47 protein-coding genes (2 of these 47 running past the window's edge) are annotated in these 57671 nt (G+C 65.6%); 23 read left to right on the plus strand and 24 right to left on the minus strand.

All coding sequences use genetic code 11. The features are described from left to right. Window positions 1-666: the start of a transglycosylase domain-containing protein gene (locus K410_RS0113770; protein WP_028135417.1), read on the minus strand. Its footprint begins 1614 nt before the window's first position; 666 of the gene's 2280 nt are visible here — the first part of the coding sequence; the start codon lies at window positions 664-666; its stop codon lies beyond the left edge, outside the window. Between the two features lie 291 nt (window positions 667-957). On the opposite strand from K410_RS0113770, the gene K410_RS0113775 reads away from it, so the two are divergent. Both K410_RS0113775 and K410_RS0113780 read left to right on the plus strand, forming a co-directional pair. After that, window positions 958-1473, plus strand: a complete 516-nt coding sequence (locus K410_RS0113775; RefSeq protein ID WP_028135418.1) for a YcgN family cysteine cluster protein — start codon at window positions 958-960, stop codon at window positions 1471-1473. Between the two features lie 156 nt (window positions 1474-1629). After that, window positions 1630-3213, plus strand: coding sequence for an MDR family MFS transporter (locus tag K410_RS0113780; RefSeq protein ID WP_028135419.1), 1584 nt, complete (start codon window positions 1630-1632; stop codon window positions 3211-3213). A gap of 3 nt (window positions 3214-3216) precedes the next feature. Here the strand turns inward: K410_RS0113780 and K410_RS0113785 are convergent, their stop codons facing one another. From K410_RS0113785 to ku, 8 genes are all read right to left on the minus strand, one after another. Further along, entirely contained in the window at window positions 3217-5175 is a 1959-nt protein-coding gene (locus K410_RS0113785) for a GAF domain-containing sensor histidine kinase (RefSeq protein WP_049820036.1), read from the minus strand. A 151-nt stretch (window positions 5176-5326) separates the two neighbouring features. Beyond that, the gene (locus tag K410_RS0113790) at window positions 5327-6961 is read right to left on the minus strand and encodes a thiamine pyrophosphate-requiring protein (protein ID WP_028135421.1); all 1635 of its coding nucleotides are present in this window, start codon (window positions 6959-6961) and stop codon (window positions 5327-5329) included. 1062 nt (window positions 6962-8023) lie between these two features. Next, window positions 8024-9619, minus strand: a complete 1596-nt coding sequence (locus K410_RS0113805) for an MBL fold metallo-hydrolase (RefSeq protein WP_028135422.1) — start codon at window positions 9617-9619, stop codon at window positions 8024-8026. Beyond that, the gene (locus K410_RS0113810) at window positions 9616-10536 is read right to left on the minus strand and encodes a ribose-phosphate diphosphokinase (RefSeq protein ID WP_028135423.1); all 921 of its coding nucleotides are present in this window, start codon (window positions 10534-10536) and stop codon (window positions 9616-9618) included. The genes K410_RS0113805 and K410_RS0113810 overlap by 4 nt, the downstream gene beginning before the upstream one ends. Beyond that, the gene (locus tag K410_RS0113815; RefSeq protein ID WP_028135424.1) at window positions 10533-12074 is read right to left on the minus strand and encodes a thymidine phosphorylase family protein; all 1542 of its coding nucleotides are present in this window, start codon (window positions 12072-12074) and stop codon (window positions 10533-10535) included. The genes K410_RS0113810 and K410_RS0113815 overlap by 4 nt, the downstream gene beginning before the upstream one ends. A gap of 97 nt (window positions 12075-12171) precedes the next feature. Next, complete coding sequence (locus K410_RS0113820; RefSeq protein WP_028135425.1) at window positions 12172-12336, minus strand: Flp family type IVb pilin; 165 nt, start codon at window positions 12334-12336, stop codon at window positions 12172-12174. A gap of 249 nt (window positions 12337-12585) precedes the next feature. After that, window positions 12586-12822, minus strand: a complete 237-nt coding sequence (locus K410_RS0113825; RefSeq protein ID WP_028135426.1) for a hypothetical protein — start codon at window positions 12820-12822, stop codon at window positions 12586-12588. A 59-nt stretch (window positions 12823-12881) separates the two neighbouring features. Then, entirely contained in the window at window positions 12882-13859 is a 978-nt protein-coding gene (gene ku, locus K410_RS0113830; RefSeq protein ID WP_028135427.1) for a non-homologous end joining protein Ku, read from the minus strand. 233 nt (window positions 13860-14092) lie between these two features. Here ku and K410_RS40365 point away from each other — a divergent pair, with 233 nt between their 5' ends. From K410_RS40365 to K410_RS0113935, 21 genes are all read left to right on the plus strand, one after another. Next, window positions 14093-14248: a hypothetical protein gene (locus K410_RS40365; RefSeq protein WP_187435894.1), complete on the plus strand. Its 156-nt coding sequence runs from the start codon at window positions 14093-14095 to the stop codon at window positions 14246-14248. 225 nt (window positions 14249-14473) lie between these two features. Continuing rightward, window positions 14474-15139 carry a response regulator transcription factor gene (locus K410_RS0113840; protein ID WP_018315821.1) on the plus strand — a complete coding sequence of 222 codons (666 nt, stop codon included), beginning with the start codon at window positions 14474-14476 and terminating at the stop codon, window positions 15137-15139. A gap of 94 nt (window positions 15140-15233) precedes the next feature. Continuing rightward, complete coding sequence (locus K410_RS0113845) at window positions 15234-16610, plus strand: sensor histidine kinase (protein WP_028135428.1); 1377 nt, start codon at window positions 15234-15236, stop codon at window positions 16608-16610. Between the two features lie 159 nt (window positions 16611-16769). Next, window positions 16770-18170 (plus strand): hypothetical protein, encoded by a 1401-nt coding sequence (locus tag K410_RS0113850; RefSeq protein ID WP_028135429.1) that lies wholly within the window; start codon window positions 16770-16772, stop codon window positions 18168-18170. A gap of 98 nt (window positions 18171-18268) precedes the next feature. After that, the gene (locus K410_RS0113855; RefSeq protein WP_028135430.1) at window positions 18269-18538 is read left to right on the plus strand and encodes a hypothetical protein; all 270 of its coding nucleotides are present in this window, start codon (window positions 18269-18271) and stop codon (window positions 18536-18538) included. A gap of 131 nt (window positions 18539-18669) precedes the next feature. Then, window positions 18670-19776 (plus strand): c-type cytochrome biogenesis protein CcmI, encoded by a 1107-nt coding sequence (ccmI, locus tag K410_RS0113860; protein WP_028135431.1) that lies wholly within the window; start codon window positions 18670-18672, stop codon window positions 19774-19776. Window positions 19777-19813: 37 nt separating this feature from the next. Beyond that, window positions 19814-20338: a cytochrome c maturation protein CcmE gene (gene ccmE, locus K410_RS0113865; RefSeq protein WP_028135432.1), complete on the plus strand. Its 525-nt coding sequence runs from the start codon at window positions 19814-19816 to the stop codon at window positions 20336-20338. Then, complete coding sequence (locus tag K410_RS0113870; RefSeq protein ID WP_028135433.1) at window positions 20335-22317, plus strand: heme lyase CcmF/NrfE family subunit; 1983 nt, start codon at window positions 20335-20337, stop codon at window positions 22315-22317. Before ccmE ends, K410_RS0113870 begins: the two co-directional genes overlap by 4 nt. Window positions 22318-22321: 4 nt before the next feature. Further along, a complete protein-coding gene (locus K410_RS0113875) occupies window positions 22322-22804 on the plus strand; it encodes a cytochrome c-type biogenesis protein (RefSeq protein WP_028135434.1) in 483 nt (160 codons plus the stop codon). Between the two features lie 127 nt (window positions 22805-22931). Further along, window positions 22932-24275, plus strand: coding sequence for a methyl-accepting chemotaxis protein (locus K410_RS0113880; protein ID WP_028135435.1), 1344 nt, complete (start codon window positions 22932-22934; stop codon window positions 24273-24275). Window positions 24276-24497: 222 nt separating this feature from the next. Continuing rightward, window positions 24498-26078 (plus strand): Do family serine endopeptidase, encoded by a 1581-nt coding sequence (locus K410_RS0113885; RefSeq protein WP_028135436.1) that lies wholly within the window; start codon window positions 24498-24500, stop codon window positions 26076-26078. Window positions 26079-26352: 274 nt separating this feature from the next. After that, window positions 26353-27033, plus strand: coding sequence for a response regulator transcription factor (locus tag K410_RS0113890; RefSeq protein ID WP_049820256.1), 681 nt, complete (start codon window positions 26353-26355; stop codon window positions 27031-27033). A gap of 201 nt (window positions 27034-27234) precedes the next feature. Next, on the plus strand, window positions 27235-28461 hold the full coding sequence (locus K410_RS0113895; protein ID WP_155253387.1) for a TetR/AcrR family transcriptional regulator: 1227 nt from the start codon (window positions 27235-27237) through the stop codon (window positions 28459-28461). 228 nt (window positions 28462-28689) lie between these two features. Next, window positions 28690-29922 carry a branched-chain amino acid ABC transporter substrate-binding protein gene (locus tag K410_RS0113900; protein ID WP_028135439.1) on the plus strand — a complete coding sequence of 411 codons (1233 nt, stop codon included), beginning with the start codon at window positions 28690-28692 and terminating at the stop codon, window positions 29920-29922. Between the two features lie 114 nt (window positions 29923-30036). Then, a complete protein-coding gene (locus K410_RS0113905) occupies window positions 30037-30984 on the plus strand; it encodes a branched-chain amino acid ABC transporter permease (protein WP_028135440.1) in 948 nt (315 codons plus the stop codon). Beyond that, window positions 30981-32279, plus strand: coding sequence for a branched-chain amino acid ABC transporter permease (locus K410_RS0113910; RefSeq protein ID WP_028135441.1), 1299 nt, complete (start codon window positions 30981-30983; stop codon window positions 32277-32279). Before K410_RS0113905 ends, K410_RS0113910 begins: the two co-directional genes overlap by 4 nt. Beyond that, window positions 32276-33025 carry an ABC transporter ATP-binding protein gene (locus K410_RS0113915; protein ID WP_028135442.1) on the plus strand — a complete coding sequence of 250 codons (750 nt, stop codon included), beginning with the start codon at window positions 32276-32278 and terminating at the stop codon, window positions 33023-33025. Before K410_RS0113910 ends, K410_RS0113915 begins: the two co-directional genes overlap by 4 nt. Next, a complete protein-coding gene (locus tag K410_RS0113920; protein WP_028135443.1) occupies window positions 33025-33720 on the plus strand; it encodes an ABC transporter ATP-binding protein in 696 nt (231 codons plus the stop codon). The genes K410_RS0113915 and K410_RS0113920 overlap by 1 nt, the downstream gene beginning before the upstream one ends. A 407-nt stretch (window positions 33721-34127) precedes the next feature. Then, window positions 34128-35588, plus strand: a complete 1461-nt coding sequence (locus K410_RS0113925; RefSeq protein WP_028135444.1) for a sensor histidine kinase — start codon at window positions 34128-34130, stop codon at window positions 35586-35588. Continuing rightward, window positions 35585-38554, plus strand: coding sequence for a bifunctional [glutamine synthetase] adenylyltransferase/[glutamine synthetase]-adenylyl-L-tyrosine phosphorylase (locus K410_RS0113930; protein ID WP_028135445.1), 2970 nt, complete (start codon window positions 35585-35587; stop codon window positions 38552-38554). Before K410_RS0113925 ends, K410_RS0113930 begins: the two co-directional genes overlap by 4 nt. 149 nt (window positions 38555-38703) lie before the next feature. Continuing rightward, on the plus strand, window positions 38704-39597 hold the full coding sequence (locus K410_RS0113935; protein WP_028135446.1) for a LysR family transcriptional regulator: 894 nt from the start codon (window positions 38704-38706) through the stop codon (window positions 39595-39597). A gap of 172 nt (window positions 39598-39769) precedes the next feature. Here K410_RS0113935 and K410_RS0113940 read toward each other — a convergent pair whose 3' ends face one another. From K410_RS0113940 to K410_RS0114015, 15 genes are all read right to left on the minus strand, one after another. Further along, on the minus strand, window positions 39770-42100 hold the full coding sequence (locus K410_RS0113940; RefSeq protein ID WP_028135447.1) for a PAS domain-containing sensor histidine kinase: 2331 nt from the start codon (window positions 42098-42100) through the stop codon (window positions 39770-39772). Window positions 42101-42340: 240 nt separating this feature from the next. Next, window positions 42341-43714: a cation-efflux pump gene (locus K410_RS0113945; RefSeq protein WP_028135448.1), complete on the minus strand. Its 1374-nt coding sequence runs from the start codon at window positions 43712-43714 to the stop codon at window positions 42341-42343. Between the two features lie 209 nt (window positions 43715-43923). Continuing rightward, complete coding sequence (locus K410_RS0113950; RefSeq protein WP_028135449.1) at window positions 43924-44895, minus strand: zinc-binding dehydrogenase; 972 nt, start codon at window positions 44893-44895, stop codon at window positions 43924-43926. Between the two features lie 25 nt (window positions 44896-44920). Next, on the minus strand, window positions 44921-45916 hold the full coding sequence (locus K410_RS0113955) for an NAD(P)H-dependent flavin oxidoreductase (protein WP_028135450.1): 996 nt from the start codon (window positions 45914-45916) through the stop codon (window positions 44921-44923). 322 nt (window positions 45917-46238) lie between these two features. Then, complete coding sequence (locus K410_RS0113960; protein ID WP_028135451.1) at window positions 46239-46889, minus strand: hypothetical protein; 651 nt, start codon at window positions 46887-46889, stop codon at window positions 46239-46241. A gap of 58 nt (window positions 46890-46947) precedes the next feature. Then, the gene (locus K410_RS0113965; RefSeq protein WP_049820038.1) at window positions 46948-47148 is read right to left on the minus strand and encodes a hypothetical protein; all 201 of its coding nucleotides are present in this window, start codon (window positions 47146-47148) and stop codon (window positions 46948-46950) included. Between the two features lie 183 nt (window positions 47149-47331). Beyond that, entirely contained in the window at window positions 47332-48738 is a 1407-nt protein-coding gene (locus tag K410_RS0113970) for a hypothetical protein (RefSeq protein ID WP_028135453.1), read from the minus strand. A gap of 482 nt (window positions 48739-49220) precedes the next feature. Next, window positions 49221-50006: a fumarylacetoacetate hydrolase family protein gene (locus K410_RS0113980; RefSeq protein WP_049820039.1), complete on the minus strand. Its 786-nt coding sequence runs from the start codon at window positions 50004-50006 to the stop codon at window positions 49221-49223. Then, a complete protein-coding gene (locus K410_RS0113985; RefSeq protein ID WP_028135455.1) occupies window positions 50006-51025 on the minus strand; it encodes a 2-dehydropantoate 2-reductase in 1020 nt (339 codons plus the stop codon). Before K410_RS0113985 ends, K410_RS0113980 begins: the two co-directional genes overlap by 1 nt. A gap of 106 nt (window positions 51026-51131) precedes the next feature. Next, window positions 51132-51560: a CBS domain-containing protein gene (locus tag K410_RS0113990; RefSeq protein WP_028135456.1), complete on the minus strand. Its 429-nt coding sequence runs from the start codon at window positions 51558-51560 to the stop codon at window positions 51132-51134. 177 nt (window positions 51561-51737) lie between these two features. Beyond that, entirely contained in the window at window positions 51738-53060 is a 1323-nt protein-coding gene (oxlT, locus tag K410_RS0113995; protein ID WP_028135457.1) for an oxalate/formate MFS antiporter, read from the minus strand. Window positions 53061-53312: 252 nt separating this feature from the next. After that, window positions 53313-54605, minus strand: coding sequence for an oxalate/formate MFS antiporter (gene oxlT / locus K410_RS0114000; RefSeq protein WP_028135458.1), 1293 nt, complete (start codon window positions 54603-54605; stop codon window positions 53313-53315). Between the two features lie 410 nt (window positions 54606-55015). Beyond that, window positions 55016-56515 carry a tripartite tricarboxylate transporter permease gene (locus K410_RS0114005; RefSeq protein WP_028135459.1) on the minus strand — a complete coding sequence of 500 codons (1500 nt, stop codon included), beginning with the start codon at window positions 56513-56515 and terminating at the stop codon, window positions 55016-55018. Window positions 56516-56558: 43 nt separating this feature from the next. After that, window positions 56559-57056 (minus strand): tripartite tricarboxylate transporter TctB family protein, encoded by a 498-nt coding sequence (locus K410_RS0114010; protein ID WP_028135460.1) that lies wholly within the window; start codon window positions 57054-57056, stop codon window positions 56559-56561. A gap of 84 nt (window positions 57057-57140) precedes the next feature. Further along, window positions 57141-57671, minus strand: the 3' portion of a protein-coding gene (locus K410_RS0114015) for a Bug family tripartite tricarboxylate transporter substrate binding protein (RefSeq protein WP_028135461.1). It continues 477 nt past the right edge of the window; 531 of the gene's 1008 nt are visible here — the last part of the coding sequence; the start codon falls outside the window, past its right edge; it ends in the stop codon at window positions 57141-57143.

Consider the following 57671-nt stretch of genomic DNA (forward strand, 5'->3'; position numbering starts at 1 on the left):
CATATAGGCGCGGTCCAGATACAGCTTGAGGATCTCGTTCTTGGTCAGGCGCCATTCCAGCCAGATCGCGAGGAAGGCCTCGTTGACCTTGCGCTCGATGGTGCGCTCGTTGCTCAGGAACAGGTTCTTGGCGAGCTGCTGAGTGATCGAGGAGCCGCCCTGGCGGACGCCGCCGGCCTGCGCGTTGGTGACGAGCGCGCGGGCGGTGCCGGCGATGTCGATGCCGAAATGCTCGTAGAAGCGGCGGTCTTCGGTCGCCAGCGTCGCCTTGATCAGCACGTCCGGAAAATCTTCCAGCGGGATCGAGTCGTTGTGCTTGATGCCGCGGCTGCCGATCGGATTGCCGTAGCGGTCGAGGAAGCTCACCGCGAGATCGGACTTCTTCAGCCAGTCCTCGTCCGCGGTCTCGCGGAAGGCGGGGATGGCGAGGGCGAGCATCACGACCAGGCCGCCGAGGCCCAGCGTCGCCGCCTCCGACAGCGGCTCGATGAACACCCAGCGCTTCCAGCGTCCGACATAGAACCGGTCCATGAAGGTCGAGTAGCGCTCGTAGAGCTCGCGGATGCCCTTGGCCGAGGAGAACAGCGAAGAGTCGATGCGCGCATCGAGATCCAGGAAGAAATTCCGGATCCTCTGCTTCCAATGCGATGGTATGATCTGGCGCACCTGGAACCCTTGAGGCTCGCTTCAAAAGCGTTCAAGCACCCGCCGGGGCGGCGTCGAAACGTCTTGGGGGAATGTTGCGGCAAACCCAAGGCGCCCGGCCAGCATCCGAGGGACTTGCTGTTCCTTCTAGCCGAGCGGGACCCATAAACCAATGGTCACGCTCGCGATTTTGAACAACAGGCCTAATTGACCCCGGTTCATTACGGGCCTCAAAGGCGCCTTGCTTGCACCATCGCGGCCGCACGCCCTAGATGGCGTGGCCGTCACTCTTTCGAACCTTTGTTGAGGCGCATGACCGCAGCTCCCAAACGACCTTCCGGACAGGAAGGATTCTTCTGGAAAACCAAGACGTTGGAAGAGATGTCGGCGGGCGAATGGGAAAGCCTGTGCGATGGGTGCGGCCGCTGCTGCCTGAACAAGCTCGAGGACGAGGATACCGGGCAGATCTACTTCACCCATGTCGGCTGCAAGCTGCTTGATGATGCGAGCTGCGCCTGCAAGGACTATCCGAATCGTTCCGACAAGGTTCCGGATTGCGTCCGCCTGACGCCGGCCAATGTCCGCACCCTGAACTGGCTGCCGCCGAGCTGCGGCTACAAGCTCGTCGCCGAGGGGCGCGACCTCTATTGGTGGCATCCGCTGGTATCAGGCGATCCCAACACCGTGCATGAAGCCGGCGTCTCCGTGCGCGGCCGGGTCGAAGGCAGCGAGGAGGAGATCCCGGACCAGGAGCTCGAGGATCACATCGTGCAATGGCCGGCGCTGCTGCCGAGGCGGGCCCGCCTGAAGCGACGTCCGAAGGACTGAGCCGCCTCGCGCCTCGGATCACCTCTTCGGGATGGCCCGGGGGCGGGATGCACCCATGCGCGGCGGTGCCTGCCCGGGAAGAACTTTGCTGTCTAGATTGGGCTGCATAGAACGAATCCTTCGCGGCGTTGCGCCGCCCCACGACGTCCGAGCGAAATGAACAAGTTCGACCGGCAGGGCAATTCTGCCGACACCCAGACTTTGCCCGACGACATCGCCGAGGAGCTGTCCCGGCTGCCGAGCGAGGTCATCAGCGTCGACGATGCGCCGTCCATCACGCCGCCGGCGCCGCTGTCGCAGGACGAGGTCCGCACCATCGTCATCAGCCTGATGCTGACGATGTTCCTGGCGGCGCTCGATCAGACCATCGTGGCGACCGCGCTGCCGACCATCGGGCGCCAGTTCAACGACGTCTCCAATCTCTCCTGGGTCATCACCGCCTATCTGCTCGCCTCGACCGCGGTCGCGCCGGTGTTCGGCACGCTCAGCGACATCTACGGCCGCCGCGCCATGATCATCATCTCGCTCAGCCTGTTCGTGGCGGGCTCGGTGCTGTGCGCGATCGCGCCGAACATGCCGATGCTGATCCTGGCGCGCGGTCTTCAGGGGCTCGGCGGCGGCGGCATCATGCCCGTCGTGCAGACCGTGATCTCGGACGTCGTGTCCCCGCGCGAGCGCGGCCAGTACCAGGCCTATTTCTCCAGCGTCTGGATGGTCGGCGGCATCTTAGGCCCGGTCATCGGCGGCGTGTTCGCCGAGCACCTGCATTGGTCGATGATCTTCTGGATCAACCTGCCGCTCACGGTTGCGGCGCTCGCGCTGTTGCTGCCGAACATGAAGAAGATCCCGGTGTTCCACCGCAAGCGCAAGGTCGACTGGCTCGGCGGCGTGCTGCTGATGGCCTCGGCCGTCGTCTTCATGCTGGTGCTGACCTGGGGCGGCACGCGCTATGCCTGGCTGTCGCCGACCGTGCTCGCGATGGTGGGTGGCGCGGTCGCGCTCGTCGTCAGCTTCGTCTGGCACGCGCGGCGGGCGGACGAGCCGTTCCTGCCGCTGCCGCTGCTCGGCGGAAGTGTCGTGCCCTTCGGGCTGATGGCGGGCGGCTGTGCGCTCGGCGCGATCACGGGCCTCACGGTCCAGCTGCCGCTCTATTACGAATCCGTCTATCACCTCAGCGCCAGCGAGGCGGGGCTTGCGTTGATTCCGCTGGCGGCCGTCTCGACCCTCGGCGCGGCCATCGCCGGGCGCACGATGGCTCGGGCCAAGCACTACAAGCGCGTCGCCATCATCGGCACATCCTGGGCTGCGCTGTGCGGCCTCGGTCTCACGCTGACGACGCTGCCGCTCTGGGGCCTTTTGACGCTGATGGCCGCGTTTGCGCTCGGCCTCGGCACCACCTTTCCGGTTTGCGTGGTCTCGGTGCAGAATTCGGTCGCCCGGCCGCAGGTCGGCACCATCACCGGCGCATTGAACTTCTTCCGCTCGCTGATGTCCTCGTTCACGGTCGCGGCCTTCGCAGCCATCCTGCTGATCGCGCTCGGCACCGACATCCCGCTCGCCGGCGAGCACCACGCCGCCGGCAGCGTTGCGATTCCCGCCGACGACATGCGCCACGCCTTCCGCTACGTCTTCGGCGCCGCCACCGCGCTGATGACCGTGGCCGCGCTGTGCCTGATCGCGATGGAGGAGCGGCCGCTGGCCGGGCCTTCGGCGAAGCAGCCCGTCGAGATGGCGGAGTAGGGCTCAGCTCGCAGTATCCGGGAAGCTGCTCTTCCGCGGCAGTAGAATCGTGAATTCGGTGAACGCGCCGGGCTTGGTCGCGACCTCGATGGTGCCGCCATGCTGCTTCACCACGATGTCGTGGCTCATCGACAGTCCGAGGCCGGTGCCTTCACCGGCCGGCTTGGTGGTGAAGAACGGGTCGAACATCTTCTCCTTCACCTCGTCCGGGATGCCGGTGCCGTTGTCGCGAATGCGGATCTCGACCTGATCGCCGCGGTCGCGGGTCGCGGCGCTCACGACCGGCTCATAACCGGCCGCCTCGCTCTCCGCCTTGCGTTTGGTGACCGCATGGAATCCGTTTCCGATCAGGTTCAGCAGCACCCGCGTGATCTCCTGCGGGAACAATTCGGCCGAGCCGGCCGCCGGATCGAGGTCGCGTTCGAGCGTCACGTCGAATTGCGGCTGCTCGGCCCGCGCGCCGTGATAGGCGAGGTTGAGGCTTTCCTCGACCACCGCGTTGACGTCGCTCAGGCGCTGCTCGCCGCCGCCCTCGCGCGAATGCAGCAGCATGTTCTTGACGATGGAATCGGCGCGCCGTCCGTGCTGCACGATCCTGCCGAGATTGGCCTTCAGAAGTCCCGTGAGCTCGTCGACATCCGCGCGAACGGCGTCTGCGAGGGCGGCCGGCGCCAGCACCTCGTTCAGCTCGTCGGCCAGTTCGGCGGAGAGCGAGGCAAAATTGTTGACGAAGTTGAGCGGATTCTTGATCTCGTGCGCGATGCCGGCGGTGAGCTGGCCGAGCGATGCCAGCTTCTCGGTTTGCACAAGCCGGTCCTGCGCCGCGCGCAGATCCTCGAGCGACCTTGCGAGCTCTTCGGTGCGGCGCGCGACTTCGTTGAACAGGCTGACATTCTTGATCGCGATCACGGCCTGATCGGCGAAGGTCTGCAACAGGCGGACGTGATGCTCGGCGAAGGCACCGGTCGCGCGGCGCGTCGCGATGATGATGCCGATGGCTTCGCCCTCGCTCATCAAGGGCGCGAACAACATGCTGCGATAGCCGCGGGCACGCGCGATGTCGCGCGCGGCCGGCTCGAGCTCGGTGTCGGGCAGCTGCGCCGCCGTGCCATTGGCGACGAGCCCGTAAGGCGGAAACCGCGCGAACGGCACCGGGAACGAGGCCTGCAGCACGCGATCGCCGGCCGGATCGGTCGGTGTGAACGCCGCAAGGTGCGCGGCGCCGTCGACATAGCGCAGCACCGCCGTCGAGAAGCCGCCGATCAGCCGGTTGGCGTTGGCGGCGATGGCGTCGAACACCGGCTGCACGTCGGACGGCGAGGCGGCCATCACCTTCAGGATGTCGGCCGTCGCGGTCTGGCGCTCCAGCGCCGCTTTCGTCTCGTTGAACAGGCGCGCATTCTCGATCGCGATCACGGCCTGGTCGGCGAAGGTCTGCAGCAGCTGCACGAGGTCGGGCGCGAACGCGCCCGGCTCAGCGCGCGTGACGCTGATCATGCCGACCGGCGTGCCCCGGTTCATCAGCGGCATGAACAGCACGCTGCGGAAGCCGCGCAGCCGCGCCAGCTCGCGGTTCAGTTCCGGAACGTCGTCGGCCTCGCTGTCGGGAAACTGGATCGTTTCGCCGCCGCGCACCAGCGCGAAGGTCGGAAACTCCGTGATCTTGCGCGGGAACGAGGCCTTCAGCCCTTCGTCCGCCTCCGGGCTGGTCGGCGTGTAGGCCACCAGGTGCAACTCGTCGCCGATGAACTGAAGCACGGTGGCGGAAAAGCCGCCCAGCAGGCGCTTGGAGCTCGACGCAATCGCCTCGAAGACCGGACGGGTGTCGGAGGGCGAGGCCGCGATATTGCGCAGGATCTCGGCGCTGGCGCTCTGGCGATCGCGCGCAATCGTCAGCTCGCTGCGCAGCCGCGCGTTCTCGGCTGCGAGCTCAGCGGCGATGTCGTTCGGAGAGTTGGTCATTCCTGATCCGGCTTGATGCCGCGACAGGCGCGGCACGAGGCCGGATTATCACATCTTCCGCGGCGGGAGCCAGCGTCGGGGTTCACCTCTCCCCGCTGGGGAGAGGTGGACGGCTGCGCAAGCAGTTGGACGCCATCGTAGGCGCCCCGGCTCACGTGCCCGGCCGCGACACCTCGGTCTCCTTGGCTGTGATGAACTCCAGCAGCACCGGAACGCCTTCCTGCGTCTTCTGGATGCCGCGCCTGATCGCGGGGACGATATCCTCCGGCCTCGTCACCCGCTCGCCATATCCGCCGAAGGCGCGCGCCATCGCGGCGTAGTCGCCGGAAATGTCGGTCGAGCGATATTTTTCGGTCGAGATCGGCATCACCTTCAGCTCGATCGCCATCGAGAAATTGTTGAGCAGGATCGACATGATCGGGATGCGCTCGCGCACCGCGGTCTCGAAATCCATGCCGGTGAAGCCGATGGCCGCATCGCCCCAGACGTTGATGCAGAGCTTGTCGGGCTTGGCGAGCTTGGCGCCCATCGCCAGCCCCAGGCCGTAGCCGAGCTGTGTCGTCTTGCCCCAGCCGAGATAGGTGAGGGGCTTTGTCGACTTCCAGAACGGCGAGAGCTGGTCGCGCGGGCTGCCGGCATCGTGCGTGATGATGGTGTTGTCGATATCGACCGTGTGCTGCAAGTCCCACAGCACGCGATAGGGGCTGAGCGGGGAGTCGTTGCTGGTGAGCTTCGGCATCCATTTCGCCAGCCACTCCCGGTGCGAGGCCGCGATCTCGGCCGCAACAGTCGAGGCGTCGCGATCCGCGGTGACGGTCCTGCCGATCTCCTCCAGCAGCGCGTCGAGCACCAGGCCGGCATCGCCGACCAGGCCGATCCTGGCCTCCACATCCTTGTTGAGATGGTTGGGATCGAGCGTGGAATGGATGATGGTCTTGCCCTTCGGCATCGCGATGCCGAAATTCGTTTCGGTGAACGAGCAGCCGATGCCGAAGATGACGTCGGCTTCGCCGAGGAATTTCGGCACCGCGCGCGGCACAGCAAGGCCGCCGGAGCCGAGCGAGAGCGGATGCGTTTCCGGGAACGAGGATTTGCCTCCCAAGCTGGTGGTGACGGGGATCGCCAGCCGCTCGGCGAGCCGCTTCAACTGCGGCCAGGCCTGCGCGTAATGCACGCCCTGGCCGGCATAGATCACCGGCCGCTTGGCATTGACGAGCAGGCTGGCGGCTTCCTTGACATGCACGGGATCGGCGCCGTAGCGCGTGCGCAGAACCGGTGTGTAGGCGAGCGGCTCCGGCACCTCCTCGTTCCACATGTCCGCGGGGATCTCGACGATGACGGGCCCGCCGCGGCCATTCTTCAACTTGGTGAAGGCGCGGCGGAAGATGTTGGCGACCTCAGCCGCCAGGATGATCGGCTCGGACGACTTCGCAAACGGCTTCATCGCCTCGCTGGAATTGAAGTTCGGCTCGATATGCGCCAGCCGGCGCTGATAGCCCATAGGCAGCACCAGCACGGGCACGGACTCGCCGAAGCATTGCGCGACGCCGCCCATCGCATTCTCCGCGCCGGGCCCATGCTGCATGCAGAACGCGCCGATCGAGCGCCCCGAGGTCACGCGCGAGATCGCATCCGCCATGTGGATGCCGACGCGCTCCTGCCGCACCATCACGGGGCGGATCTCGGCCTTCGCCGCATGCTCGATCAGATGGTTGACCGGATAGCCGCAGAGGATCTCGATCCCCTCGCGCCGCATGATTTCCGCAATGGCGGTGCCGAGCTTCATGGCGTCTCTCTCCCAGGCAAGGCCGGTTGATCCGGCGATTGGGGAGAGAGGATCAGGAAACGGCGTGATGGACAAGCGCTCCAGGTCGCGGCGATCGGAGGTCAGCCATGCAGGCGCCGATGTGCGGGCGATTGCGTTGGCGCCTCAGCATCTGAGCGCGGACGCCAACGCAAGTCAGTCCTCATCCTGAGGGCCCGCCAAGGGCGGGCGTCTCGAAGGATGGCTGCAGGCGATGGGCGAGCGAAAGCGGGGCCACCATCCGTTGTGGTGCACGACGGGCAAAACACCCCAGCCCTAGGTCGATAGCCGTGCGCTAAAATATTCGTATTTACAGAAATTCGCTTTTGCCGTACAAGCTGGACATCCCGCCCGCCACAAGGGGCGTTTCGCGATCGTCACGAGACGCGGGCCGGGATGCGGTGGCCGCGACGGCGTCGGCGCGCGATGGGGCTTGCAGGGCGGGAAACCGTGAGCAGCGACAGGCGCGGTACGACACGGCGCTGACAGCGTCCTTTGTTCGGTCTCGGCAGCGAGCGCACGCCAGCTGTCGGGAAGGCGGACGGGGATGTGCGCGGACGGAGAAGTCGTGTGGTCCTGACGCCCGGGGTTCTGGCGTCAAGTCTTGCGGTGATGTGGCGGCCGACCGGTGCGCGCATCGATCAGCCGCAAGACGACGGGGGCAATAGTGCAACGCTCCCCGAGGAGAGCACGAAGGACACCGTGAAAACCATCGCGCAGGGAAGGCCGGGCGACCGGCATCACCTGTCGTCCACCCCGTGCGCGTTCTTTTCGCACACGCGGGACTTCGGGTGCCAGCCGGCGCCCGGCCTTCCCTGCGCCCTTGCTTTCAAAAGGGCGGAAGAGGCAGCAAAGCTCGGGCGAAACAAGCCGCGAGGATGAGAAGGTATGTCTATCGCCTGAAATCGGTCTCGTGCCGCTGCAGAGCCGGGCCCATGTCGCAGAGCGCGATCATCGGGAAGATGGGTCCCGGCTCTGCGCCGCAACGTGAAGAACGTTGCAGCGCGTCCGGGACACGAGAGACGCGGTCGCGACCGGCGTCCGCTACGCCTTCTCCTCCAGCGCGCGGCGCAGCCTTCGGATAATGACGCCACGGGCGCGGTCGTCGGCAGCGGCTCCGATCCTGTCGCTGATGTCGAGCACGAGCTCGGACATCTCGTTGTGCCAGTCGAGACGGGTCACGGCCTCCGGCGCGAGCCGCCGGCGGTGATCGACGTCGAGCACGCGCGGCTCCGGCGTGGCGAGCTCGTAGATGTCGTCCAGGATCGGCTGGTAGACCCTGGCCGCCGGAATGATGCGCCCGGCGACGCGCTCGGCGAGTCCCGCGACCGCGCCTTCCTCGCCATGGACCAGGAACAGCCCGCGAGCGATGGGGCGGCGCGCCGCGATCCAGCTGGCCATGCCGGCCCCGTCGGCATGGCCCGAATATTCGTCGATCATGCGGATGCGGGCTGCGACCTTGATCTCCTCGCCCTGGATCCGCACCGCCTTGGCGCCGTTCTGAAGGAAACGGCCGAGCGTGCCGTTGGCCTGGAAGCCGGCGAGCAGCACGGTCGCGCGCTCGTTCCAGAGCCAGCGCTTCAGATGATGGCGGATGCGGCCGGCGTCGCACATGCCGCTCGCGGCGATGATGATGTGGAATCCGGACAGGCGCATGATCGCCTTGCTCTCGTCCGGGGTTTCGGTGAACTTGAGATGCGGAGAGTTGAGCAGGCGGGTGGCGTCGACGGATGGGTCGAGGCTCTCGGAATGCCGGCGGAACACTTCGGTGGCGCGGATCGCGAGCGGAGAATCGAGGAAGATCGGTGCGGTCGGAATCTCGCCGTGCTCCATCAGGTCGACGAGATCGACGATCAGCTCCTGGGTGCGCTCGACCGCGAAGGCGGGGATCAGCAGCGCTCCGCCGGCCGCCGCGGCGTCGCGTACCTCGGCGGCGAGGTGCTTGCGGCGGAGTGCGGGTGTCGTGGCCTCGCGTATCCGGTCGCCATAGGTCGCTTCCGAAATGACGTAGTCGAAATCGGTTGGCGCTTCGGGATCGGGCTGCAGCAGCTTGGCCTCCGGCCCGACGTCGCCGGAGAGCAGCACGCGCAGCGGACGCGGTGCGCCGTGCTCGGCGATCTCCAGCTCGATCGAGGCCGAGCCGAGCAGATGGCCGGCGTTCCAGTAGCGCGCGCGGACGCCCGGGATCACGTCGGTCCAGCGTTCATAGTCGACCGCGCGAAACGATTGCAGCGATGCGATCGCATCGGCCTGCGTGTAGATCGGGTGCACCTCCTTGCGCCCGCGCGAGGCGTTGCGCCGGTTGAGCTGCGTGACTTCCGATTCCTGGATGCTGCCGGCGTCGGGCAGCATGTAGGAGCAGAGGTCGATCGTGCCGCGCGTTGCCAGGATCGGTCCCTCGAACCCTCCTCGCACCAGCTTCGGCAACAGGCCGCTGTGGTCGATATGGGCATGCGTGAGCAGCACGGCATCGATATCGGCGGGACGAAACGGAAAGGCGCCGTAATTGAGCTCCTTCAGCGTCTTCTGGCCCTGGAACAGACCGCAATCGACCAGGAAGCGGCCGCTTGCGGTCTGGAACAGATAGCTCGACCCGGTCACGGTGCGGGCGGCACCGCAGAATCGAACGGTAATGCTCATGGAATTGTCTCCGGAAGCTGTGTCGTCGGTAGTTCGGACCGCAAGGCGGCCGCAAGACTCTCGTCGAGCGCAATCGCATTGGTCGGATGCGGCACGCTGTCGGTCGAGCGGATCGACCGGATGCCGGCTTCAGTGAATGCAGCGATCATCGCCGGCCGAAACAGCGCGTGCGTCACGACCGCATCGACCGCGGTCGCGCCCATCGCCGCCAGCGCCCTGGCCGCGGCGATCAGCGTCGTGCCGGAAGAGACGATGTCGTCCACCAGCAGCGCGGGCCGTCCCGACAGCAGGCCGGGATCGGCAAAGTCGATCGAAACGGATCGATCGCCATGCCGCGTCTTTCGCGCCATTGTGTGCTGCAAGCGCAGCCGGCGCGCGATGTCGCTCACCCAGGGCTCGGACTCCATGTCGGGCCCGATCACGACGGTCGCGGGGTCGATGCCGCCCGTCGCCAGCGCGTTCGCGATCGCTGGCATGGCGGACAGGTTCTCCGCTTCGATACCTGGAAACACCGATCTGATGTCGGGGGTGCGATGCAAATGCGCATCGACGGTGACAATGCGGTCGACGGTCCTTGCGAGCAGACCGCCCACCGCATGCTGGCTGATGGCTTCGCCGGCATGAAAGGCAGCGTCCTGCCGCATGTAGCAGAGATAGGGCGCGACCAGCACCAGCCGCTTCGCGCCATCGCGCCGCAAGGCCTCCGCGGCGAACAGCAGGGCGATCAGCTTGTCATTGGGTTGATCGAGCGGGGCATAGAGCAGAGTGGTGTCGGCGGCGGGCGCGACGGTGACGCGCAGCTCGCCGTCCGGAAAACGATGCACGACGATCTCGGCGCAGGACAGCCCGAGCCGGGCCGCAAGGGGCCTCGCCGCATCGCGGCCGCCGGGCAATGTCTGGAGCGCGATCGTGCTCACGAGGCCGACTTGCGCTGCGGGGCCTCGTGACCGTTGACGACGTAGCCGGTCTCCTCAGTGGCGGCATCGGCAGCCAGATCATGCTCGGGGCGGTCGAACGTGTAGACGCGATAGAGCGGCTCGCCCTGCTCGACGCGATCGCCGATCTTCTTGAACAGGCGGATGCCGGCGCCCTTGTCGAGCGGCGCGCCGGCGGTGCGGGCGAGGCGGTTCAGACGCAGGCAGTCGATCGCGGACACGGTGCCGTCATGGGAAGCCTCGACGTCGAAGCTGAGCGATCCCAGCTCGTTGCTGCAGGTCGACGGACCCTGGGCGTCGATGATCTTCTGCATCTGCTTCAACGCCGCGCCGCTATCGAGCAATTCGCGCGCCCGCGCATAGCCGGCGCCGCCGCGCAGCTTCGGATCGTACTCCAGCAGATGCGCGGCGAGCCGCAGCGACTTCTCGCGCAGGTCGCGCGGCGCATCGGGCTCGTTGCCGAGCACCGCCATGACGTCATTGGCCTCGAGCACGGGCCCGATGCCGTTGCCGATCGGCTGGCTTCCGTCGGTCACGATCACCTCGACGGAGCGGCCGAAGCGGTCGCCGACGAATTCGAACAGCTTGCGCAGTCGCATCGCCTCGACGCCGCTGGTGACCTTCGCGGTCGGGCCGACCGGAATGTCGATCAGCAGATGGGTCGAGCCGGCCGCGATCTTCTTGGAGATGATCGAGGCGACCATCTGCTCGCGGGTATCGAGGCTGAGCGGACGCTCGACCGAGATCAGGACGTCGTCGGCCGGCGACAGGTTCACGTGCCCGCCCCAGATCAGGCAGCCGTTGCAGGCCGAGACGATCGCCTTCATCTCCTCGGCGCCGACATTCACCCGCGCCAGAACCTCCATCGTGTCGGCGGTGCCGGCAGGCGAGGTGATGGCGCGCGAGGAGGTCTTGGGGATCGGCAGGCCGTGCGCGGCGACGATCGGCACCACGACCATCGAGGTGCGGTTGCCGGGGATGCCGCCGATGCAATGCTTGTCGACGACGATCGGGGACGGCCACACCAATTGGGTGCCGGCCTGGGCCATCGCACCGGTGAGGGCGAGCAGCTCGTCGCTGGTGATGAAGCTCGCCGAGCCGATCAGGAAGGCGGCGATCTCCATGTCCGAGTAGCGATAATGGGCGAGGTCGTTGATGATCGCGCCGATCTCGGCCTGGCTCAAGGTTCGGCCGCGGATCTTGGCGCGCACCGCCTCCAGGCTCTCCGGAGGCACGGCGGGCCTGACCGTGACCTGCGTGCCCACGCCTTGCGCGAAGCGCCGGAACGCCGGCTCGGACAGTCCGATCTCGTCCGGTGCCGCCAGCGTATCGTCGTCCGTGATCAGCAGGGTCGCCAGCATGACCTTGTCGCCCTGGCGCAGCTCGACGCGGCTGAAGCCGCGGAAGAGCTCGGCGCGCAGCGCCTTCGACTTTCTGGAGAGGACGACGACGTTCTCGCGGCCGGTGTCGAGCCGGACCCGGCGGATCTTCAATTGGGCGTGCGAAAGCTCTGGATGCATGGACAGGCCGGCAGCGAGGAAACTCGGCCTTCATGCTTAGACGTGGCGGCGCTGATGCTGTTGACGCAGATCATGGCCGGCGCGACCGCGGCCGGCGTTACTTGATCGCCGTGCTGATCGCCTCGAACTTGTTGGCGAGGAGTGCGCTGCCGGTGCCGTTCACGGCGGTCACGATCGCCAGCGCGATCCCCGCGGCGATGAGGCCGTACTCGATGGCGGTCGCACCATTCTCATCGGCAAGGAAAGACCTAAGCAAACGCATTGCCCAACTCCTGTTCATCCGATCCAACGTATGGTCGCGTCGTCATCGAATTCGTCAATAGATCGAATAAGCTTGGTGCGCCAAAAAATTAAGCCCGCGCGATCGCGCCTCCGCTGATACGACGGCAGTCATTAAATTAGGGTTCCGCCGGTGCGTCCAAATGGATTCAAATCGGTAGTCCCTCGCGGTCGCATCAGGAGGAGGGTGCCGCTTAACGGATTGTTGAGGCTGTTTGCCGGGCCAGCGCGTTCATCGGCGCCGTCCGGGCGCGTTCAGGGCCCGCAACATGGCGATACGGGCGAACATCACCCAGCCGCCGCCCGTCTCGGCCGCATTGATCAGGGTTTCGACGGCGGTCTGCCAGTGCACCTCGCGCTGGGCGTCCTCGGGCAGCTGCATGATGTAGTCCGCGGCGTCCTGGAGCGTGATCAGCGTGCGCCTGCTGCTCACGCGCACGGGATCGTCGAACGCCGTCGACCAGGGCATGTCAGGCGGCCCGATCCGCGAGGAGTGACATCACGGCGTGATTGCAGGATGCGGCGCTGTCAGCCCGCCTTCTTCGCCCGCGCCGGCGCGCGGACCGGCTTGTCGGCGGCCTTCTTTGGAGCCTCCTTCGCCTTCGCCGCAGCATCCTTGCCGCCCTTGCCGGATATCGGCAGCAGCATCTCGCGCTGGCCCTCGACGCGCTTCTTCGGCTTCCTGGCCTTGGCCTCCTTGGCGACCTTCGCTGCGGGCGCTGTGTCCTTCTCGTTCGCGATGCTCTTCTTCAGCGCGTCCATCAGGTTGATGACGTTGCCGCCGGTCTTCGGCGCCGCCTTGGCTGCGATCGGCATGCCGCTGCGCTTCTTGTTGATGAGATCGATCAGGGCGGTTTCGTAATGATCCTCGAACAGCTCCGGCTCGAACGCGCCGGACTTCTTCTCGACGATGTGCCGGGCGAGGTCGAGCATGTCCTTGGTGAGCTTCACGTCCTGGATGTCGTCGAAATATTCCGTCTCGCTGCGGACCTCGTAGGGGTAGCGCAGCAGCGTGCCCATCAGCCCGCTCTCGAGCGGCTCGAGCGCGATGATGTGCTCGCGGTTGGTCAGCACCACGCGGCCGATGGCGACCTTGTCCATGCTGCGGATGGTCTCGCGGATCACGGCATAGGCGTCGTGGCCGACCTTGCCGTCCGGCACGAGATAATAGGGACGGATCAGATAGCGGTTGTCGATGTCGGTCTTCGGCACGAACTCGTCGATCTCGATCGTGTGGGTGGAATCGAGCGCGATCTCGTCGAGCTCGTCCTTGGTGACCTCGATGTAAGTATCGGTGTCGACCTTGTAGCCCTTGACGATGTCCTCGGAGGTCACCTCGTCGCCGGTCTCGGCGTCGACCTTGAGGTACTTGATCCGGTGGCCGGTCTTGCGGTTGATCTGGTTGAAGGAGACCTTCTCGGTATCCGAAGTGGCCGGGTAGAGCGCAACCGGGCAGGTCACGAGCGACAGACGCAGAAAACCCTTCCAATTGGCGCGGGGGGCCATGGGCTACTCCAAACGCAACAGAGACAGACTTATAAGGATACCATCGAGGAACAACGAATCAAAGCAAGGTCGGTTGCTGAATCTTCCAACTGCGTTAACCGGCCGCTGCGCCCTGCTGTCGCTGCCCGATCCGGGCGCAAGGGCCGGAACATCATATCCCATCACGCGTTGGCCCTGACATCAGCTGCGAGGAGGTCGCGGCTAATCGAAGCGACATCCAGATTGAGGGCATCATGGCAACCACGCGAGAGCAGCGTCAGATCGTGGAAACTCCGACCGAGGCGCGCCAGGGCGAGCCCGGACCTTCGGTGGCGGCACTGCTCGCCATTTCGACCGGCCTTGCTATCCTGATCCTCGCCGTCGTCTGGTTCGTGTTCTTCCGGACCTGAGGGCCGAGAGGAAGGCGGACTCTTCAGACCTGCCGCGGGTACGCGGCACATTGCGCCCGCCCTGCTGCCGGTTCGGTCCGGCCGCAGGGCGGGCGCAGTCGCGTCGGCTATCGACATCCTATATGACCAAAAAGTAAGGCGGCAGGTTCCCCGCGTTCATATTCAGTTCACGCCGGAATTGCTCATCTGTTGCCGTGTTGTCGCGGTCTATTGCTGGAGAGAAGCGTGCGCCTGCTCGTTGTTGAGGACGACCCTGATCTCAATCGCCAGCTCACCAAGGCGCTGACCGACGCCGGCTATGTCGTCGATCGGGCCTTCGACGGGGAAGAGGGGCACTATCTCGGCGACAACGAGCCGTACGATGCCGTCGTGCTCGACATCGGCCTGCCGAAGAAGGACGGCATCTCGGTGCTGGAGGCCTGGCGCCGCAACGGCCGCACCATGCCGGTCCTGATCCTCACCGCACGCGATCGCTGGAGCGACAAGGTGCAGGGGTTCGACGCCGGGGCCGACGACTACGTCGCCAAACCGTTCCACCTGGAGGAAGTTCTGGCACGCATCCGCGCGCTGCTGCGCCGCTCCACCGGCCATGCCCAGAGCGAGCTCAGCTGCGGTCCCGTCACGCTCGATACCAGGACCGGCCGGGTCAGCGTGTCGGGCAATCCCGTCAAGATGACCTCGCACGAATATCGGCTTCTGGCCTACCTGATGCACCATTCCGGGCGGGTGGTCTCCCGCACCGAGCTGGTTGAGCATCTCTACGACCAGGACTTTGACCGCGACTCCAACACGATCGAGGTCTTCGTCGGCCGCATCCGCAAGAAGCTCGATGTCGACATCATCCAGACCGTCCGCGGCCTCGGCTATCTCCTGACCCCGCCGGCCGCCTGACGCGGTCCGGGGCTTGACGGGCTGCCCGACAGGGGCCTTGGTCCGGTCATGACCGCCGACGCCCCGCCATCCTGCGCCTCCCGGGATATTTCCGATGGCCGCTAGCTCACTTGCCAACCGGCTGTTCCTGTCGGCGACCGCCTGGCTCGTGGTCATCCTGGCCATCACCGGCGTGGTGCTGTCGTCGGTCTACAAGGACGCCACCGAGCGCGCCTTCGACCGCCGGCTCAACCTCTATCTGCGTACCCTGATCGCCGAGGTCGCCACCCCCGACGAACCGCCGGATCGCCAGTTCCAGTCGCTGGGCGAGCCCCTGTTCGAGCTGCCGCTGTCGGGCTGGTACTGGCAGATCACGCGGACCGACACCGAAAAGCCGGAAGTGCGCTCCTCGCGCTCGCTCTGGGACAAGAAGCTGCCGAAGCTGGAGGAGCAGGGCGCCGAGCTCACCGCGGCCGGCATTCGCCTTGCCTATGTCGACGGGCCCGAAGGGCAGAACCTGCGCATGGTCGAGCGTCCCGTCGATCTCGGCGCCGACGGCAAGTTCCTGGTCAGCGTCGCCGGCGACGACACCGAGATTTTCGACGAGACGCGTAGCTTCGATTATTATCTCGGCGGCACCTTCACCGCGCTCGGCATCGTGCTGCTGCTGACGACCGTGTTCCAGGTCCGTTTCGGCCTGGCGCCGCTCAAGCGCATCTCGGAATCGATCGCCGACATCCGCTCCGGGCGGGCGGAGCGGCTCGAGGGCGAATTCCCGGTCGAGATCGCGCCGTTGGCGCGCGAGACCAACGCGCTGATCGACGCCAATCGCGAGATCGTCGAGCGCGCGCGCACCCATGTCGGCAATCTCGCCCACGCGATCAAGACGCCGCTCTCGGTCATCGTCAACGAGGCCGGCGCCCACATTGCCGATCCCTTCGCGGCCAAGGTGATGGAGCAGGCGGACGTGATGCGCGACCAGGTCGCCCATCATCTGGAGCGCGCCCGCATCGCCGCGCGGGTCTCCGTGGTCGCAACCGTGACGGAGGTGGCGCCCGCGATCGAGGCGCTGCGGCGGACCATGGAGAAGATCCATCGCGATCGCGGCATCCTGGTCGAGGCCAAGGCCGATCCGTCGGCGAAATTTCGCGGCGAGCGCCAGGATCTGGAGGAGATGGTCGGCAATCTCGTCGACAATGCCTGCAAATGGGCGGTCTCGCGCGTTTTCATCGAGGTCCTGGTGGATCCGCCGCCCCAGGCGGGGGCGGGCCCGCGGCTGCGGATCGTCGTCGACGACGACGGCCGCGGCCTGTCGGAGGCCGAGCGCGCCCAGGTCTCCCGGCGCGGCCAGCGGCTCGACGAGTCCAAGCCCGGCTCGGGATTGGGGCTGTCGATCGTGACCGACCTCGCCGCGCTCTACGGCGGCAGCCTCTCGCTCGGCGGCGCGCCGACCGGCGGCCTGCGCGCCGAGCTGATCCTTCCGGGAATATAATCCGTTGTTCCGGCGTGGATTTTCGCCTTCGCCAAGGGCCGGCCGACGCCGGCCAAGGGGATTCGGCCCGACTTCCTAAACGGCTTCTTAAGTGGGCCCTCCTATGATCGCGCCCGGACGCATCCATGTCCGCGATTTCACCGTGCATTACCCGGGCGCATGAGCCAGACATCGATCGAGCGGCTGAGGGAATATCTCGCGCAGCTCCCGCCGCAGGCGCAGGCGCTGCTGATGCGGGAGTTCGAGCGTGCGCTCGAGCGCGGCCAGGACACGGCGGTGGCGACCCTCGTGCTCGAGCAGTTGCGCAAGATCGTCCGCAAGACCGAGGCCGACGAAGCCCCGCCGCCGCGCACGGACGATCTGTCGCGGCTGCTGTTCCAGGTGCTGGAACCGTTCCTGGTCGAAGCCGGCGTCCCGATCCGGGTCGGCCAGATTCGCCGCTCCTCGCTCCAGCCGATCTGGCAATGGCTCGGCCGGGACGGCGCGCCGGCCAAGATCAACGAATTCGAGGCCGCGCTGGCCCGCATGCCCGCCGACAGTGCGGGGCAGGTCGAGGCCTTGGCACTGAAGCTCCAGGCCGCGGCTGCGGACGCCATTTTCGCGTTGACGGGTCCCGGTGGCGGCGACAAATCGCGGGCGCTGGCCCGGGTCGGCCCGCCCAACGTGATCGAGGACCTCTACTCGATCGGAGCGGTGCTCCAGGTCCGCGAGGCCATCGCCAGCCTGAACGAGAAGCTGCCGCGGACCTTGCGCGCATTCGGCGATTCCCAGATCGCCTCGGTGACGTCGGCGCTCAACATTCCGGTGCTGCAGACGCCGCAAATGCTGCCCTTCGCGCTGTCGGTCGTGGTGCAGCGGATGACCGCGCCGTGGCAGATCATTCGCCTTGCCATCAAGATCGCCGCCTCCGACGACGAGATCCGCGTCGCGGCGACGCCTTACGGTGCTGCCATCACGATCGCGCTGCACGATCTGTCCTGTGTCGCGGCCACCTTGCGCATGGACATCAAGCGCGGCCATTTCGACAACGTGGCCGGTAATCTCAAAGCGTTGCATGACGGCGTGCGCGGCCTGCGCACCGAGCTCGACCTGCGCAACGATTCCGCCTGGGGCAAGCAGCTGATCTCGATCCGGGCCGACATCTCCAACGCGCTGCAATCCGAGATCGACAGCGTTCCCGGCCGGGTCCGCCGCATCCTGCGCCAGCGGCCCGAGAAGGACATTCCGCCGGGCGCGCGGATCGACGGTACCGAGGTGGAGGAGACCTTGGCGCTGATCGATTTCGTCGCGACCTGCCGCAATTATGCGAGCGAGCTTGCGATCAACGAGGTGACGCTGCGCACCTATTCCGATCTCCAGCAATATGTCGAACGCTCGACCGAGCAGCTGGTGCAGTCGTTGCGCGCCGCCGATCATAAGGTCCGCACCTATCGGCAACAGCAGGTGGACGCCGCGATTCGCTTCTGCCAGGTGCTGTTTGGCGACGATTACGCCTCGCTGATGAGCCGGGCCGCGCAAAACGCCGCTACCGGCGAGCGCAAATCGTCGCGCGCGAGCTGATTAAGCGCATATTTTCGTGATCACAATTTCTGGTTGACGGTGGCGGTAGCGCGCCGTACGGTCCCCGTAGAAATCCGGGGGACATCTATTTGTGGCGCATGAAACCCGTCATCAGCTCGATCGAAATTGAGAACCGTGTCGTCGTTGCCAAGTATCAAAGGCTGATGGTCGGCGCCAAAGTGGTGCTGGTCGAGAAGGCAAGCGGCCGGCAATGGTCCGAGACCATCACGCGGGTTGCGTCGCCGGTTCCCGTTGGCGCGCTGCGCATCAGATTGCCGGAGGCCGTCACGCCGGGAACGTATTTCCTGAAGGCCTTCAACGGCCACGGCGAGCAGGCCGCGCAAAGTGCGGATTTCGAGATCGGCTAAGCCGTTGGATTCGCATCGTTTCGAGACTGCGTGCGGTCGCGCCGAATTGACAATTGTCAATTGCCGCATCGTCCGGCCGTGGTGTAAAGGCACCTATGGGCGCACTTCGTGCGCTGCCGGAAACTTGCCAGATGACGCTATGGTTCGTGTTCGCGCTGATGACGGTCGCGGCGATTTTCGCCGTGCTGTGGCCGCTTGGCCGCAAGGGACGCGCGCAAGATCAAGGTAGCGAGGTCGCGGTCTACAAGGACCAGCTGGCCGAGATCGAGCGTGATCTCGCCGCAGGCTCGATTCCGGCGCCCGACGCCGAGGCCGCGCGCATCGAGATCAGCCGCAGGCTGCTTGCCGCGGCGGCCAGCGAGCCCGCGATGGCAGCGACGTCGAACGTGACATGGCGCCGTGTCGCAGCCGTGCTGGCGCTCGCCGGACTGCCGCTCGTTGCGATCGGCGTCTACATGCCGCTCGGCTCGCCGAAGCTTCAGGACTTTCCGCTGGCGCAACGGGAGCGCGTGCCGGGCAAGGCGCAGTCGCTCGAGAATCTCGTCGCCCAGGTCCAGCAGCATCTGGAGACGAATCCAACCGACGGCCGCGGCTGGAACGTGCTCGCGCCGGTGCTGCAGCGGCTCGGCCGGTTCGACGATGCGGTGCGCGCCTATCGCAACTCGCTCACCTACAATGGCGAAAGCGCGGAGCGCCGGGCCGATCTCGGCGAAGCGATCGCGGCCGCCGCCGGCGGCGTGGTGACCGCCGAGGCCAAGACCGAGTTCGAGCGGGCCCACGCGCTGGACGCGGACGATCCCAAGGCCAATTACTTCCTAGGTCTCGCCGCCGAGCAGGACGGCCGCAAGGACGATGCAGCCAATATCTGGCGCGGGCTGCTTGCGAAAGCGCCCGCCGATGCGCCCTGGCGCGCCCTGGTGCAGACCTCGCTGGCTCGGGTCGGCGGCGGCGGCACGATGCCGGCGCTGTCCGATGAGACGATTGCCGCGTCCAAGGACATGGCCGAAGGCGATCGCAACGCGATGGTGCGGGGCATGGTCGAACGTCTGGCCACCCGCTTGAAGCAGAACGGCGACGACGTCGAGAGCTGGCTGCGCCTGGTGCGCGCCTATCTCGTGATGGGCGAGCGGGACAAGGCGATGGGGGCGTCGGCCGATGCCCGGCAGGCGGTGGCCAGCGATGGCGAGCGGCTTCGCCAGCTCAACGAAGGCCTCAGGACGCTCGGGCTCGGCGGATGACGATGTCGGGACGACAGAAGCGGAGAACGGATACGCCATGACGCGCAAGCAGCGACGTATGACCATCATCGGCGGCTCGCTCGCCGTGCTCGCGCTCGCGGCCGCGCTGGTGCTCAACGCCCTTCGCGACTCCATCGTATTCTTCTCGACGCCGACCATGGTCGCCGAGAAGCACATCGAGCCGGGCAAGCGGTTTCGTCTCGGTGGGCTGGTGCAGCCCGGCTCGCTGCAGCGTGGGGACAATCTCGCGGTGACCTTCGAGGTCGCCGACGGCAATGCCAAGCTGCCGGTAGCTTACAAGGGCATCCTGCCCGACCTGTTCCGCGAGGGGCAGGGCGTCGTCGCTGAAGGTGCGCTCGACGCCAACGGCGTGTTCAAGGCCGATACCGTGCTTGCCAAGCATGACGAGACCTACATGCCCAGGGACGTCGCCGATGCCCTGAAGAAGCAGGGGCACTGGAAGGACGATTACGGCGGCAAGCCCGCTGACGGCGGCAAGACGTCTGATGCGGGCAGGCCGGCGACGACGGCGCAGGGCAATCCGCAAGGAGCGGTGCGGTGATCGCAGAAACCGGACATTACGCCCTGGTGCTGGCGCTTGGGCTCGCACTGATCCAGTCGATCGTGCCCCTGATCGGCGCGCGCCTGCGCGACGCGGCGCTCATGAACGTGGCGCGCTCCGCGGCGCTGGCGCAGCTTCTGTTCGTCGGCGCTTCGTTCACGGCTCTCGTGATGCTGCACGTGAACTCGGATTTCTCGGTCGCCAACGTCTACGAGAATTCCCATTCGATGAAGCCGCTGCTCTACAAGATCACCGGCGTCTGGGGAAACCATGAAGGCTCGATGCTGTTGTGGGTGTCGATCCTCGCGTTGTTCGGCGGGCTGGTCGCCGCCTTCGGCAACAACTTGCCGCTGTCGCTGCGCGCGCATGTGCTCGCAGTCCAGGCCTGGGTCGCCGGCGCCTTCTATCTCTTCATCCTCGTGACGTCGAACCCGTTCCTGCGTATCGCGAGCCCGCCGATCGAGGGACGCGATCTCAATCCGGTGCTTCAGGACATCGGGCTCGCCGTGCATCCGCCGATGCTCTATCTCGGCTATGTCGGTTTCTCGATCTCGTTCTCCTTCGCCATCGCGGCGTTGATGGAGGGACGGATCGACGCGGCCTGGGCGCGCTGGGTGCGGCCGTGGACGCTGGTCGCCTGGATCTTCCTGACGCTCGGCATCGCCATGGGCTCGTACTGGGCCTATTACGAGCTCGGCTGGGGCGGCTGGTGGTTCTGGGATCCGGTCGAGAACGCCTCGCTGATGCCGTGGCTCTCCGGCACCGCGCTGCTCCATTCGGCGCTGGTGATGGAGAAGCGCAACGCGCTGAAGGTCTGGACCATCCTGCTCTCGATCCTGACCTTCTCGCTGTCGCTGCTCGGCACCTTCCTGGTGCGCTCGGGCGTCATCACCTCGGTGCACGCCTTCGCCACCGATCCCACCCGCGGCGTGTTCATCCTGCTGATCCTGTGCCTGTTCATCGGCGGCAGCCTGTCCCTGTTCGCAGGCCGCGCCACTTCGTTGAAGCAGGGCGGCCTGTTCGCGCCGATCTCGCGCGAGGGCGCGCTGGTCCTGAACAATCTGCTGCTCACGGTCGCCTGCGCCGTCGTGCTGTTCGGCACGCTCTATCCGCTGGCGATGGAAATGCTCGCCGACTTCAAGATGTCGGTCGGTGCACCGTTCTACAACCTGACCTTCGCACCGCTGTTTGCCCTGTTGCTGCTGGCCGTGCCGTTCGGGCCGATGCTGGCGTGGAAGCGCGGCGACCTGCTCGGCGTGACGCAGCGCCTGCTCGCTGCGGGCGTCGCCGGCCTTGCCGCCGTCGCCATCGCCTGGGGCTGGGCGACCGGCGGCAGCACGCTGGCGCCGCTCGCGATCGGGCTCGGCGTCTTCGTCATCGCCGGCGCGGTCACCGACATCGTCGAGCGGACCGGTCTCGTGCGGCTGCCGTTCGCAACCGTGCTGCACCGGGCGCGCGGCCTGCCGCGCTCGGCCTGGGGCACCGCGTTTGCGCATGCCGGCCTCGGCGTGGCGCTGATCGGGATCGTCTGCGAGACCACCTGGAACAGCGAATATATCGCGACGATGAAGCAGAACGAGGTCGCCCACATCGCCGGCTTCGACGTGAAGCTCGACGGCGTGCTGCAGCGTCAGGGCCCGAACTATCGCGAGATGATCGCCGAGTTCAACGTCAGCCGCGACGGCGCCCCGCTCAGCGTCATGACGCCGTCCAAGCGCAGCTTCACCACCCGCGGCTCCTCGACCACCGAGGCCGCGCTGCTGACGCGCGGCGCGAGCCAGCTCTATATCTCGCTCGGCGACGCCAACGCCGAGGGCGCCATCGCCGTGCGCATCTATTACAAGCCGATGGTGCTCATGATCTGGTGGGGGCCGGTGCTGATGGCGTTCGGCGGCGTGCTGTCGCTGTCCGACCGGCGGCTGCGGGTCGGCGCGCCGAAGCCGGCGCGGGCCAAGCAGCGCCTCCAGCCGGCGGAGTGATCCAATGCGCCGGATCATGGCCGCGTTCGCCTTGCTGATGCTGCTGGCTTTGCCTGCGGCCCACGCGGTGCAGCCCGACGAGATCATGTCGGATCCCGCCAAGGAAGCCCGTGCGCGCGAGCTGTCGCGCGAGCTGCGCTGCATGGTCTGCCAGAATCAGTCGATCGACGATTCCGATGCGCCCCTGGCGCGCGACCTGCGGCTCCTGGTGCGCGAGCGCATCGGCGCCGGGGACAGCAATTCGCAGGTGCTCGATTTCCTGGTCGCGCGCTACGGCGAGTTCGTGCTGTTGAAGCCGCGCTTCGAGCGTCAAAACGCGCTGCTGTGGCTGCTCGGACCGCTGCTGCTGATCGGGGGCGGCGTGGCGTTGTGGCTGCAAATCCGGCGTCGCGCCCATGGCGGTGCAGACGTACCTGCGCCGCCGCTGACGGCCGACGAAAAAGCGAAGCTCGCGGCCTTGATGTCCGAGGAGACCAAATCTCCGTAGCCACGCGATCATCGTCGTGGCCACGTAGTCCTACGTAGATCGCTGGCTCACCGCCGCGCGGTTCATGGTATTTTGACCTTTGTCTGGAAGCTTGTCGCGAGCTTCTATTCCAGACCCTGAGTCCCCGATGTTCGCGAACAGCAATCTGACGATCCGCTTCCTGGTCGGCGCCGTCGTCGCTGCACTCTTGTTCTTGCTGGGCATCGGCGGCGGCACCGGCTTCGTTGCGGTGCTCTATCTCAACAACGAGATCACCAGCCTGTCCTCGAATTTCGCCGCGCTGAGCGGCCCCGCGCGCGACCAGGCCATGCAGATCTATCAGCAGGCGCAGGCCGCGTTCTCCTACTTTCTGGTCGCCTGCGGCGTGATCGCCGTCGTCGCCTTCGCGATCTGCCTCACGACCTGGTTTGCCGTCCGCAACGGCATTCTCAATCCGCTGGCCGCGATCGTCCATGCGATGCGCGAGGTCGCCGACCAGAAGTTCGGGACGCCGGTTCCGGGGCTCGGTCGCACCAACGAGATCGGCCTGCTCGCCGGTGCGCTGGAGGTGTTCAAGACCAACGGCATCGAGCGGCGCCACCTCACCGAACGGCAGCTGCACGAAGCGCAGCACCAGGCCGAGCGATCGAAATTCCTGGACGACCGGATCAAGCGCTTCAATGATCTCGTCGCCAGCGTCGTCGACAGCGTGGCGTCATCGGCGGTGCACCTGAAGAGCAACGCCGAGACGCTGTCGCGGACGGCCAACGATACCAGCAACAAGGCCAATGCGGTGGCGAGCGCGGCGAGCCTCGCCAGCGCCAGCGTGCAGACGGTGGCAGGTTCTGCCGGCGAGATGACGAATTCGATCGGCACGATCAGCCGCCGCGTCACGGACGCGACTCAGCGCGCCGAAGGCGCGGCGTCCGAGGCGGAGAGGAGCCGCGACACCATCCACACGCTGTCGGATGCTGCCGACAAGATCGGCGAGGTCGTCCAGCTGGTGCAGGCGATCGCATCGCAAACCAACCTCTTGGCGCTGAACGCCACCATCGAGGCGGCACGGGCAGGGGAGGCCGGCAAGGGGTTTGCGGTGGTCGCCTCCGAGGTGAAGAATCTGGCGCATCAGACCAGCAAGGCGACGGAGGAGATCACTTCCCACGTCGCCAGCATTCAGGGCATCACCGCACAGACGCGCGATGCGATCGACGGCATCTCCAAGACGCTGTCGGAGATCTCGTCCATCATGTCCGGCATCGAGGTCGACACCTCCCAGCAGCGCAACGCGACGCAGGAGATCACGCGCAGCGCCCAGGATGCCGCGCGCGGCACCCTCGACGTTTCCAACCATATCGTGCAGATCACCTCGACCTCCGCCGAGACCGGCCGCATGGCCGCCGAGGCGCGGGATTCTGCGGTCGATCTGTCGCAGCAGGCCGAAACCCTGAAGCGCGAAGTCGACGAGTTCATCGTCAGCGTCAGAGCGAGCTGAAGTGCGCAAAAAGCCCGTCCCGCACGGTCTCGGGAACTCGCGTTAAGTTCCTGTGGAATCACAATTTTCGGGCTGCGCTGAACTGCCGCATCCGCGGTGCGGCTTCATTACGAAAGTTTAACCCCGCCGCCAGCGCACGGTAAGGCGGGAGCCCCCATCTTCAGGTCCGCAAGGTGCCGTCCTCAGGCATCACATGGATTTCAAGGCCCTGGAGATCTCTGCATGTCCGACCGTATCGACCTCTCGAACCTTCCGTCCTACCGGCAGCCGCGCCGGTCGGTGTTCTCCGCGCGCAGGCTCGCGCTGATGGCCACGGTCGTCGCCGGCCTTGGCGCCGCCGTCTATGGTGTTGGCACGTCGACCTCGCCGGCCGACCTGTTCTCGAGCCCGGCGCACGCGCAGGTCAACAACGAGGTCCGCAAGGTCGAGCGTCCCATCGGCTTCGCCGACGTTGTCGAGCGCGTGAAGCCGTCGGTGATCTCGGTGAAGGTCAACATGAAGGAAAAGACTGCGAGCAACGATGACGGCGACGATTCCTCTTCGCCGTTCCAGCCGGGCTCGCCGATGGAGCGCTTCTTCCGCCGTTTCGGTGGTCCGGAGGGCTTTCCCCCGGGCATGAAGGGCGGCCGCGGCCGCGTCGTGCAGGGCCAGGGTTCCGGCTTCTTCATCTCGGCTGACGGCTTTGCCGTGACCAACAATCACGTGGTCGACGGCGCCGACAAGGTCGAGGTCACCACCGACGAGGGCAAGACCTACACCGCCAAGGTGATCGGCACCGACCAGCGCACCGACCTCGCCTTGATCAAGGTCGAGGGCAGCTCGAGCTTCCCGTTCGCCAAGCTTGCCGACAGCAAGCCACGCATCGGCGACTGGGTGCTCGCCGTCGGCAATCCCTTCGGTCTCGGCGGCACCGTGACCGCGGGCATCGTTTCGGCGAGCGGCCGCGACATCGGCAACGGTCCCTATGACGATTTCATCCAGATCGACGCGCCCGTGAACAAGGGCAATTCCGGCGGTCCGGCCTTCGACACCAACGGCGAGGTGATGGGCGTCAACACCGCGATCTACTCGCCCTCCGGCGGCAGCGTCGGCATTGCGTTCTCGATCCCGGCGAGCACGGTGAAGAGCGTGGTCGCCCAGCTCAAGGACAAGGGCTCGGTCAGCCGCGGCTGGATCGGCGTGCAGATTCAGCCTGTGACCTCCGACATTGCCGACAGCCTCGGCATGAAGAAGGCCGAAGGCGCGCTGGTGGCGGAGCCGCAGGCTAACGGTCCGGCCGCGAAGGCCGGCATCGAATCCGGCGACGTGATCACCGCGGTCAACGGCGAATCCGTCAAGGACGCGCGCGAGCTGGCCCGCACCATCGGCGGCATGGCGCCCGGCGCGACCGTGAAGCTCAACGTGCTGCACAAGGGCCAGGACAAGGTCGTCAACCTCACCCTCGGCCAGCTGCCGAACACGGTCGAGGCCAAGGCCGACAACGACAATGACAGCGGCAAGGGTGCGAGCAAGGGCACCGATGTCCCCAAGCTCGGCATGACCGTTGCCCCCGCCAATTCGGTGGCCGGCGCCGGCAAGGAAGGCGTCGTCGTCACCCAGGTCGATCCGAAGAGCGCCGCGGCCGAACGCGGCTTCAAGGAAGGCGACGTGATTCTGGAAGTCGGCGGCAAGAGTGTCGCCACCGCCGGCGAAGTCCGCGATGCCATCAACACGGCGCGGACCGACAACAAGAACAGCGTCCTGATGCGCGTGAAGAGCGGCGGCCAGTCGCGCTTCGTCGCGGTGCCTCTCGCCAAGGGGTAAGCCGTCAGGAGGCTCTCGAGATGAAGGGCGTCGCCGGCATCAGTCGCCCCCGCCGCCGGCGCCCTTCGGGGAAGCAGCGTAACGTCAGCTTCCCCCTGCTACCTTCCGGTGGAAAAACGCCCCCCTCCGTCGGAAGGCCTAGGGCGGTGAAGTCCCCCCAGCTTCACCGCCCGCCTTTTTCTCCATGCCAGCGTCTCCCCCTCGGCTTGCATGGGATCGCCGCTCGCGCCATGTTTAGAGAAGGTTGACCTCCTTGACCGCCGCCGAACGCACGATGCGCCTCCTCATCATCGAAGACGACCGCGAATCCGCCGACTACCTCGTGAAGGCGTTTCGCGAGGTCGGACACATTGCCGACCACGCCGCTGACGGCGAGGAGGGCCTCGCCATGGCCGAGAGCGGCGATTACGACGTGCTGGTGGTCGATCGCATGCTGCCCAAGCGCGACGGCCTGTCACTGATCGGCGCGCTGCGCGACAAGGGCAACACCACGCCGGTGCTGATTCTCTCCGCGCTCGGACAGGTCGACGACCGCATCAAGGGCCTGCGCGCCGGCGGCGACGACTATCTGCCGAAGCCCTATTCCTTCGCCGAGCTGCTGGCCCGGGTCGAGGTGCTGTCGCGCCGCCGCGGCGGGCCCGCCGAGGACACGCTCTACCGCGTCGGCGATCTCGAGCTCGACCGGCTCTCGCACCGCGTCGCCCGCGGCAAGGACGAGCTGACGCTGCAGCCGCGCGAATTCCGTCTGCTCGAATATCTCATGAAGCATGCCGGCCAGGTGGTGACGCGCACCATGCTCCTGGAGAACGTCTGGGACTATCATTTCGATCCGCAGACCAACGTGATCGACGTGCACATCTCGCGGCTGCGCTCCAAGATCGACAAGGGTTTCGAGCGGCCGCTGCTGCACACGATCCGCGGCGCCGGATACATGATCCGCGACGGGATGCGATAAGGCGAGCTCGCCCGTTGCGCCGATCGACTTGCGGCGAGCTAGCGCCTGCAATCGTCGGCTGCGTCACCGGCCTGCTGCTCCTGCCCGGACGTTGTCGGACGACATTGGCCGACCTCCTCATCGGATGGCAAGAATACCCGACGTGTGGTAGGGGACATCCACCTGGATGAATCCGTCCCCGATCAGGAAGGATATTCAAGCTTGCAAGTCGCCGCCTTCCCGTCCGACCGAGCTGAAGAGATCCTCGTGTCGGCTTCCAGGCTCTTTGCCCGCCATAGCTATGCGAACGTGACGATGGAGCAGGTCGCAGCCTCGGTGCGATCGGTGCCGGGGGCGCTGTACCACTATTTCCGCGACAAGGAAGACCTGATCTTTCACTGCTACCTGCGCGGCCTTGCGCTCTACAGGCACGAAATCGAGACCGCGGCCGAACCCGGGATCGACGGGCTCGAGGTCGTCAGGCGATTCATACGTGCCCGGCTGCGGCCTGAAGGCCAGCGCATGATCCTGTTCACCGACATCGATGCACTGGCCGCGTCCTACAGCAACGATGTGCATGCCAGGCGTTGGCAGAATGCCGCGCTGCTGGCCGGCATTCTGAAGCGTGGCGTTGCCGACGGCTCGATAGCCTGCGAGGAGCCGCTCCTGACGGCCGTCGCCCTCATCTCCATCCTGGATTGGGTTCCGTTCTGGTTCTCCGAGCGCGACTATTATTCGCGCCAGCAGGCGATTGATGCGATTGATGACATCATCACGCATGGAGTCTATCGGCGCGAGATTGCCTTGCCGGACATGCCTGAAGCGCCGAGCCTGGCACCGTTTCTTCAGTCCCGTTCCAAATTGAACAAGCGCGCCGCGAAGCTGGACAGGATGCTCTCGATTGCCTCTGACAGTTTCAACCGAAGGGGAGCGTCCGGCACATCACTCGAGAGCATCGCGGCGGACGCCGGCATGACCCGTGCCGGCATCTACTATCATTTCAGCGAAAAAGAGCGCCTCTTGCTGGCTTGCTTGCGAAGAGGCCTAGCCGGCGAGATCGGCATTCGAGAGCATTTGCAGGACCTCGGGCTCGGGCCGTTCGATTATGTCGTTCAGAGAGTGCGTCTGTTGTTGATGCTGCACGACACGCCTTGCGGGCCCAAGGCGACCTACCACAACATCAACTATCTCAACGACGTTGACCGGAAGCACTATGTCGGGCAGGTGCTCGCGACGATCGGGCAAGACCAGAGAAATCATCAGCGCTGGATCGATGAAGGATATTTCCGCAGCGTCGACACCCACTTCGCCGAACGCGTTCTGACTGGAATGGGCCACTGGTACCCGATCTGGTTCAGGGGCGAGCGGAGCTGGTCTCCGATGCAGATTGCCGATCATTTTTCGCGGCTGTTTCTCGCGGGACTCAAGCCGCGTCGCGGGGTGGTATAAAGCAACCAATCAGCCGCAGATTGAGCGCAGGATTGAGGTCAAAAACTTGCCTGTGAATTCAATGTTCCGGAAGCGTGCGGTGTCCCTTCATGTTTAAGCCACAATTATTTCTTGCACCAAAACTTTACACAGTATTCAATGTTGGGGTAGCGAAAGCCGGCGCGACGGACGTTGTGAATCAGCTTCGATCGCCAAGGAACAAGAACACGCAAAAGGGAGAAGGCCAGGATGCACAAGCTCGTAATTGCTGCGGCGGCAGCGCTGACGATGCTGGGAGGATCAGCATACGCGCAGGAAACCATCAAGCTCGGCTACATCGATCCGCTGTCCGGCGGCGGCGCCAGCATCGGTGAAGGCGGCTTGAAGACGTTCCAGTATCTGGCCGATGAGATCAACGCGAAGGGCGGCATATTGGGCCGCAAGATCGAGATTCTGCCCCTCGACAACAAGACCAACCCGCAGGAAAGCCTGGTGCAGGCGCAGAAGGCCATCGACGCCGGCGCCCGCTTCATCACGCAAGGCAATGGCTCGTCGGTTGCCGCAGCGCTGTCCGACTTCGTCACCAAGAACAACACGCGCAATCCCGGCAAGGAAGTGCTCTACTTCAACTATGCCGCCGTCGATCCGAGCCTGACCAACGAAAAATGCAGCTACTGGCATTTTCGTTGGGATGCCAGCTCCGACATCAAGATGGAAGCGCTCACCAGCTATATGAAGGATGTCCCCGCGATCAAGAAGGTGTACCTGATCAACCAGGACTACTCCTTCGGCCAGTCGGTGCGCGCTGACGCGCGCAAGATGTTGGGCGCCAAGCGGCCCGATATCCAAATCGTCGGTGACGAATTGCATCCGCTGCTGAAGATCACCGACTTCTCGCCCTATATCGCCAAGATCAAGGCTTCGGGCGCCGATAGCGTCGTGACCGGCAATTGGGGCCAAGACATCGCTCTGCTGCTCAAAGCCGCTGCCGACGCCGGCCTGAAGGTCAATTGGTACACCTACTATGCCGGCGGCGCTGGCGGTCCGACCGCGATCAAGCAGACCGGTCTCGACCATCAGGTGTTCCAGATCACCGAGGGCTTTGCCAATTCCGGCCATCAGCCGGCGATGGATTTCGAAAAGGCTTTCCGCGCCAAGGTCAATATGTCGCTGTGGTATCCGCGTGCGGTCAACGAGATGCGCATGTTCAAGGCCGCGGCCGAGAAGGCCAACTCGCTCGATCCCGTGAAGGTCGCAGCAGCCCTCGAGGACCTCAAGTTTGAGGTGCTGGATGGTGGAGAGGGTGTCATGCGCAAGGACGATCACCAGTTCTTCCAGCCGATCTACATCTCCTCCTTCGGCAAGCTCGCTGCAAACGAGCCGTTCGACGAGGAAGGCACCGGCTGGGGATGGCACCTGGTCTCCAAGATCGACACCTCCAAGACGATGGTTCCCACGACCTGCAAGATGACCCGGCCGTAAGCCGAACCAGCTTCGCCTTCCCGCCAGCCGGCAGCGGCTTGCGGGAAGGCCGCTGTTTGGGTGCGACCGACGAGTTTGCCGAGGCTTTTCCGCCCGGCCAGAGGTACGAATACTGTGCTTGAACTGATCGTTATATCGACGCTGAACGGCCTGCTGTTCGGCATGCTGCTGTTCCTGCTGTCGAGCGGCTTGACCGTCATCTTCAGCATGATGGGGGTGCTCAACTTCGCCCATGCCAGCTTCTACATGCTCGGCGCCTTCTTCGGCTTCCAGCTCACCAAATGGATCGGCTTCTGGCCGGCGCTGTTGCTGGCACCGCTGCTGGTCGGCGCGATCGGCATGGCGGTCGAGCGCTACGGCCTGCGCAATACGCACAAGCACGGCCATGTGGCGGAGTTGCTCCTGACCTTCGGTCTTGCGTTCGCGATCGAAGAAATCGTGGCGATGATGTGGGGCAGAAGCCCCGTCGACTACCGCGTGCCGGCGCTGCTCGACTTTCCGGCCTTCACCATCTTCTCGACCAACTATCCCGCCTACAAGATCTTCATGCTGGCGGTGTCGATCCTGATCTTCATCGTGCTGCTGACGGTGCTCAAGCGCACGCGGGTCGGCCTGATCGTTCAGGCCGCGCTGACGCATCCCCACATGGTGGGGCATCTCGGTCACAATGTCGGACGCATCTTCATGCTGGTGTTCGGCGTCGGCAGCGCGCTGGCGGGAATTGCCGGCGTGATCGCAGGTCCCGCGCTGGTGACGCAGTCCGACATGGCCGCGGCTCTGGGACCGATCCTGTTCGTGGTCATCGTGTTCGGCGGCCTCGGCTCCTTGCCGGGCGCCTTCATCGCCTCGCTCGTGATCGGCCTGATCCAGACCTTTGCGGTGGCGCTGAACGGTTCGCTGGCGAGCGCGTTCGGTCCGCTCGATCCGTCGGCGGGGCCGTCCGTGCTCACCGACATCTGGAACGTCACCATCGCCCAGGTGGCGCCGATCGTGCCCTATTTGCTGCTGGTGATCATTCTGATCGTACGCCCCATGGGCCTGATGGGGACGCGCGAGACATGAACGCCAATATGACATCGACATCGAAGATCGCAGACAAGACAGCCGGCGACGGCCTGCGCTTCTACGGCATATGGCTGGCCGGCATCGCCGCGCTGATCGTGCTGCCGCTGATCTTCTCCTCCGGCGGCTCGCTGACGTCCTTCAGCCTGATCGGCATCGCGATCGTGTTCGCGCTGTCCTACAACATCCTGCTCGGCCAGACCGGCCTCTTGTCGTTCGGCCATGCGGTGCATTATGGCCTCGGCGGCTTCGCTGCGTGCCATATGATGAATGCGGTGGTCTCGCACGGCTGGCCCATCCCGCTGCCGTTCATTCCGCTGTTCGGTGGGCTCGGCGGCCTCGCTTTCGCGATCGTCATCGGCTGGCTGATGACCAAGCGGGCCGGCACCGTGTTCTCGATGATCTCGCTCGGCATTGCCGAACTGGTGGCGTCGTCCTCGTTGATCCTGCGTTCGGTATTCGGCGGCGAGTCCGGGATATCGACCGACCGCACCGCTTTGCCGAAGATCCTCGGCTTGAGTTTCGGCCCGCAGCTTCAGGTCTATTATCTGATCGCGTTCTGGCTGGTCATCTCGGCCATCGCGATGTATGCGCTGACGCGGACCCCGCTGGGGCGGATCAGCAATGCGGTGCGGGACAACCCCGAGCGCGTCCAGTTCATCGGCTATGACCCGCACGTGGTCCGCTACATCGCCTTCTGTTTTGCCGGATTCTTCGCCGGCGTGGCGGGGGGACTGGCTGCGATCAACTTCGAGATCGCCAACGCCGCCTATCTCGGCGCGATCCAATCCGGCCTCGTGTTGTTCTCGACCTTCATTGGCGGCGTCGCTTTCTTCTTCGGGCCCATCCTGGGTGCAATCCTCGTGACTTATCTTCAGCTTGGGCTGACCAGCGTCACTGGCGTCTGGCAGCTCTATTTCGGCATCATCTTCATCGGCATCGTGATGCTGTCCCCCGGCGGCATCGCCGGGCTCATCATGATGCACCGGCCGCTGGTTCGCGCCGGAACTCTGCCGACGGTGATTCCTTCCTATCTGCTCGCGGCGGTGCCGACCCTGGCACTGGCGTGCGGCGTGATCCTGACGATCGAATCGATCGCGCGCACGCATAGCGGTCAGGGCAATCCGATCAACTTGTTCGGCGTGGCCTTCAGCCCGGCGTCGCCGGTGACGTGGGCGAGTGCGGCGGTCCTCGTCGCCGGCGGCTTCTTCGTCGCGCGCCTGAGCTGGCGGCGGGTCGGCGAGGCATGGGACCGCGCGGCGACGGTCGCGCGCGACCGGGGGTATCTGGCATGACGGCAGCGATCGAAGTCCGCGCTGTCGAAAAGCGCTTTGGCAATGTCGGCATCATCCGCGATCTCAATCTCAGCATCGCGCAAGGTGAGCGTCACGCCATCATCGGTCCGAACGGTGCCGGCAAGTCGACGACGTTCAATCTCATCAGCGGCCATATCAAGCCGACCTCGGGCGAGGTGAGGCTGAACGGCGATGTGATCTCCGGCCTCAGGCCGTTCGAAATCAACCGGCGCGGTCTGTCGCGCTCGTTCCAGGTCACCAACGTATTCGCGCGCATGTCGGTGTGGGAGAACGTCCGCTGTGCCGTGCTGTGGGCGACGGGGCACCGTTACGCCTTCTGGAAGAACGTCGACAGCCTGCCGGAGGTGCGCGAGCGCACGGCGCAGATCCTCGATGACATCCATCTGACGCATCGGCGGGATGTTCCGGCCGGCTTGTTGACCTACGCCGAGCAGCGCGAGCTGGAGATCGGGATCACCATCGCCGGCGGCGCAACGGTCGTGATGCTGGACGAACCGACGGCGGGCATGAGCCACGCCGAGACCGAGCGCGCGGTGGCGTTGATCCGGCGCCTGACCGAGGGCAAGACCCTGGTCATCGTCGAGCACGACATGAGCGTCGTGTTCGGCCTGGCCGACCGCATTTCCGTGCTGGTCTACGGCCACATCATCGCTTCCGGCACGCCGGAGGAGATCCGGCGCGACCCGAAAGTCAAGGAAGCCTATCTCGGCGAGGAGGCGCACTGATGCTCGAAGTCAGGGACCTGCACGCCTATTACGGCAAGAGCCACATTCTCCAGGGCGTCGATCTCGACGTTGCCGCGGGCGAGGTCGTTAGCCTGCTCGGCCGCAACGGCGTTGGACGTTCGACCACGGTCAAGGCGATCATGGGCGAGGTTGCTCCGCAAGGCACGATCCGCTTCAAAGGCAAGGACATCGCCGGGCTGCCGAGCTACAGGATCGCGCGCCTCGGTCTCGGCTATGTGCCGGAGCATCGGGACATCTTTCCGGGTCTGACGGTCCGCCAGAATCTGCTCCTCGGCATCAAGGATACGCGACGTCCCGGCAAATGGCAGCTTCAGGACATGCTCGACATGTTTCCGAATCTTGCCGCGCGTGCGGATACGCCTGCAGGGGTGCTGTCAGGCGGCGAGAAGCAGATGCTCACGACTTGCCGGACCCTGATGGGCGACCCGGATCTCATCATGATCGACGAGCCTACCGAAGGTCTCGCCCCGTTGATCGTACAGCAGGTCGGCGATCTCATCGCCCGCATTGCGCAGGCCGGCGTTGCGATTCTGCTCGTCGAGCAAAAGCTGTCGATTGCGATGAAGATCTCCAACCGCGTCTATGTCATGGGGCACGGTCGTGTGGTCTTCGAAGGTACGCCCGAGCAGCTGAGATCAAACAGCGACGTTCGCGCGCAATGGCTGGAAGTGTGAGGGGGCGTCCCCGGTGGCGCCCGTCCCTTTGTTGGCGGATTTGACGGCAGTGCGCTGATGGCGCCAACCGGGGCGTTGGCCCGGAACGACTGATGTACCTCTGCGTGGTCGGGAGGGAAGGCCCACGGCCGATCACTGCCCCGGCGTCCGGCCAGCCAGGCCTTACCCCAGTGTCCCATGGACGCGAGCTTGCCGGGAATTAACTTGGTTCCGATCGAGTGCCCCTTTAACGTTGCCCGTCCGCTCATCACCTGCCGTCACGGATGGCTTTGCGCATCAGTCGTCCCAAGGGACCTGTGGGCAGGGACCACAATGTATGTAGCTATGTTATTGCAAACAAAGCGGAAATACGAGAAGTGACGATGCTCGTGATGGCAGGCGCGGTCTTGAAACTGGACACATGATCCGTGACGGCATTCGGTAAACTCGTCCGCACCACGGCGTTCCGGCTCACGCTGGTCTATCTGCTGCTGTTCGCGATGTTCGCGGCCTCGCTACTGGCCTATTTCGCCTGGAATACGCGGCGGCTGATCACCGAGGAGATCACGCAAACCGTCAATGCCGAGACCTCGGAGGTCAGCGAGATCTACGGCCGCCGCGGCCTGCGCGGCCTCGTGCTCGCGATCGAGTACCGGGCGCTGCGGCCGGGGGCCAACCTCTATCTCGTGACCACGCCGACCGGGCAGGCGATCGCCGGCAATGTCGGCTCGCTGGCGCCCGGCGTGATGGCGACCCGCGGCTGGTCGGAGACCGGCTACCGGCGCCTCGAGGACGCCGACGACCGCGACCATCGCGCGCTGGTGCGCGTCACCGAACTCGAGAACGGCTTTCGCCTCCTGATCGGCCGCGATCTCGCCGAGCGGCGGCGGCTGTTCGGCATCGTCGCCAAGGCCGCGCAATGGTCGATCCTCATCGTCGTCGTGCTTGGCCTCGGCGGCGGCGTCTTCGTCGCGCGCCGGGTGCTCCGGCGCATCGACGCCATGACGGGGACCACGCAGCGGATCATGTCCGGCGATCTCAGCGAGCGCCTGCCGGTCGGGCGCAGCGGCGACGAGCTCGATCGCCTCGCCGAGAACCTCAACGCGATGTTGGAACGGATCGAGGCGCTGATGGCGGGGCTGAAGGAGGTCTCCGACAACATCGCCCATGACCTCAAGACGCCGCTGACGCGCCTGCGCAACCGCGCCGAGGAGGCGCTGGCGCGTTCGGAGGGCGAGGCCGACTACCGGGCGGCGCTGGAGCGCACCATCGAGGAATCCGACGGCCTGATCCGCACCTTCAACGCGCTGCTGATGATCGCGCGCGCCGAGTCCGGGCAGGCGCGCGGCAACATGGATGATTTCGACGCGGCCGACGTTGCCAATGGCATCCACGAGCTCTACGAGCCGCTCGCCGAGGACGACGGCATGACCTTGAAGGTCAAGGCCGAGCCGACGCCTGTTCACGCCAACCGCGAATTGGTCAGCCAGGCGCTCGCCAATCTGGTCGAGAACGCGATCAAATACGGCAAGCCGGTGGCGCAGACCGGCGGTACCGTGGTCAGCATGGACGCCCGGCCGATCCTGATCGAGGCTCGGCGCGAGGGCGACCAGGTGCTGCTCAGCGTCACCGATCGCGGCCCCGGCATTCCCGAGGCCGACCGCAAGCATGCCGTCGAGCGATTCGTGCGGCTGGAAGCGAGCCGCACGCTGCCGGGCTCGGGCCTCGGCCTCAGCCTCGCTTCCGCGGTGGCGACATTGCATGGCGGTGAGTTGAGGCTGGGCGACGCCCAGCCCGGTCTCGTCGCCACGCTGGTGCTGCCCGCGCGGGCCGATGCCGGCGACAGGGTTGCTCCGCCAATGCCGGATGTGCCACAGAAGGTGGCATGAACCACTCCGCGCCGGGAAACGCGGACAAGCATGGCGAGAGGCTGGCCGCGCGCTTCGCGGAAGCTCCCCATATTGCCGCTTCCACAACCGACGAACGACGTCTTGAAAGTTGGCTGGGCGAGCTCGAGCCGGCCCAATCGGCTCGTCTCGAAGCGCTGCTGACGCATCCCTTCGCGAAGGACATCCTGGCCGGGATCGCGGAATTCTCGCCCTATCTGTTCGATCTGGTGCGCGCCGACGCGGTGCGCCTGATCCGGCTGCTCGAATGCGATCCGGATTCGCATCTGGCGGAACTCATCGCGGACGCCAGGGCTGCGGTGCTCGCGGCGGCAGACGAGGCCGAGGTGATGCGGCTGCTTCGCCGCATGAAAGCGGAGACCGCGCTGCTGACCGCCTTGTGCGACATCGGCGGGGTCTGGCCGGTGATGCGGGTGACGGCGGCGCTGACCGATGTCGCGGTGTCCTCGGTGCAGGCGGCGCTGCAATACCTGCTGCGGCAGGAAGCCGCACGTGGCAAGCTCTCGCCGTCCAATCCTGAGGCGCCCGAAGAGGGCTGCGGGCTGATCGTGCTCGCCATGGGCAAGATGGGCGCGGGCGAGCTGAACTATTCCAGCGACATCGATCTCATCGTGTTCTTCGATCCCGATGCGACCACGATCGCGCCCGACATCGAGCCGCAGCCGTTCTTCGTCCGGGTCACGCAGGGGATGGCGCGCATCCTGCAGCAGCGCACCTATGACGGCTACGTCTTCCGCGTCGACCTGCGCCTGCGGCCCGATCCGTCCTCGACCCAGGTGGCGATCTCGCGCGACGCCGCGCTGAACTATTACGAGCGCGAAGGACGCACCTGGGAGCGCGCCGCGATGATCAAGGCGCGCGCCTGCGCCGGCGATGCCCGGGCGGGCGAGGCGCTGCTGGCCGAGATCGCGCCGTTCGTCTGGCGCAAGCATCTCGACTTCGCCGCGCTCGCCGACGTCCACGACATGAAGAGGCAGATGCAGACCTATCGCGGCCAGAGCGAGGTCGCGGTAGAGGGGCACAACGTCAAGGTCGGCCGCGGCGGCATCCGCGAGATCGAGTTTTTTGCCCAGACCCAGCAATTGATCGCCGGCGGCCGCCATCCGGAATTGCGGGTGCGGCCGACGCTGAGGGCGCTCGACATTCTCGCCTCCAGCAACTGGATCACACCAGCTGCGCGCGACGAGCTGACCATCGCCTACGAATTCCTGCGCCGGGTCGAGCATCGCCTCCAGATGATCGCCGACGAGCAGACCCACGCACTGCCCGAAGACAAGGAAGCGGTCGAACGCTTTGCGCGCTTCTTCGGCTATCCGGATCGCGAGGCCTTTGCGGGCGACCTGCTGCGGCAGCTCAAGATCGTGCAGGGGCACTACGAGAAGCTGTTCGAGGGCGACGATCCGACCGGCACGGCCAGTCTGCCGGCGCTCGACTACAGCGCCGGTCCTGACGATCCGCGCCTGCTCCAGCACTTGGCGACGCTCGGCTTCAAGAAGCCTGCCGCATTGGCGCAGACCGTGCGCGACTGGGTCACCGGCGACTATCGCGTGTTCCGCAACGAGGCGACGCGGAATGCCTTCGTCGAATTCGTGCCGGCCCTGATCGACGGACTTGCCCATGCCGAGGAGCCGGACCGCGCCGTCGTCGCCTTCGATCAATTCCTGGGGGCCTTGCAGCGCGGTGGCCGGCTGTTCACGCTGCTCGGCCAGAACCGCGACCTCGTCGCGCTGGTGGCGCTGGTGCTGGGCGCGGCACCGCGGTTAGGCGAGATGCTGGCGCGGCAGCCGCAGCTGATGGACGGCCTGATCGATCCGCGCTTTTTCGGCGCCATGCCGGACCGGCAGGAATTGTCGGGACGGTTGGCCGCGACCGTGCAGGACGCCGGCTCCTACGAGGAGTTTCTCGATCGCCTGCGCCTGTTCGGGCAGGAGAGCCTGTTCCTGATCGGCACGCGAATTCTCTCCGGCACGGTCTCGGCGCAGCAGGCCAGCACCGCCTTTGCCGACGTCGCCGAAGGCATCGTCCACACCGTGCATGGCCTCGTCGCCGACCGCTTCGCCGCCCAGCACGGCCGGATCAAGGGGCAGGAGACCGCGATCATCGCGATGGGACGGCTCGGCAGCCGCGAGATGACGGCCGCGTCCGATCTCGACCTGATCCTGCTCTACGATTTCGACAGCGAGCATCCCGACTCCGATGGGCCGAAATCGCTTCAGGGTGCGCATTATTTTGCGCGGCTGACCCAGCGCCTGATCAGCGCGTTCACGACGCGCACCAATTACGGCGTGCTGTACGAGATCGATATGCGACTGCGTCCATCGGGGCGCGCCGGCCCTGTGGCCTCGAGCCTGGTCTCGTTCGCGGATTACCAGGCCAACGAGGCCTGGACCTGGGAGCACATGGCCCTGACGCGCGCCCGCGTCGTGTCGGCGTCGCCCGAATTCCGCCAGCGGATCGAGCGCGTCATCCGCGACGTCCTGACCCGCCATCGCGATCCCGCCATCACCGCCAACGACGTCGCCGACATGCGGCGCGCCATCGCCCAGGAGAAGGGCGAGGCCGATTGCTGGGATCTCAAGCATGCCGCCGGCGGCATGGTCGACATCGACTTCATCGCGCAATATCTCCAGCTCGTGCATGCGCACGACAAGCCGGAAATCCTGGACGTCAGCACCCTGCAGGTGCTGGAGAACGCATGCAGGCTCGGCATCTTCCCGCAATCGGAGACCGAGATCTTGCGTGCAGCCGCGCGGCTCTACCACGATCTGACTCAGATCCTGCGGCTGTGCGTCAGCGACCGCTTCAAGCCCGAAACCGCCGGCAACGATCTGCAGCGCGTGATGGCGCGCGCCGGCGATGCGCCGGATTTCTCGTCGCTGGAGGCGCGCGTGAAGGAAACTCAGGGCGAGGTGCGGCGCGTGTTCAGGGCGCTGCTGGAAGCGTCTTAGCCGGCTTCAGCAGGGAGCGAGCCTCGCGGACGTCGGGCGCGAGCCCCGCGTAGCGCGCATCGAACGCTCCGTCGGCCGGTTTTTCCCGTGTGAGGCCAGAGCAGGCGTGCTAGCTTGCATGCCACGACTGAATTCCAGGGGATGACCGTTTGATCGACAAGCTTGAACTGTTGCTGGCGCTGGCGAAGGAGCGGCATTTCGGACGCGCGGCGGAGGTCTGCGGCGTCACGCAACCGACGATGTCGACCGGGCTCAAGCAGCTCGAGGAAATCCTCGGCGTGATGCTGGTGCAGCGCGGATCGCGCTTCCAGGGTTTTACGCCCGAAGGTGAGCGCGCACTCGACTGGGCGCGGCGGATCGTGGGCGATGCCCGCGCGATGCGCGACGAGATCAACGGGCTGAAGCACCAGCTCTCCGGCGAGATCCGCATCGCGGCGATCCCGACCGTGCTCGGCATGGTGGCGTCGCTGACGACGCCGTTCCGCGCCCGGCATCCCGAGGTGCGCTTCAGCATCCGCTCGACGACCTCGTCGGAGGTGCTGGGGCTGCTCGAAAATCTCGAGGTCGATGCGGGGCTGACCTATATCGAGAACGAGCCGATCGGCAAGGTGCGGACCATTCCGCTCTACAACGAGAGCTATCGTCTCCTGACCGCGCCGGATGCGATGTTCGGTGACCGCGAGACGGTGACCTGGACCGAGGTCGGGCAGGTGCCGCTCTGCCTGCTGACGCCCGACATGCAGAACCGCCGCATCATCGATCGCGCGCTGCGCTCGGTCGGCGCGGAGGCGACGCCGACACTGACCTCGAACTCGCTGCTGGTGCTGTTCACGCATGTCAAGACGGGACGATGGGCGAGCGTGATGCCGGCCAAGCTTGCCGAGACGCTCGGTCTTTCCGACACCGTGCGCTCGATCCCGATCGTCGAGCCCGACGTCAATTACAGCATCGGCATGGTGATCCCGCAGCGCGACCCGATGACGCCGCTGATCGCGGCGCTGGTCAACGTCGCGCGTGAAGTCGCGCCGACGCTGCAATTGTAGATTCGAGCAAGCGCCTCGTCCTTCGAGACGCCCGCTTCGCGGGCTCCTCAGGATGAGGCTCCCTTGCATCGGTGTTCGCTGAAGCTGCTGCCGCGTACGCAGACCTCATCCTGAGGGCCCGCCGGAGGCGGGCGTCTCGAAGGATGGCCGCAGGCGAGCGTCCCGCCGTGCGTTAAGCCGCGGCCGATATCCCCGACGCCGCCTTGATCGCGTCGCGCGGCAGGGTGACGCGGACGACGGTGCCGACCTCGATCTTGGAGCGCAGCCGCATCGAGCCGCCGTGGAGCTGCGCCAGCGAGCGGGCGATGGCGAGGCCGAGGCCCGAGCCGTGATAGGTCTTGGTGAGCTGGCTCTCCACCTGCTCGAACGGGCGGCCGAGCCGTGCCAGCGAATGCGGTGCGATGCCGATGCCGGTGTCGGCGATCATCAGCACGATCCGGTCCTCGAGCTGCCGGCTGCGCACCACGACGCGCCCGCCGTCGGGCGTGAACTTCACCGCATTGGAGAGCAGGTTGACGATGATCTGCTTGGTGGCGCGGCGGTCGGCGACGACGGAGATGGATTTTTCGATGTCGGCGTCGAGCGTGATGTGCTTGTCCTGGGCCCGGCCGGTGACGACCCGCAGGGATTCCGCCAGGGTTCGCGACAGGTCGAGCTGTTCCAGGTCGAGCTTCATGCGGCCGGCCTCGATCTTGGACATGTCGAGGATGTCGTTGATGACCTCGAGCAGATAATGGCCGCTGGTCAGGATGTCCTGGCAATATTCCTGGTACTTCTCGCTGCCGAGCGCGCCGAACATGCCCGAGCCCATGATCTCGGAGAAGCCGATGATGGCGTTGAGCGGCGTGCGCAGCTCGTGGCTCATATTGGCGAGGAATTTCGACTTGGTCTGGTTGGCTTCCTCGGCGCGGGTCTTCTCGCGCTGGTACTTCTCGGCGAGATCGGCGAGCTCGACGGCCTGGCGCTCCAGCGCCGCCTGCGAACGCTTCAGGTCGATAACGGTGGCGCGCAGACGCAGATCGTTGTCGACCAGCTTCTGCTCGTGCTCCTTGATGCGGGTGATGTCGGTGCCGACCGAGACGTAGCCGCCGTCCTTGGTGCGGCGCTCGCTGATGTGGAGCCAGCTGCCGTCGTCGAGCTGCGCCTCGAAGGTGCGCGCGCCCGGGCCTTGGGCGACGGTCTCGTTGTGGCGGGTCCGCACCTCCGGCATGCGGCCGACCTCGAGCACGGTCTCGTAGGAGGTGCCGGGGATGACGGCGGTCTCGGGCAGCTTGTGCAGGCGCTGGAAGTGCGAGTTGCAGAGCACGAGGCGGTCGCTCGCATCCCACAGCACGAAGGCTTCCGGAATCGTCTCGATGGCGTCGCGCAGGCGAAGGTCGGCTTCCACCGTCCTTTCGGCGAGGCTCTTCTGCTCGGTAATGTCGACGGCGATGCCGATCAGGTGGACGCTGGAATCGGTCGCGCCGCGGGTCTTCTCGCAGCGGACGCGGAGCCAGATCCAGTGGCCGTCGACGTGCTGCATGCGGAAGGTCTGGTCGATGTGGTCGATCTTCTCCGAGATGAGCTGGTCGGCGATCGCGAACAGGTCGATGTCGTCGGACTTCACCAGCGCGTTGACCTCGCCGAAAGTGAGCAGCTCGTGGCGGCCGTCGAGGCCGAGCATCGAGAACATCGATTGCGACCAGAAGATCCGGCCGCGCGACAGGTCCCAGTCCCAGAGGCCGCAGCGGCCGCGGTTGAGCGCGGTGTCGATGCGGCCGCGCACGGCGTCGTTGATGAGGTCGCCCTCGCGGGCGCGGGTGGACTGCCAGTGGAAGGCGAAGCCGAGGATCAGGACGACGAATCCCGTGGTCGCCGACAGCGTCACCGAGAGCGCGGCGTCCGAGCCCCAGATCGGCTCGTTGCGCTCCTGGATCACGGTGACGAAGCCGGGCAGCGACTTGATCTGCCGCGAGGTCGCCATCGCGGCATTGCCGCTCGGCAGCGTCATGTCGGAGATGTTGCCGTCGCGGGTCGGCGCCGCGAGCAATTGTGCCGTCGTGATGGCATCGAGCAGACGGTCGTTGCCGGAAGGATCGCTGTCGACCGGGACGCGGGCGAGGACGCGGCGGTCGATCCCGGCCGAGGTGACGATGACGTGGCGGCCCGAGGCCATGCCCCAGGACGGGATCAGGTCCGGCAGCAGCGTGGGCAGGCCGTCGATGTTCTTGAGACGCTCCTGCCGCACCGAGGTGAGGCGGTCGATGCGGTCGGCCAGCAAATCGGCGAGCGCCGAGATGTCATGGCGGATCACCAGCCGCTTCTGACGAGTCTGGTCGACCACCTGGACGAACGCGCCGAGGCAGATCGTGATCAGGAAGGCGATGATGAGCGTCGGCACGGCGCGACGAAGCGCCGGCTCAGCGATCAAGAGCCGATGGTAGGCAGGTTTCGCGATCGATTGCGCCAATCCCTTGATCGAATCGGATTGGACGCACGCGTTCGCGGCGTCTGCACGCGACATGCCTTCGGCCCCCTGAAAACCAGCTTGCAACTGAAGTCCGGAAGCAGCCCCACATCGCTTCCGAATCACAGCGATTTGAATCCAGTTTTCGCGGGCTGTCGAGAGTCAACGAATCGTTAACGCGAAATTATTCTTATCCAATGCGCAGTTTGTGCGCCGCGCGTCCGCAAAGTCACGGGCGGAAGGAGTCCGAAACGAGAACGTGTGACTCTTCGCGCATTGTTCGTCTCGTTTGCCTCGTCACGCGCGCGGCGGTTCGGCGTGACTGATCACGCGCTTCACGCTCGGGAACGCGCGCCGCAGCGCGCGCTCGATCGCGTCGACATGCTCGTGCACCTTGGTCACGCTCATCGACGGTGTCGCGCGGCAGTGGAAGTTGACGATCTCGCCCGCATCGGTGTTGCGGACCCGGACATTGTGGATGTCGTGGATCTCGCCGCCGCCGGCAAATTCCGCCAGCGCGGCGGCGATCGTCCGCACCCTCTCGGGCGTGGCGTCGACCCCGAACGGAAGTTCCGGTTCCAATGGCTCGATATGGACGTCGACCTCGACGTCCTCGCCGAACTCCTCCTGGATGTTGCGCTCCAGCGTGTTGGCGATCTCGTGGGCGGCCTCCAAGTGCATCCCGCCATCGACCTCGAGGTCGATGCTGACGATCAGCTTGGCGCCGAGATCGTGCACCGTGACATGGTGGACCGCGAGCCCCGAATTGCGCGCGATCACCATGATGCGGTCGCGCACGGTCTCGTTGTCGCGCGCGACAGGGACGGGGGTGAAGGAAAGGTCGGCATCCCCGAACGCCTGGTCGACGGCGGCATGTGCCTTGCGCTTGATCTCCTCGACCCGGTCGATCGGATAGGTTCTCGGCACCTTTGCAATGGTGTCGATGAAGGTGGTCGCCCCGACCATGCGCACGCGCAAGCGCTCGACGTCGATCACTCCCGGCACGCTGCGGATAGCGGCCGTGGCCTTCTCCTGCGCGCCCTCGGGAGCGCGGTCGACCAGCGTCTGCACCGTCGAGCCCGCCATGCGCAGGCCGAGCGCCGCGATCATCACCGCGACCGCAGCGGCCGCCGCGGCGTCGCCCCACCAGAAGCCGAGGCCGGCGAGGATCAGGCCTACGATCACGGCGAACGAGCCCATCACGTCGGAGGCGAAATGCAGTGCGTCGGCGGCCAGCGCCTGGCTCCGCGTCTCGCGCGCGGCGCGGTGCAGGGCGCGGGCGCGCCAGAGATTGACGATGATGTCGATCACCAGCACGACGAAGGGCACGGCCGAAATGGTCGGCGGCGGGGTTCCCTCGCTGAGCCGGCTATAGGCCTCGACCAGGATGCCGCCGGCGAGCACGTAGAGCAGGGCGGTGACACCCAGCGCCGAGATGCTCTCCAGCTTGCCGTGGCCGTAATGGTGCTCCTCGTCCGCGGGCTTGTCGGACACCCGCACCACCGCCCAGGTGATGATGGTCGCGACCAGGTCGATCGAGGAGTGCAGGGCCTCGGAGATCAGCGCGAGCGAGCCGATCGCGATCCCGACCGCGAACTTGGCCACCGCCATGCCGCCGCTGGCGAAGATCGAGATCGCGGCGACCGAGGTCTTGTTGTGCTGGGAGGTCATGGCGGGGATTTAGCAGGGCGGGGGTGAACATCAAGCGGCGATCCACAGAAGTAGTCGCAAGTGAGTTGCAGGAGCGATCTAACTCGTGCACCGCCCTGTAGAGTGGGCAGAGCAAAGCGTGCCCACGTATCCTTCGCGACCGAGAGAGGTGGTGGGCACGGCGCAAATGCGCCTTTGCCCACCTTACGAGACCGACGCTGGATCGACGGCTACGGCACCGCGACCACGATCTTCCCGAGATGCCTGTTCGCCTCCATGTGCTCGAACGCCTGGTCGATGTCGGCGAATGCGAACACCTTGTCGATCGGCAGCTGCAGCTTTCGCGACTCCACCGCGCCCCAGATGTCCTTGCGGACCTCCTCGAAAATCTCGCGGACCTCCTCGATGGTGCGGGTGCGGAAGGTGACGCCGACATAGTCGATCCGGCGCGCCGCATGCAGGTCGAAGTTGAAATCGGCATGGGTGCCGCCGAGCCGGCCGACATTGACGATGCGGCCCTTCACCTTGGTCGCGGCGAGGTTCTGATTGGCGACCTTACCCGAGACCTGGTCGACGATCAGGTCGACGCCTTCGCCGCCCGTCGCCTTCAGGACCTCGTCGACCCATTTGGGATCGGAGCTGTCGACTGCGAGATCGGCGCCGTACTCCTTCAGCCGGCCACGGCGGGTGGCATCGGTGGAGGAGCCGATCACGAGCTTGGCGTCCTTGAGCCTGGCGATCTGCATTGCCATCAGGCCGACGCCGGAGCTCGCACCCTGGATCAGCACGCTCTGGCCCGGCTGCACGCCGCCGACGGTGACGACGGCGTTGTGCATGGTCGCGAGGGCCACCGGAAGCGTGGCAGCCTCCTCGAAATTCATGTTCGAGGGCGCGTGGAACAGCCGGCCGTGATCGGCCAGCGTGTATTCGGCGAAGGCGGCGCTGCCCGAGCCCATGACGCGGTCGCCGATCTTGACGCCCTTCGCATTGGGCCCGAGCTCGGCGACCTCGCCGGCCCATTCCATGCCGAGCACGGTGCCGACACCGCCAGCCGCGCCATGGGCGTGACCCCTGCGCATGCCGGTGTCGGCCCGGTTGAGCCCGCAAGCGCGGACCTTGACGAGCACCTGCGTGCCCTTGGGCTTGGGTTGAGCGACGTCGGAAATCCGAGCGCCGTCAGGGCCGTAGACATAAGCCTTCATGAATTGCTCTTGCCTCTTGCGGTGACTATTCGGCCGCCTCGCGTTGCGGCTCAACGATCATTCCCTCCAGCCGGCCGCGAATGATCGCTTCTGCCTCGCGCACGATGCGGGAGACGAGCTCGGCGCAGCTCGGGATGTCCTGAATCAGGCCCTGGACCTGGCCGGCCGACCAGATGCCTTCGTCGGAATTGCCCGTGGCGTAGACCATCTTGCCGCGGGCGCCCGCGACGAGCTCGCGGATGTCCTCGAACTTGGCGCCTTCCTTCTCCATCGCGACCACCTTGGTCGATATCGCGTTCTTGGCGACGCGCGAGGTGTTGCGCATGGTGCGGAAGATCAGCTCGGTCTCGCGTTCGTCATTGGCGACGATCTTCTCCTTGATGAGCTGGTGGATCGGGCTCTCCTTGGTCGCCATGAAGCGGGTGCCCATGTTGATGCCGTCGGCGCCCAGCGCCAGTGCCGCGACGAGGCCGCGGGCATCGGCAAAGCCGCCCGAGGCGATCATCGGGATCTTGACCTTGTTGGCGGCGGCCGGGATCAGGATCAGGCCGGGCGTGTCGTCCTCGCCGGGATGGCCGGCGCATTCGAAGCCGTCGATCGAGATGGCGTCGACACCCATGCGCTCGGCCGAGAGCGCGTGGCGCACGCTGGTGCATTTGTGCACGACCTTGACGCCATGCTTCCTGAACTCGTCGACATGCTCCTGCGGCTTGTTGCCGGCGGTCTCGACCACCTTGATGCCGGCCTCAATGATGGCGGCGCGGTATTCGGCGTAGGGCGGCGGCTTGATCGCGGGCAGAATGGTGAGGTTGACGCCGAATGGCTTGTCGGTGAGGTCGCGGCAGCGCGCGATCTCCTTGGCGAGATCCTCCGGCGTCGGCTGGGTCAGCGCCGTGATGAAGCCGAGCGCGCCGGCATTGGCGACGGCGGCGACCAGCTCGGCGCGGCCGACCCATTGCATGCCGCCCTGGACGATCGGGTGCTCGACCCCGACGAGTTTGGTGAACCGTGTCTGCAGCATCGTCTGTTTCCCCCTGGGATGGCCCGCAGGCTCTGTTGTCGGTTGATGCTGCAAGGATGCCGCCCGGGGTGGGAAAAGTCTATCAGCGGGGCGTGCAGTTCAGGCGGGGTGTGGCATGCGGGGGATGAGAAGATTCCGCGAGGCGGATAATTTGGGCGCAACGATCGTATGTGACGACGCCACTCGAGCTCGTGTCCCGGACGCGCTGCAACGTTCTTCACGTTGCGGCGCCGAGCCGGGACCTACGCATCCGCCGCGGCACTGCGTCCGGGGCACTGACAAGTAGTCTGTAGCAAGGTAATGGCCCGCTGCCGGACTTCGCCTACTGCGCCGACAGCCGCACCATCTGGCGGCCGCCGTTCATTTCCTTGAGGCGGTTGACGAAGTTTTCCGGGCGTTGCCAGCGGTTGGGGACCTCGAGGCCCATGAACTCGGCGATGTCGCCGATGAAGCCGGTGCAGTTGACGGTCTCGGCGTTCCACACCGGCGAGCTCGCCTGCAGTTTCTTGATATAGGCGAACACGCGCTTGGCGTCGGCCTCGTTCAGATAGACGCGATAGCTTGCGGTCAGATATTCCGGATCGAGATCGCCGTAGCTGGCGCCGGTCTCGGACGGCACGAAGGTGATGTGGCCGAGCACGTAGGCCAGCGTGTCGCCGGCGGGCGTGAGGCCTGCGACCTCGACCGCCTTCTCGCTGGTCTTGCCGTACCAGACGAAGGCATGACCCCAGCTCGCGGCCGTGCGGGCACGGAAGTCGACGTAGTAAGGACCTTTCTCCACGCGCGCGACGGAGCGCCGCGTCGATTGCGGCGCCGGCCGCGACGTGGAGTCGGTCGTGGCAAGCGCATTGGCATCGCCAACGCGCTTGTTCGCTTCGTGCGCCGAAGCCGCGGGCATCAGGCACGCGATCATCGCCGCGAGCGCGAGCCCGGCAAGAATGCAGGATCCCGATCGATCAGGTTTGTTCGTCACGCTGTGCCCCTCGACTGCCGGCCGCTTATGCTGGTCTTGCGCGCATCGCGCCGGCGCGTCAGTAGCGCGCCGCGACCGGGCCGGGTGCCTTGCCGATCGGAGCCTTTCCAACCGGGCTCTTGCCAATCGGCATCTTTCCGATCGGCGCCTGCTCAGAATAGACCGGCACGGGCTGGCGGCGCGGCAGGTCCGCAGCGTTCGCGGCCGTCACCAGAGCAAGCGTGGCACCCAGAGCAATTACAATCTTCTTCACAGTGATACCCCTAGAAGGTTTGGCCCAAACACGGCCATGCCGTGCCCCCAGACACGCCTTACAGAAGGGCGGCCGAATGCGTCCAAGTTGCGGCGCACGCGGGACATGTTGGCGGCTTATGTCTGACGCGCGCAGATGTGATTTGTTCGGATGTTTCGTACGGCGCGGTGCAGGTTTCCAGGCAACGCCTCACCCGATCCGGTTCAGATTATTCCTGATCGTCGCGAAGATGCCGCCGATGTCCTTGCGCAGCGCATCGAGCGCGTTGAAATTGTCGAACACGCGCGCGAGGCGGTCTTCGACCTCGCGCTTGCTCTTGGTGAGCGCGTCGACGCGCGATGCGAGGGTCACTCCGGCGTTCGCCTCGATCTCGCCGACGGTCCTGGCGAGGAGATCGCGGATGGCCCCGACCTCTGCGATCATGGACTCGATGCCGAATACCGGCGCCTTGAGCGGAACGAGGTCGGCTTGCGCCTTCGACAGCTCCGTCTTGAAGGCGTTCAGCGTCGCCAGCGTCTCCTGCAAGGCGCCGAGGCGCTGGCGCGACTGGAGCACGAATTCGTTCAGCGCGTTCTGGCGGTCTGCGAGGGATGTGCCGTCGGCGTCCGTCTCGGCCTCGGCGAGCGCGCGCTCGATCTGGCCCCGGCGTTGGCCGAGCTCCTCGAAGTCGAGCCTAATGTTCTTGAGAATGTTGAAGCTGTCGTCGATGCGGGCGAGGCGCTGCTCGATCTCGATCTTGCCCTTCGATAGTGTCTCGACACGCGCGGCAAGCGGCGTCTCGCCGCTGGTTTCGAGTTCGTCGATGGTCTTGGCGAGACGATCATGGCTGAGACTGAGCTCGCCGATCAGGGCGTTGATGCCGGTGTCCGGGGACCGCAGCGGCGCCAGCTCGGCGTGGGATTTCGCCAGATCCTCCCGGAATTGAGTCAGGGTCGCAAAGGTGTCCTGGACCGCGTTCACCCGCCCCAGCAACGCCGAGACGTCGCGCGCGATGTCCCTCTGCCGGTCGGCGAGGTTGTTCCTGCGGTCGTCGGTTTCGAGGTCGTGCAGCGAGCGTTCGAGCTGGTTCTGGCGGTCGCGGATCTCGGTGAAGACGGGCTCGACCGCACGGCGCTGCTCGGCCACCTTGCCGACCATCTCGCGCAGATGCTGCTGGCGACGGCGGATCTCGGCGAGCTGGTCGTGCATGTCGGCGGACTCGTTGCGGCCCTGCTGCAGCAGCGCGCGCTGCTCGGTCTCGCCGAGCTTGTCGTGGAGCGCGGAGACCGCCTCCCGCGGATCGCTCTCGATCAGGTGCTGGACCGTGGCGTCGAGGTGGCTTTGCAGGGCGTGGGCGACGACGACGTCCTCGCGGGTCTTCTTGAGGCGCTCGCGCAGGGTGTCGAGGCGCCGGTCCTGGCGCGACAGCCGCCAGACGGAAGCGCCGATCAGCGTCAGCGCCAGCGCGGCGATCGCGCCGGCTGCGACGCGCTGCGGCGTGGGCAGGCTGGCGAACCAGGCGGGCAGCTGACTGACGTCGTATCCGAACGCCTGCTGGGCGAAGATCGCGGCGACGGCCAGCAGGCCGAACCAGGCAACCAGGAAAAACAGCCACATCGTGAATTCCTCACGCCGGCACACATTTCCGCCATGATTGCCAACAGCGGAACTGGGCGCAAGGGGCCGGCGGGGCGTCGGCTGCGCGTGGAGGCACAATCCCCAACTGGCCGCATCAAGCCGATGGCCCTGGGACAATGAAAGGCTGTAGGGACTTCCGGAAGTGGGAAATCCCTGGATTGGACCTGGCTGTCGCGGCAGTCGCCGACCCGAATCGGCGCGCCTTATTTCCCTAGGAAGCTCGAGCGTATCTTGTCGGCGAACCAGACGACGAAGATCGCAGCGAACGCGAGGGCAAAGTACAGAGCCGTCCACAGAAGGGCATTACCGGCAGTCGTCATGGCATCCTCCCTTGCATCAGAACTCGGTCTTCTACCGGTAAGGATAGTGGCGGCCGCGACGGTGTGATTTGCGCAGGATCAATTTTGCCGCGCTGCAGCAAGGACAGCGCGTGGTTCGCGAGCGCGCCTGCCAAAGACTGGCTACAGCCGAAACTCGTTGGTGAGCTCGCCGATGCCGTCGATCGCGACGGTCACCGTGTTCAACTGCTCCTTCATCACGCCGACGCCGACCGAGGTGCCGACGGCGATGAGATCGCCGGGAAGCAGGGTCATGTCGTGTGAGATCCTGCTGACCAGCTCCTGCGCCGAGAAGATCATGTCGGAGATCGGGTAATTCTGCCGCTCCGCGCCGTTGAGGATGGTGCGGACCGTGAGCTTGGCCGGATCGAGGCCGGTGGCGATAACGGGACCGAACGGACCGTAATCGTCGATGCCCTTGGCGCGGGCCCATTGCGGGAAGGTGGGATCGCTGGTCAGGATGTCGTTGGCGGTGATGTCGTTGACGCAGGTGTAGCCGAAGACGAAGCTGTCGGCTTCGTCAGGCGAGACGCGGGCGCAGGTCCTGCCGATGACGATGCCGAGCTCGCCCTCATAGGTGGTCTTGCCGTCGTAGTAAGAGGGCCGGCGGATCACGGCGCCCGGCGTCGTGATGCTGGTGGTGGCCTTGAGCAGATAGAGTGGCTCCGGCGGCTCGGGCTGGTTCAGCTTGGCGGCGAGCGCGTGAAAATTATTCCAGAGCGCGACGATCTTGCTGGGGGCGCATGGCGCGAGCAGCTCGACCTCCGACAGCGCCAGCGTCTTAGCCGTGGCGGCGTTGCGGCCGAACATCTCGCCCTCATGCACGCTGATGCCTGACGGGGTCAGCATGCCGAAGCCGGTCGTGCCGGCGTGGCGGAAGCGCAGCCACCTCTTGCTCTCGCCGGCCATCACGCCACCGCCAATGCGCGCGGATCCGCCGGCGCCGAGACGCCGTCATAGAGGCCGGCAATGCGGGCGCGCTGGGTCACCATCGCCAGCACCGAGTCGAGCGCGGGCGTCGGGATGCCGGTGAGGCGACCCATCTCCTGCACGACGGTGACGAGCGGATCGATCTCCATCGGGCGGCCGCGCTCGAGGTCCTGGAGCATCGAGGTCTTGTGCGCACCGACCTTGCGGGCGCCCTCGATGCGGCGCTCGACGTCGACGCGGAATTTGACCCCGAAGGTCTCAGCGATCGCTTGGGTCTCCATCATGATCGCGCGCGACAGCGCACGCGTGGAGGGGTCGGTGCAGATCACGTCGAGCGTCGCGTGCGTGAGCGCGCTGATCGGGTTGAAGCAGACATTGCCCCAGAGCTTCAGCCAGATCTCGTCGCGGATACGGTCGAGCACCGGGGCCTTCAGCCCGGCGGCGACGAACAGATCGGCGAGCCGCTGCACGTCATCGGTGATCTCGCCGGAGGGCTCGCCGAGCGGGAAATTGTTGCCGTAGACGTGGCGGATCACGCCGGGCGCCTCGATCTCGGTGGCGGGATAGACGATGCAGCCGATAGAGCGCTCGGCGCCCAGCTCGCGCCACTGCCGCCCGCCGGGGTCGATGCTCTCCAGCGTCGCGTTCTCGTACTGACCGCCGTGCCTGTAGAAATACCAATAGGGGATGCCGTTGACCGCGGTGACGATGCGGGTGTGGGGGCCGAGCAGCGGCTGCATCGTCTCGATCACGCCGGTGATCGAATGCGCCTTCAGCGTAATGATAATGTAGTCCTGCACGCCGAGCTCGGTCGGATCGTCGGAGCAGCGCGGATGCACGACGTGCTTCTCCTCGCCCGCCAGCAGCGTCAGGCCGCGCTCGCGCATTGCGGCAAGGTGCGCGCCGCGTGCGATGAGGCTGACGTCGGCCCCTGCCCGCGCGAGCTGAACCCCGAGATAGCCGCCGATCGCGCCGGCGCCGTAGATGCAGATCTTCATGAATTCCTCGCGGGGAGAGCAGAAGCCGGAATTTGGGACGAAAGTTCCGGTCCGGCTCGGAAGGATCCGAGCCGGGGCCGGCAGTCGCAGGGGAAATGTGCGTCGTTCAGGCGGCCGCTTGCGGCGTGCCGTTGAGGGCCTCGTCGACGGCGGCGGCGATGTCGCGCATGCTGATGACGGAGACGAGGCTGTAATCGTCGATGACAGGCAAGTGGCGGATGTGGTGCCGGTTCATCCGATGCCGGACGTGCTCGATCGTGTCGCTCGAGCTGCAGGATACCAGCTGCTGTACCGAGACGAGCTGCGAGACCTTGACGTTGACGGCGTTCGCGCCGTGCTCGGCGACGGCGCGCACCACGTCGCGCTCGGTGAACATGCCGACCGCGGTGTTTCCTTCCGAGCGGACCACGTCCTTGACCACCAGCGCGCTGATGTTGTTGGCGCGCATCAGCTTGGCGGCGATACCCACCGTCTCGTTCATTCGCACCGTGACAACGCGCGGCGTCTTCTTGCGCAGAATGTCTCCGACCAGCATTGCAACCTCCCTGGGTGAGTGTTGCGAGAAGTGTGGTATACATAATGCCAATCGTCAAGCGCGGGATTTGGCCGGTCCGAAAAATCTTGCGACAGCGATCCTGACGTTTGTCGCCGCGACAAATAGAAAGGGGCGCCGCACTGCGCCCCTGTCTTGTCGAGCAAACACGTGTGGCGGTTACGCCGTCTCGGTCTTGGCGCTGCCGGTCGCCGCCGGGGTGCTCTCGGCTTCGTTGCCGAGGATGAAGGCGCGGCGCAGCGGCTTGATCACGAATAGCGCCATCAGCGCCGCCGTCGCGTTCAGGGCCACCGCGACCACGAACACGGCCTTCCAGCCATAGGCCGCCGAGATCACGCTGGCGAGCGGGACGAGCAGGGAGGCGGTGCCCTTCGCGGTGTAGAGCATGCCGTTGTTGGTGGTCGCGAATGTCGAGCCGAAGGTGTCGCCGCAAGTCGCGGGGAACAGCGAGTAGATCTCGCCGAACACGCCGAAGTAGATCGCGGTCGCCAGCACGAAGACCGACGGGATCTGGCCGTAGGCCGACAGCGTCAGGAGCATCAACGCGGCGGTGCCGAAAGCGATGAACATGGTGTGCTCGCGGCCGATCGTGTCGGAGACGAAGCCGAAGAACGGGCGGCCGAAACCGTCCAGGATGCGGTCGAGCGAGATCGCGAAGGTCAGGGCCGCCATCTGGAAGCCGGCGAGCGTGACCGGCGTGTCGGCGATCTTGAAGTCGTGCGCGATCGGGGCGATCTGCGCCGCCGTCATCAGGCCGCCCGAGGCGACCATGACGAAGACGAGATACATCACCCAGAAAACAGGGATGCGCAGCACCTGCGGCGGCGTGAAGTCGATCCTGGTCTGCGGCAGATTGAGCTGCTTCTTCTTCGGCGGGATCGACAGCCGCGGCGGCTGGATGAAGAAGGCGAGCACGAACACGATCACGCCCTGGCCGATGCCGAAGGAGAGGAAAGCGTGCTGATAGCCGCTCGATGCGATCATGCTCGCGATCGGCACGATGGTGAGCGCGGCGCCGGCGCCGAAGCCAGCAGCGGTGGCGCCGGCCGCGAGGCCGCGGCGGTCCGGAAACCATTTCAGCGCGTTGCCGACGCAGGTGCCGTACACCGCGCCTGCACCCATGCCGCCGATGATCGCGGCTGCGTAGAGCAGGGTGAGGGAATCGGCCCAGGAGTTGAGGATCCAGGACAGCGCGATCATCACGCCGCCGAACATGACGACGATGCGCGGGCCGTATTTGTCCACGAACCAGGCTTCGACCGGCACCAGCCAGGTCTCGGTGACGACGAAGATGGTGAAAGCGAGCTGGATCGCGGCGCGTCCCCAATGATGGGCCGCATCGATCGGATCGACGAACAGCGTCCAGCCATATTGCAGATTGGCGATCATCGCCATGCAAACGATGCCCATGCCGAGCTGGAGCCAGCGGAAGCCGGTGCGAAGAGGCGCAGCCGTGACGGCGCCGTCCGAGCTGGAAATCATCTAGAACCTCCCAACGCGCCCGATTGATTGCGATGCAGGATTGCAAGACGACCTGATGTCGCAAATATTGTGGCTTATCGTCGCAGGGCGCTAACCGGAGATTGGTATGCAATATTCCAGATTGCAAGCCCTAACTTGTACGACTTCGGCATGGCCTGAGTTCCAGCCGCGATCCCTCTGAGCTTCCCAGCAAACGAAAACGCCCGGCCGCGAGGCCGGGCGTCTGCTCGATGAGGAGCTTTTGGGGGCGGGTCAGACGGTCGAGTTCGCGACCACGACCTTGCGCCAGGGCTTGAGCACCGCGATCGCCAGCAGCGAGGCCAGGATGTTGGCGCCGGCTGCGATGATGAACACGCTGTCCCAGGTGCCCGACGATTGCTGCATGTAGTTTGCGATCGGCACCAGCAGCGCGGCGGTGCCCTTGGCGGTGTAGAGCAGGCCGGCATTGGTGGTCGCGAACTTGGCGCCGAACGTGTCGGTGCAAGTCGAGGGGAACAGCGAGTAGATCTCACCCCAGGCAAAGAACACGAAGCCGGAGAGCAGCACGAACCAGATCGGATCGTGGCCCCAGAGGTAGAGCATCCAGATGCCGAAGCCTTCCATGCCGAAAGCGATGAACATCGTGTTCTCGCGGCCGATCATGTCGGAAATCCAGCCGAAGAACGGACGCGTCAGGCCGTTGAGCACGCGGTCGATCGTGGCCGCGAACGTCACCGCCGTCATCGTCACCGCCATCAGCGTGACCGGCACGTTGTCGACCTTCCAGTCGGCCGCGATCGGCTTCAGATTGGCCGTCACCATCAGGCCGCCGGCACCGACGATCACGAACATGAAGTACATCAGCCAGAAGATCGGCTGACGCAAGACCTCGGTCGGCTGGTAGTTGCGCCGGGTCTGCAGCAGATTGGCGTTCGGCACCACGTTCGGCACCTGGCCCGCTTTCGGCGACAGCAGGAAGAAGGCGAGGATGCAGATGATGATGCCCTGGCCCAGACCGAAATAGAGGAAGGTGGTCTGGAAACCGCTGTCCTTGATCATGGCCTGGATCGGCGCGACCGTGAGCGCGGAGCCTGCACCGAAGCCCGCGGCGGTGATGCCCGCGGCAAGACCGCGCTTGTCCGGGAACCACTTCAGCGCATTGCCGACGCAGGTGCCGTAGACGCCGCCGGCGCCGATGCCCGCGATGATCATGCCGAGATAATAGCCGTTGAGCGAGGTCGCCTGCGCGTTGATCGCCCAGCCGATGGCGCAGAGCACGCCGCCGACCAGCACGACGATTCGCGGACCGTATTTGTCGACGAACCATCCCTCGATCGGCACCAGCCAGGTCTCGAACAGCACGAACAGGGTGAAGGCCCATTGGATCGAGGCGCGATCCCAGCCGAACTTCTTCTGGATGTCAGGGACGAAGAACGTCCAGCCGTATTGATAGTTGGCGATCATCACCATCGCGCCGACGCCGATGGCCAATTGCGCCCAACGATAGGCATCGCTCACACGGGCGGCACCAGGAGCCGCTGCTGCCGACTGCACCATATCCGTCATTAAAAACCCTCCCGAATGCGCTCATTTTTATGCATGCGCTGGCGGGCATCCTGGTATTCATTATGCCAACATTCAAGCTGAGGACGGGGAGGTGCGGCAAAATAACGCGGCCCTGTTCACATGCGTCAAGAGCGCCGGATTGTAAAGCCCGAATTGTTGGCAGCGTGCGGCGGCCGCGCGCGTTCATGAATGCAAATTATTGATATAAATGACATTTTCAGCGTTGCGGCGAAGCTGCGGTCACGCCGTCGAACGCCTGTCCGTTGGGGATTCTCCACGCAGCCGCACGCGTGCCGCCAGCGCACGATGGGCGAAGAGACCACCCAATATCGTGGAATTCTATATTCCAGAAGTCCGGCCTGCGGCAATTTGGCGAGGGAAGCAGTGCGCTGGCGCCGGCTCGCGGCGCCTCAGGCCATCGAGGTGCGCAGCCGGCTGTAGCCTTCCTGGATCGCGGACCAGAACAGGGCGACCAGGCCGAGCGCCATGATCGTGCTGACGAGGCCGTTGGAGAAGAAGATGCCGAGCGATCCCTGCGATCCCAGCAGCGATTGCCGGAAGGCTTCCTCCGCCTTGTCGCCGAGCACGATGGCGAGCACCAGCGGTGCGAGCGGATAGTTGCACTTCTTCAAGAGATAGCCGAGCACGCCGAACACCAGCATCAGCATCACGTCGAAGGTGCTGTTGTGCACCGAATAGGCGCCGATCGCACAGAGCACCAGGATGAGCGGCGCGATGATGCCGAAGGGCACGCGGAGGATCGCGGCGAAGACCGGCACGCAGGTGAGCACGACGATGAGGCCGGCGAGATTGCCGAGATACATCGAGGCGATCAGGCCCCAAACGAACTCTTTCTGCTCGACGAACAGCATGGGGCCGGGCTGCAGGCCCCAGATCAGCAATCCGCCGAGCAGGACGGCGGCGGTCGGGGAGCCGGGCACGCCGAGCGACAGCATCGGCAGCAGCGCTGCGGTGCCCGCGGCATGCGCGGCCGTCTCGGGCGCGATCACGCCCTCGATCTCGCCCTTGCCGAAATTGTTGCCGCGCCGCGCCAGGCGCTTGGCGATGCCGTAGCTCATGAACGAGGCCGGCGTCGCGCCGGCGGGCGTGACGCCCATCCAGCATCCGATCAGGCAGGAGCGCAGCGAGGTCATCCAATAGCCGGGCAATTCCCGCCAGGTCTGCAGCACGACCCTGAGATTGATGCTGGCCTTGCCGCCGCGAAACGCCAGCCCTTCCTCCATGGTCAGCAGGATCTCGCCGATGCCGAACAGGCCGATCACGGCGATCAGGAAGTCGAAGCCGTTGAGCAGCTCGGTGACGCCGAAGGTCAGCCGCAATTGTCCCGTGATGGAATCGAGGCCGACCGCCGCGAGCGCAAAGCCCATCATCATCGCCGCGATGGTCTTGAACGGCGGCTCCTTGCTGAGGCCGACGAAGCTGCAGAAGGCGAGGAAATACACCGCGAACTTCTCCGCTGGCCCGAATCTGAGCGCGAAGCCCGCGACCAGCGGCGCAACCAGCGTGATCATAATGACGGCAAACAGCGCGCCCACGAAGGAGGAGGTGAAGGCGGCCGTCAGGGCTTCGCCGGGCTTGCCCTGCTGCGCCATCGGATAGCCGTCGAAGGTGGTCGCCACCGACCAGGGCTCGCCGGGTATGTTGAACAGGATCGAGGTGATGGCGCCGCCAAACAATGCGCCCCAATAGATGCAGGACAGCATGATGATCGCCGATGTCGGCGGCATGCTGAAGGTGAGGGGAAGCAGGATCGCGACGCCGTTGGCGCCCCCCAGCCCCGGCAGCACGCCGATGATGACCCCGAGCGTGATGCCGATGATCATCAGCATGATGTTGTAGGGCTGCAGGGCGACCGCGAAGCCGTGAAACAGATTGGCCAACTCTTCCATATCGATACGTCCTGCAGCAGTGACGGAAATGACGGCTCGGCTCTTACAGGCCGAGCCATTCCTCGAACGGACCCTTGGGAAGCGGGACCAGGAACCAGCGCTCGAAAACGAGATAGGTCAGGACCGGCATGCCGACCGCGATCGCGATGGTCGTCACCCAGCGATAATTGCCGAGCCAGCGCATGAACCAGGCGATGAAGACCATGGAGGCGACGTAGAGGCCGATGAACGGCATCGAGCCGACATAGATCGCGGTCGGCACGACGACGCTCATGACCTGGCGCAGCTGTCCCCATTCGGCGAACAACCGGCCGTCGTCGTCGCGTTGCGCGTGCCAGAGGTTAATGGCGCTCGCGCCGACGATGGCGGCACCGATATAGAAGGGGAAGAAGCCGGCACGCGGGCCTTCCGCGCCCCAGTTGATGCCGGCCTTCAGGCTGCCGAAGATCACGATCAGGCCGAACACGCCGATCAGCAGCGCCATGCCGATTTCCAGCGTCTTGTGTGCCGGGCCAGATGCGGATCCGGATCGCTCAGTCATGGGACCTCCAGCAGAATCGCAGTCTGTCGCGGCCACGGCCGCGCGAGGGCGATCGGCGCCCTCAGCCGTCGTCGATATCGCGGATCAGTTCGCGGTTGCGAGGAAGCCGGCTTCCTTCATCAGGGTTTCGTGGCGCTTCTCCTCCGCCTCGACCCACTTGGCATAGTCGGCGCCCGCCAGGAAGGTCGTGTTGAAGGCGCCGCTCTTCATGAACTCCTGCCATTCCGGCGTGGCGCGGACCTTCTTGAACAGCTCGACGTAATATTCGACCTGGTCCTTGGTGGCCTTGGGCGCCATGAACACGCCGCGCAGCATGAGATATTCCATCGCAAGGCCCTGCGACTTGCAGGTCGGAATATCCTTCCAGGCCTTGCCGTCGGCGATCGGCTCGTCATAGGCCATCGGCTGGCCGTCGAAGACGCAGAGCGGGCGCAGCTTGCCGCCGCGCCATTGCGCGACCGCCTCGATCGGATTGTTGACGGTCGAATCGATGTGATTTCCCACCAGCTGCACCGCGACTTCGCCGCCGCCCTTATAGGGGATGTAGGTGAACTTGGCGTCGATCGCCTTCTCGATGCCGACCGTGATGATCTGGTCTTCCTGCTTCGATCCTGT

The organism is Bradyrhizobium sp. 22, assembly GCF_000482425.1.
GTDB lineage: Bacteria > Pseudomonadota > Alphaproteobacteria > Rhizobiales > Xanthobacteraceae > Bradyrhizobium > Bradyrhizobium japonicum_B.

Coding starts and splice junctions, on each gene's coding strand:
- K410_RS0114005 (WP_028135459.1), bottom strand. CDS start 56,515: ATGGAAGAGTTGGCCAATCTGTTTCACGGCTTCGCGGTCGCCCTGCAG.
- K410_RS0113940 (WP_028135447.1), bottom strand. CDS start 42,100: ATGTCGCGTGCAGACGCCGCGAACGCGTGCGTCCAATCCGATTCGATC.
- K410_RS0113880 (WP_028135435.1), top strand. CDS start 22,932: ATGTTCGCGAACAGCAATCTGACGATCCGCTTCCTGGTCGGCGCCGTC.
- K410_RS0113945 (WP_028135448.1), bottom strand. CDS start 43,714: ATGACCTCCCAGCACAACAAGACCTCGGTCGCCGCGATCTCGATCTTC.
- K410_RS0114010 (WP_028135460.1), bottom strand. CDS start 57,056: ATGACTGAGCGATCCGGATCCGCATCTGGCCCGGCACACAAGACGCTG.
- K410_RS0113785 (WP_049820036.1), bottom strand. CDS start 5,175: ATGACCAACTCTCCGAACGACATCGCCGCTGAGCTCGCAGCCGAGAAC.
- K410_RS0113855 (WP_028135430.1), top strand. CDS start 18,269: ATGAAACCCGTCATCAGCTCGATCGAAATTGAGAACCGTGTCGTCGTT.
- K410_RS0113900 (WP_028135439.1), top strand. CDS start 28,690: ATGCACAAGCTCGTAATTGCTGCGGCGGCAGCGCTGACGATGCTGGGA.
- K410_RS0113775 (WP_028135418.1), top strand. CDS start 958: ATGACCGCAGCTCCCAAACGACCTTCCGGACAGGAAGGATTCTTCTGG.
- K410_RS0113790 (WP_028135421.1), bottom strand. CDS start 6,961: ATGAAGCTCGGCACCGCCATTGCGGAAATCATGCGGCGCGAGGGGATC.
- K410_RS0113930 (WP_028135445.1), top strand. CDS start 35,585: ATGAACCACTCCGCGCCGGGAAACGCGGACAAGCATGGCGAGAGGCTG.
- K410_RS0113875 (WP_028135434.1), top strand. CDS start 22,322: ATGCGCCGGATCATGGCCGCGTTCGCCTTGCTGATGCTGCTGGCTTTG.
- ccmI (WP_028135431.1), top strand. CDS start 18,670: ATGACGCTATGGTTCGTGTTCGCGCTGATGACGGTCGCGGCGATTTTC.
- K410_RS0113815 (WP_028135424.1), bottom strand. CDS start 12,074: ATGCATCCAGAGCTTTCGCACGCCCAATTGAAGATCCGCCGGGTCCGG.
- K410_RS0113980 (WP_049820039.1), bottom strand. CDS start 50,006: ATGGCCGGCGAGAGCAAGAGGTGGCTGCGCTTCCGCCACGCCGGCACG.
- K410_RS40365 (WP_187435894.1), top strand. CDS start 14,093: ATGGCAACCACGCGAGAGCAGCGTCAGATCGTGGAAACTCCGACCGAG.
- K410_RS0113955 (WP_028135450.1), bottom strand. CDS start 45,916: ATGCTGCAGACACGGTTCACCAAACTCGTCGGGGTCGAGCACCCGATC.
- K410_RS0113950 (WP_028135449.1), bottom strand. CDS start 44,895: ATGAAGGCTTATGTCTACGGCCCTGACGGCGCTCGGATTTCCGACGTC.
- K410_RS0113890 (WP_049820256.1), top strand. CDS start 26,353: ATGCGCCTCCTCATCATCGAAGACGACCGCGAATCCGCCGACTACCTC.
- K410_RS0113850 (WP_028135429.1), top strand. CDS start 16,770: ATGAGCCAGACATCGATCGAGCGGCTGAGGGAATATCTCGCGCAGCTC.
- K410_RS0113915 (WP_028135442.1), top strand. CDS start 32,276: ATGACGGCAGCGATCGAAGTCCGCGCTGTCGAAAAGCGCTTTGGCAAT.
- K410_RS0113920 (WP_028135443.1), top strand. CDS start 33,025: ATGCTCGAAGTCAGGGACCTGCACGCCTATTACGGCAAGAGCCACATT.
- K410_RS0113910 (WP_028135441.1), top strand. CDS start 30,981: ATGAACGCCAATATGACATCGACATCGAAGATCGCAGACAAGACAGCC.
- K410_RS0113985 (WP_028135455.1), bottom strand. CDS start 51,025: ATGAAGATCTGCATCTACGGCGCCGGCGCGATCGGCGGCTATCTCGGG.
- K410_RS0113990 (WP_028135456.1), bottom strand. CDS start 51,560: ATGCTGGTCGGAGACATTCTGCGCAAGAAGACGCCGCGCGTTGTCACG.
- K410_RS0113805 (WP_028135422.1), bottom strand. CDS start 9,619: ATGAGCATTACCGTTCGATTCTGCGGTGCCGCCCGCACCGTGACCGGG.
- oxlT (WP_028135457.1), bottom strand. CDS start 53,060: ATGATTTCCAGCTCGGACGGCGCCGTCACGGCTGCGCCTCTTCGCACC.
- K410_RS0113820 (WP_028135425.1), bottom strand. CDS start 12,336: ATGCGTTTGCTTAGGTCTTTCCTTGCCGATGAGAATGGTGCGACCGCC.
- ku (WP_028135427.1), bottom strand. CDS start 13,859: ATGGCCCCCCGCGCCAATTGGAAGGGTTTTCTGCGTCTGTCGCTCGTG.
- ccmE (WP_028135432.1), top strand. CDS start 19,814: ATGACGCGCAAGCAGCGACGTATGACCATCATCGGCGGCTCGCTCGCC.
- oxlT (WP_028135458.1), bottom strand. CDS start 54,605: ATGACGGATATGGTGCAGTCGGCAGCAGCGGCTCCTGGTGCCGCCCGT.
- K410_RS0113970 (WP_028135453.1), bottom strand. CDS start 48,738: ATGTGGCTGTTTTTCCTGGTTGCCTGGTTCGGCCTGCTGGCCGTCGCC.
- K410_RS0113780 (WP_028135419.1), top strand. CDS start 1,630: ATGAACAAGTTCGACCGGCAGGGCAATTCTGCCGACACCCAGACTTTG.
- K410_RS0113825 (WP_028135426.1), bottom strand. CDS start 12,822: ATGCCCTGGTCGACGGCGTTCGACGATCCCGTGCGCGTGAGCAGCAGG.
- K410_RS0113885 (WP_028135436.1), top strand. CDS start 24,498: ATGTCCGACCGTATCGACCTCTCGAACCTTCCGTCCTACCGGCAGCCG.
- K410_RS0113845 (WP_028135428.1), top strand. CDS start 15,234: ATGGCCGCTAGCTCACTTGCCAACCGGCTGTTCCTGTCGGCGACCGCC.